Annotated in this window: 56 protein-coding genes and 3 pseudogenes (2 of these 59 running past the window's edge); 28 read left to right on the forward strand and 31 right to left on the reverse strand. The window is 61.4% G+C overall.

From position 1 onward, the window contains the following. Both ACOCG7_RS05245 and ACOCG7_RS05250 read left to right on the forward strand, forming a co-directional pair. A protein-coding gene (locus tag ACOCG7_RS05245; protein WP_421377070.1) for a molybdopterin cofactor-binding domain-containing protein crosses the window boundary here: on the forward strand, nt 1-118 show its 3' portion. It extends 2,138 nt beyond the left edge of the window; 118 of the gene's 2,256 nt are visible here — the last part of the coding sequence; its start codon lies beyond the left edge, outside the window; the stop codon is at nt 116-118. A 12-nt stretch (nt 119-130) separates the two neighbouring features. Further along, the gene (locus ACOCG7_RS05250) at nt 131-1,411 is read left to right on the forward strand and encodes a c-type cytochrome (protein ID WP_114164647.1); all 1,281 of its coding nucleotides are present in this window, start codon (nt 131-133) and stop codon (nt 1,409-1,411) included. Nucleotides 1,412-1,529: 118 nt separating this feature from the next. On the opposite strand, the gene ACOCG7_RS05255 is transcribed toward ACOCG7_RS05250, so the two are convergent. The 7 genes from ACOCG7_RS05255 to ACOCG7_RS05285 form a co-directional block, all read right to left on the reverse strand. Then, entirely contained in the window at nt 1,530-2,186 is a 657-nt protein-coding gene (locus ACOCG7_RS05255) for an amino acid ABC transporter permease (protein ID WP_421377072.1), read from the reverse strand. A 2-nt stretch (nt 2,187-2,188) separates the two neighbouring features. Beyond that, entirely contained in the window at nt 2,189-2,956 is a 768-nt protein-coding gene (locus tag ACOCG7_RS05260) for an amino acid ABC transporter permease (protein WP_421377074.1), read from the reverse strand. A gap of 66 nt (nt 2,957-3,022) precedes the next feature. Then, nucleotides 3,023-3,847: a transporter substrate-binding domain-containing protein gene (locus tag ACOCG7_RS05265; RefSeq protein ID WP_073431625.1), complete on the reverse strand. Its 825-nt coding sequence runs from the start codon at nt 3,845-3,847 to the stop codon at nt 3,023-3,025. Nucleotides 3,848-3,999: 152 nt separating this feature from the next. Beyond that, nucleotides 4,000-5,073, reverse strand: a complete 1,074-nt coding sequence (locus ACOCG7_RS05270) for an ABC transporter ATP-binding protein (RefSeq protein WP_073431624.1) — start codon at nt 5,071-5,073, stop codon at nt 4,000-4,002. Nucleotides 5,074-5,107: 34 nt separating this feature from the next. Further along, on the reverse strand, nt 5,108-5,989 hold the full coding sequence (locus ACOCG7_RS05275; RefSeq protein ID WP_421377077.1) for an ABC transporter permease: 882 nt from the start codon (nt 5,987-5,989) through the stop codon (nt 5,108-5,110). After that, nucleotides 5,986-6,987, reverse strand: coding sequence for an ABC transporter permease (locus tag ACOCG7_RS05280; RefSeq protein ID WP_310132742.1), 1,002 nt, complete (start codon nt 6,985-6,987; stop codon nt 5,986-5,988). The genes ACOCG7_RS05275 and ACOCG7_RS05280 overlap by 4 nt, the downstream gene beginning before the upstream one ends. Then, complete coding sequence (locus ACOCG7_RS05285) at nt 6,984-8,078, reverse strand: ABC transporter substrate-binding protein (protein WP_154873560.1); 1,095 nt, start codon at nt 8,076-8,078, stop codon at nt 6,984-6,986. The genes ACOCG7_RS05280 and ACOCG7_RS05285 overlap by 4 nt, the downstream gene beginning before the upstream one ends. A 566-nt stretch (nt 8,079-8,644) precedes the next feature. Between ACOCG7_RS05285 and ACOCG7_RS05290 the strand changes: the two genes are divergently transcribed. Beyond that, complete coding sequence (locus ACOCG7_RS05290; RefSeq protein WP_154873561.1) at nt 8,645-9,538, forward strand: LysR substrate-binding domain-containing protein; 894 nt, start codon at nt 8,645-8,647, stop codon at nt 9,536-9,538. Nucleotides 9,539-9,554: 16 nt separating this feature from the next. Here ACOCG7_RS05290 and ACOCG7_RS05295 read toward each other — a convergent pair whose 3' ends face one another. Beyond that, nucleotides 9,555-10,637 (reverse strand): ionic transporter y4hA, encoded by a 1,083-nt coding sequence (locus ACOCG7_RS05295; protein WP_310132737.1) that lies wholly within the window; start codon nt 10,635-10,637, stop codon nt 9,555-9,557. A 377-nt stretch (nt 10,638-11,014) separates the two neighbouring features. Beyond that, nucleotides 11,015-11,380: a BON domain-containing protein gene (locus ACOCG7_RS05300; RefSeq protein WP_083086178.1), complete on the reverse strand. Its 366-nt coding sequence runs from the start codon at nt 11,378-11,380 to the stop codon at nt 11,015-11,017. Between the two features lie 365 nt (nt 11,381-11,745). On the opposite strand from ACOCG7_RS05300, the gene ACOCG7_RS05305 reads away from it, so the two are divergent. After that, nucleotides 11,746-12,393 carry a DNA-3-methyladenine glycosylase gene (locus ACOCG7_RS05305; RefSeq protein WP_073431654.1) on the forward strand — a complete coding sequence of 216 codons (648 nt, stop codon included), beginning with the start codon at nt 11,746-11,748 and terminating at the stop codon, nt 12,391-12,393. Between the two features lie 273 nt (nt 12,394-12,666). Next, nucleotides 12,667-13,011 (forward strand): DUF4148 domain-containing protein, encoded by a 345-nt coding sequence (locus ACOCG7_RS05310; RefSeq protein WP_073431617.1) that lies wholly within the window; start codon nt 12,667-12,669, stop codon nt 13,009-13,011. Between the two features lie 259 nt (nt 13,012-13,270). On the opposite strand, the gene ACOCG7_RS05315 is transcribed toward ACOCG7_RS05310, so the two are convergent. Continuing rightward, nucleotides 13,271-13,714 (reverse strand): CBS domain-containing protein, encoded by a 444-nt coding sequence (locus tag ACOCG7_RS05315; RefSeq protein WP_073431616.1) that lies wholly within the window; start codon nt 13,712-13,714, stop codon nt 13,271-13,273. A gap of 268 nt (nt 13,715-13,982) precedes the next feature. Here ACOCG7_RS05315 and ribA point away from each other — a divergent pair, with 268 nt between their 5' ends. Together ribA and ACOCG7_RS05325 are read left to right on the forward strand one after the other, a co-directional pair. After that, nucleotides 13,983-14,633 carry a GTP cyclohydrolase II gene (gene ribA / locus ACOCG7_RS05320; protein ID WP_073431615.1) on the forward strand — a complete coding sequence of 217 codons (651 nt, stop codon included), beginning with the start codon at nt 13,983-13,985 and terminating at the stop codon, nt 14,631-14,633. A gap of 221 nt (nt 14,634-14,854) precedes the next feature. Beyond that, nucleotides 14,855-15,844, forward strand: coding sequence for a tyrosine-type recombinase/integrase (locus ACOCG7_RS05325; RefSeq protein ID WP_143031999.1), 990 nt, complete (start codon nt 14,855-14,857; stop codon nt 15,842-15,844). 10 nt (nt 15,845-15,854) lie between these two features. Here the strand turns inward: ACOCG7_RS05325 and ACOCG7_RS05330 are convergent, their stop codons facing one another. Further along, complete coding sequence (locus ACOCG7_RS05330) at nt 15,855-16,247, reverse strand: hypothetical protein (protein ID WP_421377082.1); 393 nt, start codon at nt 16,245-16,247, stop codon at nt 15,855-15,857. Nucleotides 16,248-16,829: 582 nt separating this feature from the next. Here ACOCG7_RS05330 and ACOCG7_RS05335 point away from each other — a divergent pair. Then, nucleotides 16,830-17,927: an IS5 family transposase gene (locus ACOCG7_RS05335; RefSeq protein WP_073432981.1), complete on the forward strand. Its 1,098-nt coding sequence runs from the start codon at nt 16,830-16,832 to the stop codon at nt 17,925-17,927. A gap of 614 nt (nt 17,928-18,541) precedes the next feature. After that, the gene (locus ACOCG7_RS05340) at nt 18,542-18,826 is read left to right on the forward strand and encodes a helix-turn-helix transcriptional regulator (protein WP_073431653.1); all 285 of its coding nucleotides are present in this window, start codon (nt 18,542-18,544) and stop codon (nt 18,824-18,826) included. On the opposite strand, the pseudogene ACOCG7_RS05345 reads toward ACOCG7_RS05340, so the two are convergent. The 4 genes and pseudogenes from ACOCG7_RS05345 to ACOCG7_RS05360 form a co-directional block, all read right to left on the reverse strand. Further along, nucleotides 18,768-19,100, reverse strand: a pseudogene (locus ACOCG7_RS05345) (alpha/beta hydrolase); the annotation flags it as partial. The gene ACOCG7_RS05340 and the pseudogene ACOCG7_RS05345 overlap by 59 nt on opposite strands. Nucleotides 19,101-19,474: 374 nt before the next feature. Then, nucleotides 19,475-19,978, reverse strand: a pseudogene (locus ACOCG7_RS05350) (helicase); the annotation flags it as partial. 382 nt (nt 19,979-20,360) lie between these two features. Continuing rightward, on the reverse strand, nt 20,361-21,041 hold the full coding sequence (locus ACOCG7_RS05355; RefSeq protein ID WP_073431613.1) for a DUF3577 domain-containing protein: 681 nt from the start codon (nt 21,039-21,041) through the stop codon (nt 20,361-20,363). A 403-nt stretch (nt 21,042-21,444) separates the two neighbouring features. Then, nucleotides 21,445-21,669, reverse strand: coding sequence for a helix-turn-helix domain-containing protein (locus ACOCG7_RS05360; RefSeq protein WP_073431612.1), 225 nt, complete (start codon nt 21,667-21,669; stop codon nt 21,445-21,447). Nucleotides 21,670-21,860: 191 nt separating this feature from the next. On the opposite strand from ACOCG7_RS05360, the gene ACOCG7_RS05365 reads away from it, so the two are divergent. After that, complete coding sequence (locus tag ACOCG7_RS05365; RefSeq protein WP_073431611.1) at nt 21,861-22,280, forward strand: ACT domain-containing protein; 420 nt, start codon at nt 21,861-21,863, stop codon at nt 22,278-22,280. 39 nt (nt 22,281-22,319) lie between these two features. Here ACOCG7_RS05365 and ACOCG7_RS05370 read toward each other — a convergent pair whose 3' ends face one another. The 6 genes from ACOCG7_RS05370 to ACOCG7_RS05395 form a co-directional block, all read right to left on the reverse strand. Further along, nucleotides 22,320-23,168, reverse strand: coding sequence for a nucleotidyl transferase AbiEii/AbiGii toxin family protein (locus ACOCG7_RS05370; protein ID WP_073431610.1), 849 nt, complete (start codon nt 23,166-23,168; stop codon nt 22,320-22,322). A 31-nt stretch (nt 23,169-23,199) separates the two neighbouring features. Next, nucleotides 23,200-24,222, reverse strand: coding sequence for a type IV toxin-antitoxin system AbiEi family antitoxin (locus ACOCG7_RS05375; RefSeq protein ID WP_073431609.1), 1,023 nt, complete (start codon nt 24,220-24,222; stop codon nt 23,200-23,202). Nucleotides 24,223-24,419: 197 nt separating this feature from the next. After that, complete coding sequence (locus tag ACOCG7_RS05380; RefSeq protein WP_073431608.1) at nt 24,420-24,890, reverse strand: TrbG/VirB9 family P-type conjugative transfer protein; 471 nt, start codon at nt 24,888-24,890, stop codon at nt 24,420-24,422. Then, the gene (locus tag ACOCG7_RS05385) at nt 24,887-26,227 is read right to left on the reverse strand and encodes a TrbI/VirB10 family protein (protein ID WP_073431607.1); all 1,341 of its coding nucleotides are present in this window, start codon (nt 26,225-26,227) and stop codon (nt 24,887-24,889) included. The genes ACOCG7_RS05380 and ACOCG7_RS05385 overlap by 4 nt, the downstream gene beginning before the upstream one ends. Nucleotides 26,228-26,229: 2 nt before the next feature. Then, nucleotides 26,230-27,261: a TrbG/VirB9 family P-type conjugative transfer protein gene (locus ACOCG7_RS05390; protein ID WP_073431606.1), complete on the reverse strand. Its 1,032-nt coding sequence runs from the start codon at nt 27,259-27,261 to the stop codon at nt 26,230-26,232. Continuing rightward, the gene (locus tag ACOCG7_RS05395; RefSeq protein ID WP_073431605.1) at nt 27,258-28,013 is read right to left on the reverse strand and encodes a VirB8/TrbF family protein; all 756 of its coding nucleotides are present in this window, start codon (nt 28,011-28,013) and stop codon (nt 27,258-27,260) included. Before ACOCG7_RS05395 ends, ACOCG7_RS05390 begins: the two co-directional genes overlap by 4 nt. 75 nt (nt 28,014-28,088) lie before the next feature. On the opposite strand from ACOCG7_RS05395, the gene ACOCG7_RS05400 reads away from it, so the two are divergent. Beyond that, nucleotides 28,089-28,355 (forward strand): hypothetical protein, encoded by a 267-nt coding sequence (locus ACOCG7_RS05400; RefSeq protein ID WP_073431604.1) that lies wholly within the window; start codon nt 28,089-28,091, stop codon nt 28,353-28,355. Between the two features lie 2 nt (nt 28,356-28,357). On the opposite strand, the gene ACOCG7_RS05405 is transcribed toward ACOCG7_RS05400, so the two are convergent. The 3 genes from ACOCG7_RS05405 to ACOCG7_RS05415 are packed head-to-tail and all read right to left on the reverse strand — an operon-like array spanning nt 28,358 to nt 30,506. After that, complete coding sequence (locus tag ACOCG7_RS05405; protein WP_073431603.1) at nt 28,358-29,386, reverse strand: type IV secretion system protein; 1,029 nt, start codon at nt 29,384-29,386, stop codon at nt 28,358-28,360. A gap of 18 nt (nt 29,387-29,404) precedes the next feature. Further along, nucleotides 29,405-29,689: a hypothetical protein gene (locus ACOCG7_RS05410; RefSeq protein WP_421377087.1), complete on the reverse strand. Its 285-nt coding sequence runs from the start codon at nt 29,687-29,689 to the stop codon at nt 29,405-29,407. A gap of 13 nt (nt 29,690-29,702) precedes the next feature. Next, nucleotides 29,703-30,506: a conjugal transfer protein TrbJ gene (locus tag ACOCG7_RS05415; protein ID WP_227470926.1), complete on the reverse strand. Its 804-nt coding sequence runs from the start codon at nt 30,504-30,506 to the stop codon at nt 29,703-29,705. 142 nt (nt 30,507-30,648) lie between these two features. On the opposite strand from ACOCG7_RS05415, the pseudogene ACOCG7_RS05420 reads away from it, so the two are divergent. Both ACOCG7_RS05420 and ACOCG7_RS05425 read left to right on the forward strand, forming a co-directional pair. Beyond that, nucleotides 30,649-30,840, forward strand: a pseudogene (locus ACOCG7_RS05420) (SDR family oxidoreductase); the annotation flags it as partial. A 21-nt stretch (nt 30,841-30,861) separates the two neighbouring features. Continuing rightward, nucleotides 30,862-31,146 carry a hypothetical protein gene (locus ACOCG7_RS05425; protein ID WP_073431599.1) on the forward strand — a complete coding sequence of 95 codons (285 nt, stop codon included), beginning with the start codon at nt 30,862-30,864 and terminating at the stop codon, nt 31,144-31,146. An 840-nt stretch (nt 31,147-31,986) separates the two neighbouring features. Here ACOCG7_RS05425 and ACOCG7_RS05430 read toward each other — a convergent pair. Next, nucleotides 31,987-32,625: an HD domain-containing protein gene (locus ACOCG7_RS05430; RefSeq protein WP_421377090.1), complete on the reverse strand. Its 639-nt coding sequence runs from the start codon at nt 32,623-32,625 to the stop codon at nt 31,987-31,989. A gap of 110 nt (nt 32,626-32,735) precedes the next feature. Between ACOCG7_RS05430 and ACOCG7_RS05435 the strand changes: the two genes are divergently transcribed. Next, complete coding sequence (locus tag ACOCG7_RS05435) at nt 32,736-33,719, forward strand: GlxA family transcriptional regulator (RefSeq protein WP_421377092.1); 984 nt, start codon at nt 32,736-32,738, stop codon at nt 33,717-33,719. 1,298 nt (nt 33,720-35,017) lie between these two features. On the opposite strand, the gene ACOCG7_RS05440 is transcribed toward ACOCG7_RS05435, so the two are convergent. Beyond that, complete coding sequence (locus tag ACOCG7_RS05440) at nt 35,018-35,581, reverse strand: TetR/AcrR family transcriptional regulator (RefSeq protein ID WP_073431596.1); 564 nt, start codon at nt 35,579-35,581, stop codon at nt 35,018-35,020. Nucleotides 35,582-35,695: 114 nt separating this feature from the next. Here ACOCG7_RS05440 and ACOCG7_RS05445 point away from each other — a divergent pair, with 114 nt between their 5' ends. The 5 genes from ACOCG7_RS05445 (at nt 35,696) to ACOCG7_RS05465 (ending at nt 39,275) form a co-directional block, all read left to right on the forward strand. After that, nucleotides 35,696-36,340, forward strand: coding sequence for a glutathione S-transferase (locus tag ACOCG7_RS05445; protein ID WP_083086175.1), 645 nt, complete (start codon nt 35,696-35,698; stop codon nt 36,338-36,340). 82 nt (nt 36,341-36,422) lie between these two features. Next, nucleotides 36,423-37,388: an alpha/beta fold hydrolase gene (locus tag ACOCG7_RS05450; RefSeq protein WP_083086173.1), complete on the forward strand. Its 966-nt coding sequence runs from the start codon at nt 36,423-36,425 to the stop codon at nt 37,386-37,388. A gap of 228 nt (nt 37,389-37,616) precedes the next feature. Beyond that, a complete protein-coding gene (locus ACOCG7_RS05455) occupies nt 37,617-38,348 on the forward strand; it encodes a dienelactone hydrolase family protein (protein WP_176035851.1) in 732 nt (243 codons plus the stop codon). Between the two features lie 4 nt (nt 38,349-38,352). Continuing rightward, complete coding sequence (locus tag ACOCG7_RS05460) at nt 38,353-38,694, forward strand: hypothetical protein (RefSeq protein WP_421377095.1); 342 nt, start codon at nt 38,353-38,355, stop codon at nt 38,692-38,694. Next, nucleotides 38,691-39,275, forward strand: coding sequence for a hypothetical protein (locus tag ACOCG7_RS05465; RefSeq protein ID WP_421377097.1), 585 nt, complete (start codon nt 38,691-38,693; stop codon nt 39,273-39,275). The genes ACOCG7_RS05460 and ACOCG7_RS05465 overlap by 4 nt, the downstream gene beginning before the upstream one ends. 234 nt (nt 39,276-39,509) lie before the next feature. On the opposite strand, the gene ACOCG7_RS05470 is transcribed toward ACOCG7_RS05465, so the two are convergent. After that, nucleotides 39,510-40,301, reverse strand: a complete 792-nt coding sequence (locus tag ACOCG7_RS05470) for an alpha/beta fold hydrolase (protein WP_073432352.1) — start codon at nt 40,299-40,301, stop codon at nt 39,510-39,512. A gap of 351 nt (nt 40,302-40,652) precedes the next feature. On the opposite strand from ACOCG7_RS05470, the gene ACOCG7_RS05475 reads away from it, so the two are divergent. From ACOCG7_RS05475 to ACOCG7_RS05490, 4 genes are all read left to right on the forward strand, one after another. Beyond that, a complete protein-coding gene (locus tag ACOCG7_RS05475; RefSeq protein ID WP_073432374.1) occupies nt 40,653-41,078 on the forward strand; it encodes a MarR family winged helix-turn-helix transcriptional regulator in 426 nt (141 codons plus the stop codon). An 81-nt stretch (nt 41,079-41,159) separates the two neighbouring features. After that, the gene (locus ACOCG7_RS05480; protein ID WP_073432353.1) at nt 41,160-41,708 is read left to right on the forward strand and encodes a nuclear transport factor 2 family protein; all 549 of its coding nucleotides are present in this window, start codon (nt 41,160-41,162) and stop codon (nt 41,706-41,708) included. Between the two features lie 2 nt (nt 41,709-41,710). Next, a complete protein-coding gene (locus tag ACOCG7_RS05485; protein WP_073432375.1) occupies nt 41,711-42,757 on the forward strand; it encodes an aldo/keto reductase in 1,047 nt (348 codons plus the stop codon). 2 nt (nt 42,758-42,759) lie between these two features. Then, nucleotides 42,760-43,380, forward strand: a complete 621-nt coding sequence (locus tag ACOCG7_RS05490) for a glutathione S-transferase family protein (RefSeq protein WP_073432354.1) — start codon at nt 42,760-42,762, stop codon at nt 43,378-43,380. Between the two features lie 3 nt (nt 43,381-43,383). Here ACOCG7_RS05490 and ACOCG7_RS05495 read toward each other — a convergent pair whose 3' ends face one another. After that, entirely contained in the window at nt 43,384-44,364 is a 981-nt protein-coding gene (locus ACOCG7_RS05495; RefSeq protein ID WP_084561522.1) for an AraC family transcriptional regulator, read from the reverse strand. A 465-nt stretch (nt 44,365-44,829) separates the two neighbouring features. On the opposite strand from ACOCG7_RS05495, the gene ACOCG7_RS05500 reads away from it, so the two are divergent. The 5 genes from ACOCG7_RS05500 to ACOCG7_RS05520 all read left to right on the forward strand — a co-directional run bounded on the left by ACOCG7_RS05500 (nt 44,830) and on the right by ACOCG7_RS05520 (nt 52,768). Continuing rightward, the gene (locus ACOCG7_RS05500) at nt 44,830-46,068 is read left to right on the forward strand and encodes an efflux RND transporter periplasmic adaptor subunit (protein WP_073432377.1); all 1,239 of its coding nucleotides are present in this window, start codon (nt 44,830-44,832) and stop codon (nt 46,066-46,068) included. A gap of 14 nt (nt 46,069-46,082) precedes the next feature. Further along, complete coding sequence (locus ACOCG7_RS05505; RefSeq protein WP_421377101.1) at nt 46,083-49,220, forward strand: efflux RND transporter permease subunit; 3,138 nt, start codon at nt 46,083-46,085, stop codon at nt 49,218-49,220. Next, nucleotides 49,217-50,890 carry an efflux transporter outer membrane subunit gene (locus ACOCG7_RS05510; RefSeq protein ID WP_083086167.1) on the forward strand — a complete coding sequence of 558 codons (1,674 nt, stop codon included), beginning with the start codon at nt 49,217-49,219 and terminating at the stop codon, nt 50,888-50,890. The genes ACOCG7_RS05505 and ACOCG7_RS05510 overlap by 4 nt, the downstream gene beginning before the upstream one ends. A gap of 174 nt (nt 50,891-51,064) precedes the next feature. Continuing rightward, the gene (locus ACOCG7_RS05515; protein WP_073432356.1) at nt 51,065-52,039 is read left to right on the forward strand and encodes a LysR family transcriptional regulator; all 975 of its coding nucleotides are present in this window, start codon (nt 51,065-51,067) and stop codon (nt 52,037-52,039) included. Nucleotides 52,040-52,198: 159 nt separating this feature from the next. Beyond that, nucleotides 52,199-52,768 carry a TetR/AcrR family transcriptional regulator gene (locus ACOCG7_RS05520; RefSeq protein WP_073432357.1) on the forward strand — a complete coding sequence of 190 codons (570 nt, stop codon included), beginning with the start codon at nt 52,199-52,201 and terminating at the stop codon, nt 52,766-52,768. Between the two features lie 115 nt (nt 52,769-52,883). On the opposite strand, the gene ACOCG7_RS05525 is transcribed toward ACOCG7_RS05520, so the two are convergent. From ACOCG7_RS05525 to ACOCG7_RS05535, 3 genes are all read right to left on the reverse strand, one after another. Continuing rightward, a complete protein-coding gene (locus tag ACOCG7_RS05525) occupies nt 52,884-53,423 on the reverse strand; it encodes a hypothetical protein (protein WP_073432358.1) in 540 nt (179 codons plus the stop codon). A 93-nt stretch (nt 53,424-53,516) separates the two neighbouring features. Continuing rightward, nucleotides 53,517-54,515, reverse strand: coding sequence for a quinone oxidoreductase family protein (locus tag ACOCG7_RS05530; RefSeq protein WP_073432359.1), 999 nt, complete (start codon nt 54,513-54,515; stop codon nt 53,517-53,519). Between the two features lie 23 nt (nt 54,516-54,538). Beyond that, nucleotides 54,539-54,696, reverse strand: the 3' end of a protein-coding gene (locus tag ACOCG7_RS05535) for an MFS transporter (protein ID WP_073432379.1). The gene runs 1,012 nt beyond the window's last position; 158 of the gene's 1,170 nt are visible here — the last part of the coding sequence; its start codon lies off the right edge, out of view — the gene reads right to left on this strand; the stop codon is at nt 54,539-54,541.

The raw sequence follows: 54,696 nt of genomic DNA on the forward strand, positions 1-54,696 counted from the left end.
CGGCATCGGCGAACCCGGCACCGCGGCGCTCGCGCCCGCGCTGACCAACGCGATTTACGCGGCCACCGGCAAGCGGCTGCGGCAATTGCCGGTCGGCAGTCAACTGCAAACCGTCTGACCGGAGCCCGACATGAAAAACACACTGAAGGGTTTCGGCGCGGCGCTGTGCCTCGCGCTGCCGTTCCTCACGCAAGCGCCGGCGCAGGCCGCCGATCAAACGCTGGTGCAGCGCGGCGCGTATCTGGCGAAGGTCGGCGATTGCGCCGCCTGTCATACGGCGCCGCGCGGCAAGCCGTTCGCGGGCGGCCTGCCGATGAGCACGCCGATGGGCCACATCTACACCACCAACATCACGCCCGAACGGCAAACCGGCATCGGCGGCTATACCGAGGAGGACTTTGCCCGCGCGATGCGTGAAGGCGTCGCGAGAGACGGCCACAACCTGTATCCGGCGATGCCGTATCCGTCGTATGCGAAGGTCAACAACGACGACATGAAAGCGCTGTACGCGTATTTCATGAGCGGCGTCGCGCCGGTGCAGCAGGCCAACCGCGAGCCGGACATCAAGTGGCCGTTGAACATGCGCTGGCCGTTGAAGCTCTGGAACATGGTGTTCCTGGAGAAGGGCGTCTATCAGGACAAGCCGGGTAAGGACGTCGCCTGGAATCGCGGCGCATACCTCATTCAGGGCCTCGGGCACTGCGGCTCGTGTCACACGCCGCGCGGCATCGCGTTCCAGGAGAAGGCGCTCGATGAAAGCGGCAGTGCGTTCCTCACGGGCGGCCTGCTCGACGGCTGGTTCGCGGCGAATCTGACCGGCGCGCACAACGTCGGCCTGGGCCGCTGGAACGATCAGGATCTGCAGACCTTCCTCAAGACCGGCGCGAATCGCCACGCCTCGGCGTTCGGTTCGATGACCAGCGTGATCAACAACAGCACGCAGGCCATGAACGACACCGACATCGCGGCGATGACGACGTATCTGAAGTCGCTGCCGCCGGCGGGCGGCAATGGCGCGCCGCCTTATACGTTCGATCCGCAAGCGACGAAGGTGTCGTTGAACCGTCCCGCGAACGATGCCGGCGCGCGCGTGTACACGGCGTATTGCATGCACTGTCATGGCGTCGACGGACGCGGTTTCGCGCCGATGCTTGCGCCGTTGGCGGGCAATCCGAATGTGCTCGAGACGAATCCGTCGTCGCTGATCAACGTGACGTTGAACGGCACCGAGGATCTGGTGATCGGCGGCATTCCCGCGCCGTATCCGATGCCGAAGTACGCGCCGGTGTTGAACGACCAGCAGATCGCCGACGTGCTGAGCTTCGTGCGGGCGGGCTGGAATAACGGTGCGCCGGCGGTCAGCGCGGCGGAAGTGGCGAAGCTGCGCAAGTCGACGCAGGCGGCTCGCTAGTCATACGGGGCGGCACAAAAAAAGCGGCAACCGTTGTTGTTCACTGTTGCCGCTTTTTCATTCGCGGACGCAAGTCCAAACCAAAACGCCCGGCCAAAACGCTCGCTGCAAACGCGAGCTAGCGATGCTGCCCGACCTTCTGCCGCTTCTCCAACACGCGCGCGTACCACGTCAACGGGAAGCACATCGCGAAGTAGATCATCGCGACCATGCCGTAGATCGGGAACGGACGGAACGCGGCGTTGGTGATCATCGTGCCGGTCTTGGTCAACTCGACGAAGCCGATGATCGACGCGAGCGCGGTGCTTTTCACCACCTGCACGAGAAAACCGACCGTCGGCGCGACGGCGATTTTCAGCGCCTGCGGCCACACGATATAGCGCAGTTGCTGGCCGAACGTCATGCCGAGACTCGCGCCCGCCGCCCATTGACCGCGCGGCACGGCTTCGACGCAGCCGCGCCAGATGTCGACCAGATACGCGCTCGTGTAAAGCGTCAACGTGACGGCTGCCGCGACCCACGGCGATACTTCAACGCCCATCAACGGCAAACCGAAGAACGCGAGAAACAGTTGCATCAGCAGCGGCGTGCCCTGGAACACTTCCACGTACACGATCACGATCCGGCGCAGCCACGGCAGCGGCGAGACGCGCATCGCCAGCAAGATCAGCCCGACCATGCCGCCGCCGACAAACGCGATCTGCGACAACAGCACCGTCCAGCGGGCGGCGAGCAGCAGATTGCGGGCGATGTCCCACAGGGTGAATTCGACCATGATCAACGCTCCGTGGGCAGGGTGCGCGGGGCGCGCCACATCAGGCGAGTGCGCCAGCCACGCGGCGCGCTGTCGGCGCCGCGCGCCGCGCTGTCGGCGCCGCGCGCCGCGCGGCCGGCGAACAGACCGCGGCCGAAGCGGTTCAGCAATTGCCGCAACAGGATCGACATCAACAGATAAGTGGCCGTGATGATCGCGTAGCTCTCGAACGACCGGAAGTTGCGCGACTGGATGAAGTTCGCCGCATACGTGAGATCGGGCACCGAGATCTGCGAGACGACCGCCGAGCCGAGCATCACGATCAGCACCTGGCTCAGCAGCGCGGGAAACACGGCGGCGACCGCCTGCGGCAGCACCACGTAGCGGAACACTTGCCGCCCATGCAGACCGAGCGCCTGCGCCGCCTGCACCTGGCCGCGCGGAATCGAATCGATGCCGGCGCGCACGATCTCGATCGCGTACGCGCCGAGATTGACGGTCATCGCCAGAATCGCGGCCTGTATTTCGTCGATATGAATGCCGAGGCTCGGCAAGCCGAAGAAGATGAAGAACAACTGCACGATGAACGGCGTATTGCGGATCAACTCCACATAGCTCGCGATCACCCAGCGCGCCCATTTCGGCCCGGCCACCGCGACGCTCGCGCCGCCAATGCCGACGAGACCGCCCAGCACGGTGGACACGGCCGTCAGCCCCAAGGTCACGGCGACGCCGCGCGCGAGCATCCCCGCATAGAGGCCGAAGCCGCTGAAATCGAACGCATAGGTCATGGCGTGGCGCTCATCGTGAGGTCAAACTCCGGCGCGCACCGGCATGCCGGCGCGCTCAAACAAGGTTCAGAGATCGGCCGGCAGCGGCGCGCGCAACCACTTCTGCGAAATCGCGTTCATGGTGCCGTCCTTGCGGGCCTTGGCAATGGTTTCGTCGACTTTCTGCTTCAGACGCGGCTCGTTCTTGTTCAAACCCACGTGATCCGGCGAGCTGAAGAGCGAAAACTTCTGCTCGGGATCGTTCGCGGGATGACGCGCGAGAATCGTGGCGCCGACGTCGTTGCCGACGACCATCAACTGTACCTGACCAGAAAGGAACGCCGAAATTGCGCCGTTAGGATCGTCGAATCTTTTTATGATCGCCGTGGGCGGCGCGATTTTGCTGACGCTCAGGTCCTCCAGCGTGCCGCGCGCGACCGACACTGACTTGCCCGCGAGGTCGCCGGCGTTCTTGACGGGCAGCGCTTTCGGGCCGAACACGGCGAGGTAGTAGGGCGCGTAAGGCTGCGAGAAGTCGATCACCTTTTCGCGCTCCGGCGTCTGGCCCACCGAAAGCAGCATGTCGGTTTTGTGGCCGGCGAGGTAGGCCATGCGGTTGTCGCCCGTCACCGGCACGAGTTCCACTTTCACGTTGAGCGACTTGCCGATCAGATCGGCGACGTCGATGTCGTAGCCCATCGGCTTCATGTCCGGGCCGATCGAGCCGAACGGCGGATAGTCCATGAACACGCCGATGCGCACCGTGCCCGACTTCGCGATGTCGTCGAGCGCGTCGGCTCGCGCGGCGGACGAAAAGGCGCATAGCGCGCCGAGGCTCGTGAAGGCGAGGGCGGCGGCGAGCGCCGCGAACCCGCGGCGGGTGGTCGATTTCGAAACTTGCGGCTGGTGCATGGTCTTTCCTCTGTCGAGAACGGTGGTATTGGAATGGCTTTGGGGGTTGGCTGGAATGTCGCTCGCGGTGGTCGCGCGGTTCGGTAGGTGGCTCGGTTCGGTAGTTCGGTAGCTCGGTTCGGTAGTTCGGTGCGGTGACTCGGTTCGGCGGCTCAGTGCGCGGCGCGCGCGGCGATCAGCTTGCAGGCGTGCGGCGGCAATTCCGCGAGCACCGGCATGCCGAGCGTGAGCCCCGGCGTTTCGCGCGGCGTGGTGGTGGCGGTCAGCGTGAAGCCGGCGCAATCGATCGTCGCTTCCAGCGAGGCCCCCACGTCACGGATAAACGTGACGGTGCCCGCGAGCCGATTCGCGCCGGCTTCGGCCGAAGCGGGTTTCACGCACACGTCCTCAGGGCGGATCAGCAGGCGGATGTCGCCGCCCGAATCCGGCACGCGCGCCGTTTGAGCGACGGCGATGCGCCGCCCGCCCGGCAGGCTCACGCCGAGCGCGCCGTCGTAAGTCACCGGCAGGATATTGCCGAGGCCGATGAAGTCGGCGACGAACTCGCTGACCGGATCGCGATAGATATCGAGCGGCTTGCCCACCTGCGCGATGCGGCCCTTCTCCATCACGACGATCTCGTCGGCCATCGTCATCGCTTCGCGCTGATCGTGCGTGACCATGATCGTCGTGATGCCGAGGCGCTGTTGCAGCAGACGGATCTCGACCTGCATCGCTTCGCGCAGCTTGGCGTCGAGTGCGGAGAGCGGTTCGTCGAGCAGCAGCAGTTTCGGTTGCGAGGCGATCGCGCGCGCAATCGCCACGCGCTGGCGCTGACCGCCGGAGAGTTGCGTGACCGGCCGGTTCGCCATGTGCGGCAACTGGATCAGGTCGAGCAGTTCGGCGACGCGGCGCGCCTGTTCGTGCTTCACGGTCTTGCGCAGCTTCAGCGGATAGGCGACGTTCTGCGCGACCGTCATATGCGGGAACAGCGCGAGCGACTGGAACACCATGCCGAAGTCGCGCTGGTTCGCCGGCAGCCGCGTGATGTCGCGGCCGGCAAAGTGGATGCTGCCCGAACTCGGCGTTTCGAGCCCGGCGATCATTCGCAGCAGCGTGGTCTTGCCGCAGCCGGACGGGCCGAGAAAGCAGACCAGCTTGCCGTCGGGCACGCTCAGATCGACGCCGTCGACGGCATGCGCCGCGTTGAAGCGCCGGGTCACGGCCTGCAAGGTGAGATGGGTCATCGAATGCTCCGGCGGCAACGCGTGAGAAGCGCGGTCAAAGCGCAACGCCTTCGTCGCCGATCAGCTTTTCCAGCAGCCAGATCAGCGCGAAGTCGATCGCGACGATGAATACGGCGAAACAGAACACGGTCGGATCGAGCGACGACACCGTGCGGCTGTACAGCCACACCGGCAGGGTCATCGTGTCGATGCCGTACAGGAAGAAGGTCACCGTGAATTCGTTGAACGAGACGATGAACGCGAACAGCATGCCGGCGAGAATGCCGGGGCGCATCAGCGGCAGGATCACGTCGACGAGCGCGCGGCCAGGACTTGCGCCCATCACGCAGGCGGCTTCCTCGAACTCGGGGCCGATCGAGGCCACCGACGCCGCGCAATTCTTCACGGTAAACGGCAGCGCCAGAATCACATGCGCGATGATCAGGCGGAACACGCCGAGCTCGACCGGCAGCACGTTGAACACCAGCAGCAGCGAGAGCCCGAGCATCACGAGCGGATAGACGAGCGGCAACGCCACCAGTTGCTCGACCGCGGGCTTGCCGCGAAAACGGTAGCGGCAGAGCGCATAGGCGGCGGGCACCGAAACGAGCGTGGCGATGACCATCGTGCAAAGCGCGACGATCAGGCTCGTGCTCAACGCCGCGCCCATCGACAGCGAGTCGCTCGCATCCGGCGCGACGAAGCTGTGCCACGCGGCGCGATACCAGTGCAAGCCGTAGGCGTGCGGCGGGAATTCGAGCGTATCGGCCGCGCTGAACGACATCACGATCATCGTGATGATCGGCAGCGCGGCGAGAAACAGGACGAGCGCGGCCAGCAGCGCGGTGGCCTTGCCGAGCCGGCCGGGCATCGTGACCGGCCAACGGGAAACACGGGGCAAACGCGCGAGCCGCGCGGTTTGAATCGGCGTGCTCATGCGCGCGGCTCCTCGGCAAGACGTTGCGTGCGGCGCACGAGGCGCTGCGAGAGCGCCATCACCGTGAGCGTGGCGAGCATCAGCACGACGCCCGATGCGGACGCCGCCGGCCAGTTCAGCAAGGGCGCCACCTGATCGTGGACCAGCACGGCGAGCATCGGCACGCGGCGTCCGCCGAGCAGCAAAGGCACGGCGAACGCGCTGGCGTTGTACGCGAACACCAGCAACGCGCCCGACACGAGACCGGGCAGCGCGAGCGGCAACAGAATGTGACGCAGCGTTTGCCAGCGCGTCGCGCCGAGCGTCGCCGCGGCCTCTTCATACGAGCGCGAGACCGCGCGCATCGCGCTCGACAACGGCAGCACGGCGAGCGGAAACGCCGTCTGGATCAAGCCGAGCAACACGCCATGTTCGCGATACAGCCACATCACCGGGCGTTGCACGAGCCCGCTGCCGAGCAGGGCATGATTGAGCAAACCGGCCGGACCGAGAATGATCAGCCAGCCATAACCTTGCAGCAGCAGATTGACGAGCAGCGGCAGAAGCACACCCGCGAGCAGCAGACGCCGCGCGAGCCGCGATTGCGTGCGAGCCATCGCGAGCGCGACGGGAATCGCCAGCACGACCGCGCAGATCATGCTTTGAAACGCCAGCTTCAGCGTGAGCCATAAAGACTTGAGGAAGTAGCCGTCGAGCAGGTCCGCGTAATTTTGCAGCGTGAAGCCGCGCCACTCGTTGCCTTGCGTGCCGAAGCTCATGCGCAGCACGACGAGCGCGGCCGCGCCGAGCACCGCGAGAAACAGCAGGATCGGCGCGAGCAGCAGCCACGGGCGCGCTTTGTCCAACGCGCTTGCGGCGGGCTGGTCCGGCGCGACGGATGCGGGATTGGGCGCGCCGCCCGCCGCGCCCGCCGCGCTGCCGGATGCCGCGGCCGAACCCCGCGCCGCAGTCGACGCCGATCCGGCTCGCCGCGAAAAGCGCGCGAGCATCGCCGTCATGCCGAGAAGATTTCGGTGTAGCGCTTGATCCACGCCGGCTGCACGACGGCGAGCGCCTTGTCGTCGTGCAATACGGCTTTTTCGGCGATCTGCCGCGGGCTCGGCACGAACGCGCGGCTCTCGGCGGGAATCACCGCTTTCGAATTGACCGGGCCGTTCAGCACGTCCGCCGCCATGCGGCCTTGCACGCCGGCATCGAGCGAATGGTTGATGAAGGCGTGGATCAGATCGCTGTCGCCGGGATGCGACTTCGGGATCACCGTGAACATCAGTTGCGTAGCGAAGCCTTCCTTCATGCCGTAGGTCACGCCCATCTTGTACTCGGGCTTGCGGATCTGCGCGGGGAAAAAGGCCGGCGAATAGATGCCGCCGATATCGAGCGAGCCGGTGCGGAACAGATCGGCCACCTGGTTCGGGTTCTCGCCGAGCGTCATCACGTGGTCTTTCAGTTGCATCAGTTTCCTGAAGCCCGGCTCGATGTTCTGCTGCGAGCCGCCGTTCATTTTCGCGGCGATGATCGCGAGGTCCACTGCTTCGGCCCATTCCGGCGGCGGCAGGAACAGGCGGCCGGCGTACTTCGAGTCCCACAACGCTTCATACGACGACGGCGCTTCCTTGAACGTCGACGTGTTGTAGATCAGGCCGTCCGACCACAGCAGATAGCCGATGCCGAAACCGTTCGCGCCCGTGCGGTATTGCGGGGCCACGTCCTTGAGATTCGGCAGCTTGTCGAGATCGGGCTTCATCAGCAGGCCGGCGTCGCCGAGACCCGCCGCGCCCACGCCCGCCAGCGTGATCACGTCGTAGGTCGGCCGCTCGCCCGCGGCCTTGACCTTGGCGACCATGCCGGAGGTGCCGTCGGCGCGATCGGCGATCACCTTCGCGCCGGTCTTCGCCGTGAAGGTGGCGGCGATGTTGCGCAAGGCCGCGGCGCCGGTGTCGTCAGACCATGTCAGGAGGCGCAGCGTTTTGCCGGAGAAGTTGTGCTCCTCAGCCTTGAGATTGACGAACGGCATCGGCAACGTGGACGCCGCGAGCGCCGCGCCGAGCGTCTTGATGGCCTGCCTTCTACCCCGTTTGATGTCTTGCATGGCGGTCTCCTGTGTTGAGCGCCTGTTGCTGGGTGATGTTCGCTGTGACCGCTGCCGCTGCATCGCTCGTTGGCGCTGCCCGCCTGGCATGACCGGGCGCGTTGCCCGATGCGCCGCGGTGGATGCACTCTAGGTTTGCCAAAATCCCTCAACAAACGAAATATGCGCATGGAACGCATGAGCTAATCTCATGCGTCGGCATTGAGGTGGTGGTGCCGGCGGCATTGATCGGGCAAGCGGGAGCGCCGAGACGGTGGCGCGTGCGGGTTAACGTCCACGTTTTTTCCGCGCTCGGGCTGCGCGGGGAGGTATGAGGAAAGCTCGGTTCTGGTGCGGTCGCGAACGGTACGCGCCCTGTGCCGGTGCAAACCGGCGGTCGAGCCCGGCGTCCTGCTTCATGCCATGAGCAACACGCATGGGTTCAAGCGAGGTTCGAGCGCCTGTGAGAATTTTCGATGGCGTATCCTATCGGCCAGATGGGCCGCATGCGCTGCGCGACGCCCATTGCTTCACGCTCGCGCAATGAGTTTTTCTGATCCTTACTGGACCCTACTGGACTTCTTTCGATGCGCCGTCTCCCGCCGCTCAACGCGCTGCAGATTTTCGAAACCGTCGCGCGGCATCGCAGCTTCACGCGCGCCGCGGACCATCTTTGCCTGACGCAAGGCGCGGTGAGCCGGCAAATCATCGCGCTCGAGGATTACTACAAGTTCCCGCTCTTCAAGCGTCACGCGAAGGGCTTGACGCTTACCGCCGAAGGCGAGCTGCTGCTGCCGGCCGTGAAGGAAAGCTTCGCGCGCATCGAGGAGATTTCGCTGCGCCTCACGCGGCAGCGCACCGATCTCGCGCTGAAGGTGCCGACCTGCGTGATGCGCTGGATGCTGCCGAAGATCATGCGCTTCCAGGCCGAGTATCCCGATCTGCACGTGCAGATCACCACGACCTGGCAGCATGACGTCGACTTTCAGATGGAGCCGTTCGACGCGGCCATCATCTATGGTTCGTCGCCGGGTGCGGACGTGCAGGCGGTGCCCTTGTTCGAGGAGCGTCTGACGCCGGTGTGCGCGCCCGATCTTCTGAAAGACAAGCCGTTGGACGAGATCGCGGACCTGGCGCGCCATACGTTGCTGCATCCCACGCGCGATCATCGCGACTGGAAAATGTGGCTCGCCAAGGTGAGCGAGGCGGATGCCGCGAACGCCCAGGCGATCGACGCCGAGCACGGGCCGAGTTTCGACACGCTCGACATGGCGACCAACGCCGCGTTGCAGGGCTTCGGCGTGGCGATCAGCGACCTCGCGCTGATCGACGAGGACGTCGCGGCGAGGCGGCTGGTGCGGCCGTTCGATACGGTGCTCAAGACCGGCTGGCGTTATTACTTCATCTATCCGGATTCAGCCGCGCATCAGCAAAAGCTCAATCTGTTTCGCGACTGGATCGCCGCGCATTGGCAGGAGTGAGGCCGCGAACGTCGCGTCACGGCGCGAACGACAGAAACAGATACGCCGCGAACAGCGACAGATGCACGGCGCCCTGCAGAATCGTGGTGCGCCCGCTGCTGAGCGTGAGCGTGCCGACCAGCAGCGTGAGGATCAACAGCACCGTTTGCTTGCCGTCGATGCCGAGCACGAGCGACTGACCGGTCGCGAGAAACACCGCGGCGACGGTCGGAATGGTTAGCCCGATACTGGCGAGCGCGGAACCCAGCGCGAGATTCATGCTGTTCTGCAAGCGATCGGCGCGGGCCGCGCGCACCGCCGCGAGACCCTCGGGCAGCAGAACGAGCGCGGCGATGATGATGCCGACCACCGCCGCCGGCGCGCCCGCGTTCTGCACCGCGGTTTCGACGACCGGCGACAGCACCTTCGCCAGCAGCACCACGGCGACGAGGCACACCAGCAGCAAACCGCCGGCCGCGAGCGCCACGCGGCTGCTCGGCGGGGCGGCGTGCACGTCTTCGTCGGGCACGTCGGCGAGAAAGTAATCGCGATGCCGTACCGTCTGCACGAACACGAACACGCCGTACAGCACCAATGACGAAACGCCCGCGAACGCCAGTTGCGACGGCGACAGCACCGGGCCGGCGCGGGTGGTCGTGTAGTTCGGCATGACGAGCGTGAGCACGGACAGCGAGGCGAGCACCGCCAGCGCCGCGGCCGCGCCACGGCTTTGAAAGTCCTGCTCGCGATGCCGGATGCCGCCCACTAACAGGCAAATGCCCACGATGCCGTTGCAGACGATCATGACCGCGGCGAACACGGTGTCGCGCGCGAGGCCGGCCTTTTCGGGGCCGGAGGTCAGCATCACCGAGACGATCAGCGCGACCTCGATCACGGTGACGGCCACCGCCAGCACCAGGGTGCCGAACGGCTCGCCGACGCGATGCGCGACCACTTCCGCATGGTGCACCGCCGTAAACACCGCCGCGCACAGCGCCACGCCGACCAAAGCGAGCAGCAGCCCGTTGCCCGGCAGCAGATAGGCGGCGCCCAGCACCATCCAGGCGACGAACGGCGCGGCAATGGTCCAGCGGGGTAGAACGGTCGCGGTCGAGGTCATTGGGGCTTCCTTTTTGTTGCTTGTTTTGACTGGCGCGGAGGGGTTCCACGTGGGCTAGGAGCGAGCGCGGAAGCTCATGCGGCTTCTCATAAATACGTTCTAACGTATTAAATTATAAGGGATACTTGACCGCGTCCGAGATTTTCGCAGACGGCGTCCCGCAGGCGCGGTACATGCGGCGACGCTTGACCAGAACGATCGGTCAAGCGGGCTTGCGCGGAAAGCAGGTGGGTTGCAGTGTAGTGCGGCTTCGCGAGATTCGGCGGCGTGTAGCGCCGGAGCGAGCCGGTTGAACCTAGTGATCTGATAGTCGGGCGTCGATGCGTTGTCGAACCCAGCGACGCCCGGATCTGCCGCTACGGTCGCGGCCGACCGAATTACTGTCCGACCGGGCGGATCGTCAGCGCGTTCTTCACTGAAGTCACGCCGGCGACGCCTTGCGCGGCCTGAGTCGCCAGATCGACTTGCGGCTGCTCCGGCACGGAGCCGGCCAACGTCACCGCGCCGCCACGTGCACGCACCGAGATATTGGCCACGCTCAGCCCTTTGGTTTTCGTCAGCGCGCTACGCACCTTGCGGCCCAAGGCACGATTGGCGGCCTTGGCCTGCTTGGCGGTCGGCGCCGCGGAGGCTGCCTCGGGGGCCGCCGTGGTCGCCGCATCGCTGCTTTGCGCGTAGGCGTTGAGCGATGCCAGAACGATCAGCGCGCCGCCGACCATCTTGATTGCCGTGAATGCTTTCATTGAACTCTCCTGTTGTCGTGAATACTTCGGTCCCCGGGTGGGGACGCTTTAATGCAACTACGGTACTTCGGGACGAATCTGAACGGGACTGTGCCGCGGGTCGTGCGAGTGCATGCAAGCTGACTGCTGATCGAGGCGAGGTGATGCGATACGAGCGGGCCGAGGCGCATGCGAGCCGGCAAAGGCTGTGCCGCGGACCGGAAACACACGATACTCCAATCGATGCCGCGGCGACTGCGACGGTGCCACGAAATGAGGCGTGGCTACAACGCATCGGCCGATGACAACCGACCCATGTCGCGATACCGCGTGGCATGGCGCATCCATCGAACCGCGCGCTGCGCGCTTTTAAAAAGGCCGAACGCATGCCCGAACCGTTGCTTCCCATCCTGCCGTTGCATCGTGACGATTTGCCGGTCGATACGATCGGCCTGGCGCGCTTCATGATCGGCAAGTACCTCGTGCACGATCTGCCCGAAGGCCGCATCAGCGGACGGATCGTCGAGACCGAGGCGTATCCGGTCGGCGATTCGACCAGCCATGCGTTCATCGGCCGACGTCCGCATAACGGCTCGATGTTTCTCGCGCGAGGTCACGCCTACGTGCGCCTCACGTATGGCTTGTCCTACATGCTGAACATGTCGGCGGAAGCGGAGGAGGTCGGCGCGGGCATTCTGTTTCGCGCGATCGAGCCGCTCGAAGGTTTGCCGTTGATGGAAGCGCGGCGCCCCGGCGTGCCGCTGCGCGATCTCGCGCGTGGACCCGGCCGCTTGACCACCGCGCTCGGCATCGGCCAGGCGTTCGACGGCCGCGATCTTTGCACTGGGCGTGGTCTTTGGATTGGCGTGATTGAACGTGGCGAGTTGCCGGTTGGCGTGACGACGCGCATTGGTCTGTCGCGCGAAATGCATCGACCGTTGCGGTTTTTCGAACCGGGCAGCGCGTTCGTGAGCGGACCGCGAAAGCTGTTGTTGAGCGCGCATGCCGGACCCGAGGCTCGCGCGAAAATCTGACCGGCAAGCGCACGGGCGCCGGCAAAATCCGCCGGGACAGGATGCGTTTTGGAAACCTCAGACACAAAGGCTTACGAAGCCGCGCATTATTACGGGGAACCCTCGACCCAATTCGCATGCGACGGTAAATTCCGCTGCACTGTTGCGATTAGGGCAATTATGTATCTCTCAATTAAGGGTTTTCCCTTGGCGTGCCGGTGACTAGACTGGAATCACTCGCTGCTCACGGTGTGTGGCAAGCGAAGCAAAAAACCAATCTGGAGGTAAGTCATCATGAACTCGTTTATCAAGGCAGTTGCCCTCGCAGCCGTTCTCGCGGCCCCGGTCGCCTCGTTCGCTCAATCGAGCCAGCAACCCGTGACCCGCGCGGAAGTCCGTAACGAACTGATTCAGTTGGAGCGCGCCGGCTATAACCCGGCCACCGCCAGCGATCCGGCTTATCCGGCCGATATCCAGGCCGCCGAGCGCCGCGTGCAGGAACAGAACCCGGCCATCGCACAAACCCAGCAGCCGGTCGCCGACACCAGTGGTTACGGCGCGCCGATGAGCGGTTCGTCGCAGTCGGGCGGCACGGTCCAGCCGACCTCGGGTCCGAAGTCGGTTTATTTCGGTAACTAACGCGGTAGCGCGGTATTGGAAAAGCAGAAATCCGCGCGCCGCTCGATGCGGCACGCATCACGACACGGTGTCTTTGTTCCGGCGTGAGACTCGTGCGCGGCACGCTGGGTAGCCAGCCCGCCGCGGCGCGGTCCCGGTCCACGATACAAGGAACCTCCGCTGCCGCAAGGTAGCTTCGCCCAGCCCGGTCAAGGATTGGGCTTTTTTTGCGTCTGCGTGTTTGCGTCGAATCGCGCGGCGCGCGAGGCGCCGCCGTGCGTCAAGGACGCTCGCCGTGAATATAGAACTCGAGTTGCTGAATGGTGAACTGCTGTTCAGCGATGATGTTCTTCACCAGGTCGCCGATCGACACCATGCCCACCAGCCTGTCGTTTTCGATGACCGGCAAATGGCGCATGCGGCGTTCGGTCATGAGGGCCATGCAGTCGTCGGTGCTCTGATCGGGGCGCACGAAGCGCACGGCCTTGCTCATGATGTCGCGCACCGGCGTGGCCTTGGACGAACGGTCCATCAGCACGACCTTGCGCGCGTAGTCGCGCTCCGTGACGATGCCGGCGATGCTGTCGCCATCCGTCACCACGAGCGCGCCGATGCCTTTTTCGGCCATCAGCCGGATCGCCTCGTAGACGGAATCGTCGACCCCGATCGTATAGACGGTGGTGTTGTTCGGTTTCGTTTTAAGAAGCTGTGCAACGCTTGTCATGGAGCGGCTCCGTTTCGCTATGCGGCGCGCCGGCACGGCGCGTTGTCGTGAGGGACAGGCCATTCCAGTATAGGCGCGACGCGCCGCCGCGGTACTTCGGGAATACCTGGGGCGCGCCGCAAGCCGAGTTCGGGTAGCGGCGCGGCACCGGGCGGCTCCATGCACCGCGCAAGGGCATCGGGTGCACCGTGCCGATTAGCGGTAAACTCCCAGTCCGTACCTTATCCCCGGTTTGATCGGGTTCATGTCAGCACCACTGTCCAACGCCATGCTCACGTCTCACGATCCGTCGCCCACGGCAGACGGCGCCATCAGCGAAGAATGCGTCGTTCTCGACGCTACCGCCACGCTTCCCACGCGCTACGGCACGTTCACGTCCTATGTGTTTCGCGTGGTCGACAGCGGCGCCGAACATCTCGCGCTCGTGATGGGCGAGGTCGCGAACCAGTCGTCGGTACTCACGCGCCTGCATTCGGAATGCCTCACGGGCGACGTGCTTGGCTCCTATCGCTGCGATTGCGGCGAGCAGCTCGATCTCGCACTGCGCTATATCGCAGCCGAAGGCTGCGGCGTGCTGTTGTATCTGCGCGGCCACGAAGGGCGCGGCATCGGCCTGTCGAACAAGATCCGCGCGTATGCGCTGCAGGAGCAGGGGCGCGATACCGTCGAGGCCAATCTCGACCTCGGCTTGCCCGACGACTCGCGCGAATACGATTCGGCGGCGGGCATTTTGCGCACGCTGAAGGTGACCTCGGTGCGTCTGATGAGCAACAATCCGGAGAAGTTCGACACGCTCTCCAAGCACGGCATTCCGGTGTGCGAGCGGGTTGCGCTGGCGATTCCGATGCGCGAGGAAAACGAGCGCTACATCCGCACCAAGCAGTTGAAGTTCGGTCATTACTTCGACGAGAACGAATAGTGGAATTTCCAAACCTATCTGGAGTCGTCCGAACTAGTCTAGTAGTGGTCGTAAGTCACTGAATTTTAATTGAAATTTAACGATCCCTGCCTCCTCGCCTTGCCGATCTCCGCTTGTCGTCACTTGCCTAAACTTAGTGAGTCGGCGTAGGTTTTCGTGGCGTTGTGCCGAAAACCTACGCCGTGTATTCTTCTTTCGGAAAAACCTACGCCGAGAGAAGAATGCGCTTTGATGCACGTGTCGCGGCCAAGCTGCCGAGCGGCGAGCACATGACCTTTGAGGGATTTCCGGGACTTCGCCTGCAGGCTTCGATGAGCCGCAAGTCTTGGACGTATCGCTACAAGTCGCCCGTCGACGGCCGTATGCGGCAGATCAAGCTCGGGGAGTGGCCGGCGATGGCGTTTGCGGCAGCGATCGCCGCATGGGAAAAGCATCGGGTCTCGCGGGATTCTGGCGCCGAACCCTCAGCGCTGCGCCGAAAAAGGGAAAAGCCAGATGCGCGCCCGTCGCCCGCCGATTACACCGTTAGGCAACTCTGCCGCGACTACCTCGAGGGTTACGTGGACGTTACCCGGAAGACGAAGGGCGCGGTGGAAGTCAGACGTATATTCAAGGCAATGCTGGAGCCAATTGCCGACGTGCCGGCGGCCACGATCACACGCGCCCAGGCGTTCGATTTCCTCGAATCATATCGGGCGACGCCTATGCTAGCGGCGCGGCTCCGCATGGAGCTTGGTAGTGCATGGCATTACGCGCTTGATGCTGGTCGCCTGCCGGAACAGACCGCAAACTGGTGGAGGGAGGTTCTCCGGGGGCGGCTGAAAAGTAAAGGGCGCAAGGTAGAGGGGAAATACACCGGGACTCAGAAGCGCGTCCTCTCGGTAGAGGAACTTGGCACATTGATCCGCTGGTCGCCAAACTTCAGTTTGACTGTTGCTGACGCGTTGACGCTCTACCTCTGGACCGGCACGAGGGGCGGCGAGATCGTCACTATGGAGAACACGGAGATTGCGGAGGAAGCCGATGGCCTCTGGTGGACGATCCCGAAGCAAAAGACCAAGGGGCTTCATAACGAGAGAGCGACGGATCTGCGTGTACCGCTCATAGGCCGAGCTGAGGTCGTTGTTCGACGACGCCTCGATCAGGCCAAGGGAACATTCCTGTTGCCTGCCTTGCGCATGATTTATCCGTGCCCAGCGAGGACGCAATGACCGCGCCGTTTCAGTGGTTTCTTCCGAAGCATGCCACTGCAGCTTCAGCCGGCGCCAGGCCGGCGTGGAAGTAGCCCTGGAGACGTTTTATGATCGTCGCGTCCGGGTGATACGGCGGGCGCACGAAATTCGCTGCCACGGCTTCGTCATACCAGGCGCACGTCCATACCTCCAGCTCGTCGCGCAGTCGGGTCTCGACTGCGGCCAGGTCCCCCGGCGCTGGTTGGTGTTGCACTTTGCTTGAGGCCACCATCCATGAGGCCTTGATTTCTTCGGTCCAGGCGAGAGGATTTGAGCCTCCAGCCACCTTCGCCCTATCCATATATTTTTGGAGAAAGCAGAAGTCGCGCAAGCAAACGTCGCGTTTTCGCGACGGCCAAACGAAAATTTTAAAACGCGCCACAGCTGAGTACGTTAATGAGTACACTCACCGGACAAAAACTTCATACTTGTTTTGTAGATCATACGGTTATGATTTCCATTCGAGTCCTCTCCTGGTCCTCGAAGTATTGACCACAGCGGTACAAAGGAATCAAATAGCCAAAATCGACGACCGAAACTTGCCGAGCTTTTTGTCCGTTGGCGTCTATCCCGGAATAAGGCGAGCCGTGTGCCGGTGAGCACCTTTGCGAGTACACCGAAAGTTCGAGGTCAAGAACGGTACTCGCCTAGCACTCGCAGACCGACAAACTATCGATGCCCTGCTCGAGGGGCTACGCCAATAACCCGACTGGCAATACAAAGCGTCCTATTTTAAATCGTGAGGTATCGTGAAATGCCGTGAACTTGGATCTTGCATTCAACCAGTTTGCTTCGGTCATCCGAAAAATCAGTGTGCGTATTGTTCCTTGTCTTTCCGAATCGAGCCGCTATCATAAGCGGTTGGAGCCGCATGCTTAACAGGCTGCTGAAGTATCGGCGGTAATGTCATCGCTGAAGGCCCCTGAAGCGTTGATGGAAGACCCCCACTTGCCCCTTGGAGATCATGCGCGGCGCCGACACATTCACCGAGAGTTTGTTTTCCATGCGCAAGCTGGACGACTTCGTTCCGAAGTCGCATCCGTTGCGTTCGATCCGGGTGATGGCGAACGAAGCACTGGTGAAGATGGATCGGTTGTTTGCCGGGATGTACGAGGCCGACCTCAAGGGTGGGCGGCCGAGCATCGCGCCGGAGAAGTTGCTGCGAGCCATGCTGATCCAGGTGCTCTACAGCATCCGCTCGGAGCGCCAATTGATGGATCAGGTGCAATACAACCTGCTGTTTCGCTGGTTCATCGGCCTGGCGATGGATGACGAGGTTTGGGTACCGACGGTCTTCACGAAGAACCGCGAACGCCTGATCAAGCATGATGCGGTGATCGAATTCTTCAACGAAGTGGTGGCGATCGCTGAGAAGAAGTGCCTGCTCTCGGGAGAGCACTTCAGCGTGGACGGCACGCTGATCCAGGCGTGGGCGGGGCACAAGAGCTTCGTGCCCAAGGACAGTGACGATCAGGACAGCGACGGCGGCAACGCAGGCGACTTTAAAGGCGAGAAGCGCAGCAACGAGACGCATGAGTCCCGGACCGATCCCGATGCACGGCTCTATCGCAAAGGCAATACGGCCAGCGAATTGCGTTACATGGGCCACACGCTGACCGACAATCGACATGGTCTGGTGGTCAACGCGTGCGTGACGCGCGCTGACGGGCACGCCGAGCGCGAAGCGGCCAAGGTCATGATCAACGACGCGCGGCAAGCGGCAGAAGATGCGAGCGCAGAAATCACGCTGGGCGCAGACAAGGGTTACGACGCACAGGAATTCATCGAGGCGTGCCAGCAGATGAAGGTCACACCGCACGTTGCGCAAAACACCTCGGGGCGGCGTTCATCCGTGCCCGATACCATTGCCTCGAGCGTGGGCTACGCCATTTCGCAGCAAAAGCGCAAGTTGATCGAACAAGGCTTCGGGTGGGCCAAGACCGTGGGGCGCATGCGCCAGGTGGTGGTGCGCGGGTTGAAGAAAGTGGACCAGATGTTCGTGTTGAACATGGCTGCCTACAACCTCGTGCGCATGCGCTCACTGACACAAGTCCGTCTGTAGCAGCGAAAAACGCGGCAATGAAGCCAGAAATTGGCCTCAAACTGCCGAACAAGCGTGGAATTCACGTTGAAATTGCACAATGCGATAAACCTTGTGGCGAGAGCCGCGTAAGTGCAGAAAGGCTGCTTCTGTCGGACTGTATTTCAGCAGCCTGTTAAGCGTGTCCATTCTCGTTTCAGTACCGGCGCTCATTCGGTAGCTTTCGCGGTCATGCTTCGTCTCTGTGTCTGGACCACCGCGGGTCTTTTTTGACCGGAAGCGTTCTTTCCTTCCCGCCCTGAGAAACCGGGGTTGCCCCGGGCGATTACTCTTGGCCTGACGACGCACCACAAGCTGTCGGCAACGTACCGCACATGGTAGCGGTCGTCTCGTACTGGCTACCGAGGACTAACTTCCGACAAGCCCACTGATACTGACGGTTTCGCCTGTCGAATCAGTGTCGTGTCGCACAGGGCGACGCCTCGAACAAGCAGAGAACTCTTCGACGGAGCATCATGATCCGGGGGGCGCAGCCGGCGCCAATGATGCGGTTCGCAGGAAACCCAACTAAAAGAGGTTCACTGGTCAGCGCCACCTTCAAACTAGAGGACCGCAGCATGCCCGCACCGACGAGTATGAAACCGCTCTACCTAGATCTTCCGACCGTGGCGGCAACTGTCTCCCTCTCCGAGGCGAGCGTCCAGAAGCTAGTTCGCGAGAACCAGTTCCCTAAGCCCCGGATGCTGTCCGGCCGACGCGTCGCATGGCTCACACGCGAGGTTGAGGACTGGGCTGAGAAGCGCCCCATATCGGATCTGCTCCCACCGCCGAACACTGGCCACAGCAATCGGCGTCGCCGGCCTACTTCTTCGCCGGATACGTCGCAGCGATCTCCTCAAGGCGATGCGACAGCTTCGTGAGCCACTCGCGCCGTTCCCTGTCGTACGTGTGACGGTTGTAGATGCCGACGATTCCAGGCTGTACATGGCCGAGGACTGCCTCGGCGATATCATTGGGACATCCCAGCGTTGCCAGCAGCGTCCGGGTCGTGCGTCTAAGATCGTGGGCTGACCAGTGCGTAACCGGCAATCGCGGCCGGTCATGCTTCGGAGCGATCTTGCAATACGGCTGATGATAGTAGACGCCGTGCTGTATCACGGTCTGATTCATCGACGTTCCGCGCGACGAAGGAAACGATCCCCGGAAGAGGCGATGAAAGTGACCGTTACACGTTTGTATCGGCTACCGGAATCGGGCAGCGACTTTCCGCAAAGTACGCGTCTGTTGGAGTACCCATGGCCGCGCTTCGGCACCTGAACGAAGGAAACCATCGAGGTCGAAGCCGCGAGCGGATGACCAGCAGGACGTGGCAGGCGTGCAGGCGGGCTTCAACGAGCACCGGGCGTAAGTCCGAAGCAAGAAACTGAATCATGGTATATACCTCCATAGGTTTCAGGAAAATGCGAAGTTGGGTTGCCGACCCAAAGAGCGGGCATTGGCAGCTCCGCCATCCGATGTGATGGACGCGGTCTGAACAAGCGATCAGGAGTCCAACTGATCATTCCGGGCTACTCCTGATTCACGAGTTGTCGCGCGAGCGCGACTTCGATGCTTTCTCCGCCCTGGTTCAGGATGTCGAGACCGGAGTCCGGCATATCGCCGGAAGTGGACTGCGAGACGGCGATCTTCTGTCCCATCAGCTTCAGACACCGCATCTGCGTGGTGGCCTCGTAAGCAAGAAATCGCACCGTGACGTCGTGCGTCTGACCAATACGCCAGCTACGGCGTGCAGCCTGTTGCAGCGTGTAGGTGTTAAAGCCCGACTGAAGAAACGCAATCGTCGGGAATTCGAGCAGATCGAGTCCGGTCTTGACGAGTTCCGGGTTCGTGATGATGACCTCGGCACCGCGTTCGAGTTGGTCGGCGACCCAGTCCTCGCGCTTTTCCGCAGGGACGCTCGCACGAAGAACCGATGCCTTGACGCCCATTGCATCGAGAAGATTCTTCATCCCCGCGAGGGTTGGACAAGGTGAGGTCCGAAGGCGTGACAGGAGGTGATTCCGGAGCCCGCGTCACGTGACGCGGGAACAGCCGTGCAGACAGTGACACCGGAAGGGGGCTGTAAAGGTGTCGCCTCGCGCGGCGACGGACGGGCCTGCAAACTGGCAGGCCAGCAGTGAAACCGTCATGCGTCATTGGCCTTCATTGGCCGTGGCTGCCCATGAGAAGCGAATGACGCATGACGCCTGGCAGTTGAATCTGCCAGGCGCGTGTCTGGGCCGGGGAAATCATTCCGGCACAAACGGCACGGCGTGGTCGGGCCACCGTGAACCCAGGGCGCAGTGTGGCCGGTGCCGGCTTTCCAGAGCGTTTCGTGTGCGTCGCTCGGGAAAACCGGTAAACCAGTCATGCGAGAAGACCCCCCGCGCGTGGCGGGGGACGAGAGATCGCCGTTCACTCGGCGCTGGTATCGGTTCGACGGGTATTCGCGTTGCCGTGACGGCGCAGTGGCGGATAGCGATTGGTACGCGGCCCAGTGCGCTCAGGCAAAGCTGAAACTTTGCGTGGTTCCGGTGTGTTGCGACCGCTGTCGGGCTCATCGACGCCGTTCGTGTCGTGCTGATCACGACCGTCTGTCGACGGCACCTGTCCGTTGACACGCTCCGGCGCCTGGTCGTTTCCGGCGTCGGCGTCGTCGCGTTCTTCGCTTTCGTCGCCTGCGTCACGGTAGACCTCCTGGCCGTCAACCTTGATCCAGAAGAGCTTCAGCAGGCGCCCCTTGAGCACTGCGCCGGTTTCGCCAGCGCGGTTGCCGGTGCGCTCGAACGTCCGGATGTAGTGATCACCCGCGCGGAATGAAACGAGGACTTTCACATCGGGATCGTTCGCGTCGTCCATCACGGAACGGACCGCTTCTCTGGCCTTTTCGCCAGCGACGATCAGATCGAGCGGGAGATAGACGATGCCGTTCTCGACATTCGGGTCGCCATGGAACGCGGAGATGGCGCATGCGAGGAAAGGCCTGGCTTTGCTGCGACCATTGCCTTTGGTGGTGACATCACGTACACGGGACAGATACCCGAGACCGCGCAGATGAAGATCGAAATACTTACGGGATTCGACAGCCTGATTCATGACGATTCTCCAGAACGAAAAAGGGGAATCGCCAGGGCCCGTGGCGGGGAATGGCAATTCCCCAGACGGGCACAAAGGAAGCTTCCGGTCAAACGACCTGCGGTGGTCCAGACAGTGGGACGAAGCACGACCGCGAAAGGTGTCGCAGGGCGACGTTGTTGCAAGGATGCTGGAAGGGCTCCAGCGGGCAACTTCAATCGCGAATCATAGTCGGCGAAATCCAAAAATCAAGTCGATAACCGTGCCATATTTTTTTCGTACGAGGCCGGTATAACGGGATTAATGTTGAGCTCACGACGCGTCACGATGTCTCACGATCTGCACATTGTCGCCGCGGTCGATACACGGTCACCAACGATCGGCCACGATGGCTTCGTGAACAGCCGCGAAGGAATTCGAGCCGTCACGCAAGCTCATCAAATTCGAGCATTGAAGCGGGTGAAACCCCGAGTGTGGAGGCCAGCACGCAGATGTTATAGAGGGCGATGTTGCGCTGGCCCCGCTCGATGCCGCCGATGTATGACCGGGCGAGGCCACTTTCGAGCGCCAGGCGCTCCTGCGACCAGCCGCGCGCCTTGCGAAGCGCAATCAGGCGTTTTCCAAACAGGGCAAGCGGGTCGTACTGCATCAATATCTCAAGCGGAAGGATATCGAAGCGTACGGATTTGACCTGTTTGAGACCACGCTCTATGATAGGACGCACTATGAGTGACAATTTTCGCGTCAGTCACAATGGCGCTGTGAAAGCGACGCGGGCGCCGCTCGCAATCGTAGTTGCCGGTGTCCTGCCCGATTGACTTCTCTCCGACAGGAAACCCAGTGAGCCAACCGGTTTCGGATCTCGCAGAGCTGCTTGCGTCCATGCAGCCAGAACTGAATGAAGGTGCCTATGTCTTCTCGTGCGTGCGGGCGGATAGAGATGTGTCGCAGCTCGCACCGCTGGCAACGTTTCGAGAGCGCGAAGGGCTGACCGTCATCATCGATGAGCCGACGGCCGTGCGTGAGGATCTGCCGGTGCTTTTCCGGGCGGCGTGGATCACGTTGAGCGTTCACTCGGACCTGCAGGCAGTGGGGCTCACTGCTGCGGTGGCTGAGGCGCTGACGAAGGCCAGTATCAGTTGCAACGTCGTTGCTGCGGCCTTCCACGATCACATTTTTGTGCCCGTCGAGCGCGCAACGGATGCGATTGCTCAATTAACGGACCTCCAGTCGAGGGCAGCACAGGGCGCGGCCGGTTAGCCGCGCACGGGCAGGGAGGTCTGCCGTGGTCTCCGGCGGTCATGCGCCGCTGCGGCGCTGAACCGCCGCGAGAAATTCCTGGCGGAACGCATCGAACAGCTGACCGGTCCGCTCAGCCGAATCGCCTCCGGGAATCCGCATGCGGCTTGCCATCATGTGCGTGAGTATCAGCGGTGACGGGTTGTCCGGCGCGAGAACGGCGAGGATCTGCGCGTTCACTTCCGGCGTAACGATATCTGCCATGTCCCGACCGAGGAGCGCTGCACCTGCGATGTCGGGGTCATGGTCATGCTGTTCGATCAGATCGAAGCCATCGTCGGCGTACAGCCTTTCGAGGTTTCCCGCTTCGCCGTACCACGCAAGCAGAAAAAGCAGATCGCTCGCGTCCTTGCGATCGACGCCGTGACGATCCTGCCAGGCGATGACCTTGAGCATCGCCTGGGCCGGGAGCGAAGCGACGGGCACGACGAGGTCGGCATCCATGCGCACCGGCACCGCCGCGCGTAGCGCTTCTTTAAAGCCAGCTACGTTCATGCGGATCGCCTGGTCCGGAGGCCAGGCTATCTCGCCGCTGCCGTCCGCGATGCCCCCGAATGGGACGACGTCGAGCCATGTCCTGACGCCTGTGGCCGGTACGCGGTAATGGAGCCGGTGCGTCGCGTTACCCCGCTGCTCGAAGTGACCTGACGCAAGCAGTTCCGCTCTGAGCGCCTCATGCCCGGCCCAGCTTTCGATGGAGATACCGATATCGACGTCCGCCGTGGCCCGCGTCGGTTCAATGTCGTGAACATGCGTGAACAGCATGTCACGCGCGCTTGCCCCGCCGACGAACCAGGGGATGCCCCTGGCAGTGGCCGCAACGGCCACCTCTCGCAGAAGCGCGATCATTTCCGGTGGAAAGGCGCGATGGGGACGCGGATCAAGCGGAGAGATATTGTTCACGCAGTAACCGGGCGGTTTCGAGGTTGCGGGAATCACCACTCGCGACGAGATCGGCGTAGACGAGCAGCGGAGGTACAACGTTCTGCGGGTACCCGGCCGCAGTCGTGAACCGGATCGGAGACTTCAGGAATTCGATGTTGCCATCCCGATCAGGGCGCAGGCGAGCCTTGGCGATCCACTCCCTCGGTACCTCGTTCGCGCAGTATAGGGTGAACGTGGCTGGTTTCAGGTAACCGGTGAGCATCGCTGCCGCCGGCTCTCCTCCAAACCAGCACCGGTCGCGCATGTCCGGAACGTCTTGCCACCAGTCGGCCATGTCGGTGCGGAATCGCCCCAGCTCAAGTGATCCGCGCAGGAGCGACGGGTACAGCGTGGTCCATTCGTCGATCATCCTGTCTTTGTCTGTGAACTGCAAGCCAGGCTCGCCGCGCCGTTCAATGAGATCGCGACGCTCCCGCATGCCGTGAATGGCATTCTGCACGGTTCCGTGACTGACGCCCGCGACCTGTGCAATGTCACGATAGGTCTTTACCAGCAACGAAGGATCCATGAGCAGCGCGAGGGCAACCCGCAGCGTCGACCGGGTCCAGGACGATCTCTGCATGGGCGCACTGTCGAGGCGCGGCCGGCCAGAGACGAGAATGACATTGTCGCCGAGAAGGAGGCTGGCATTGCCGGCCAGATCGAGCGCATCGACCTGCATGTCGCGGCACGCGTTGATCATGTTCGGCGACAGATACGACGTGACGAGCAACAGCCTCTCGTCATTGCCGGGCGCGGCGTGCGCGCGAAATGCGGCGACCGTGCCGTACCGGTCGATCGTCTGCTTGACGTGCGCCGGACGTTTGAAGCGGCGCGCGCCGACGTGAAATTCCAGTGCGGCATCGGCTCCTGACCCGGCTGGTGCCTTGCGCGCATGGGCAGGAATGCCGGTCGCCTCGCCAAATGCCGTCGCGGCAGCTTGCACCAGAGCAGACAAATCTTGAGCGGCGGTGGGCATGGCGTGTCCAAGTTTGTCCAGTTATTCTGATTGTACACGTTCCGTGGACACGAAGAGATTTTGGATATAGCCGGATACTTGTCCAGAAAAATTCTGTGTTCACGTAACGTGGACAACCTTATTATTTGGACATAGCTGTGTGCGAATGGATGATTCGCACGAGGAACCACGACTGCCGGTGTCCATCTTGTCCCTCCCTATTTATCCCCGGAACCTGGGTTGACGCCGGTGCGAACACCGCCGACGACTTGGGGCGGGCTGACCGCGCTTTCCTCGGATGGTCGGGCTGCCCCGAAGCGTGCCATCCGCGGCGGACCGCCGGGCTCGGCCCGAACAGCCCGGGCTTCCCCACCAGCGGCGCGAAACACCAGTGCGTTTTCCATCTGGTTGACAACGATGTACGGCGGATCGGGACGCCAGTGCAGGAGCACGAGCCCACCCGGGGTGTCGGCGAAAACGGCGGGGACGTGTTTTGGATCGGCGAATTGCAGATAGATCTTCTGTCCGTCGTCGAACACCTGGTATGGCTCGATTTCGGCGGCGCCGGTCAGACGCCAGTCGAAGTTGTAGACCGGTCCCGTCACGACGGGCGGTTCGGCGCAGGCCGACTGAAGCAGGCAACTGGCGAACAGGACGGGCACGGAAAGCAGGGTGGTCGCATGTTTCATCGATGGCAGATCCCGTCAGTGACGCCAGGTGGCAGCATCATGTCTCGTTGCGTGATGAACGTGATGCGTTGACCCGGCTCCAGCCTGAGCGTCGGCTGGATATTCATGTTGCGCTGGAGGATGGTTTGCGTTGTCTGCGACAGTGATTGAGCCGCAGCCGACGACAGGTCAGTGGCCACACCGCCGTTGACGTTGATCGTCGTACCGTTCGACTGACTCTGATTGTGGCCGATCCAGGCGGCGACGCCCGCGATAAGGAACGTCGAGCCGAAGATCCGGAAGAAGTGGTTGTCGACGTCCGCACTGACACCGGCCTCGCCGTCAGGGTCGTTGCCCGTCAGTCCGTCGAGTCGCATCGTCGCATGACGGAAGGTCATTCGGGTGGCGGCCATCAGCATCAGGTCCTGGCCGATCGCCACATCGTTGTTCGTCCGACCGAGAATGCGCGTGCCCTTCGGGATGAGCTTGCAGCGCCCATCGATGCTGTCATAGATGTCGCGGTCAACCATCGCGCGGAAGCTACCGGGCATATCGCTTTTCGCGCCCTGCAGGATGACGGTCGGAACTGGCGTGCCGCCCAGTACCATATACGGTGACTTGAGCGGGACTGGAACCAGTGGTTTTTCATCGTCGGCCTCATTGCCTTGCTGATTCAGCCAGTCGGCGTTGCGCCGGTCGATGGCGCTCGCGACACCCGCCTGCTGTAATGGAGGCGACGCTGTACCAGGCGCGCCGTTGGCCGTTGTGGCGGCCTCGGGGGCCGTCTCCGGGAGGTTCGGGAGACTCCCCGCAATTCGATTCGGATCCTGGACGTTGGATGTCTGTCCCGATGCGCCCCGGGTGTCGCGCGTTGTGTCTTCGTACGCGACGAGCGACTGGCTTTGCATCGCTTCGATTTGCCGTTGCAGGGCAAGGCGATCGGCATCGCGGTTCGCCGACGACTGACCGGAAGCGTGATCCCTGGGAGGAAGTGGAGCTGCGTCATCGCCGGGCACACCCTTGGGGATACCGTCAAGCGGCGTGCCCCCGAGCGGGGCGCTGGCCGTTTCGCGTCCCGCACGAGCCATCGCGAGATTGCGTTGGTCCTCCAGCCGTTTGCGGAGCGCATCCGGTGATGCCCTGGGCTGCCGGGCCTCAGCATCGAGTTGCTCCCTCGCGCGTCGTTCGGCGGCGGTCTCGTGCGGGTGAGACAGTGCGTGGACGAGCACAATCGCGACCAGTGCGGAGCCTAGCGCGACCAGCAGTATTTTCGCGAGATCGCGCCGCACACGGGTCAGGCGCTCGGGATTGGGCGTGAGCGGGGAACTGCTGTGACCGCTGTTTTCGGGGGCGGCCATGATCAGGGGTTCCCGTAGATGTTCTTCATGCGCGCCGAATCGCAGCCGAACAGCCCGCAGCCTTTGCCCTGGCCATTGAAGACCCGCACCTCCTGCTTCCCACGCTTGAGCAGGAGACCGTACGGAACGGTTTGCTGGACTTCGTAAAAGTCGTTGCCGAGCGGAATGAAGCTCGCAATCTCCGCTTCGCCCTTGTCGTCCATCAGCAGGATGGCAGGCAGTTCCGCCTGATGCGGAAGCTGAAGGTAAGTGAACCGCCCGTCATCGAACACGATTATGGGGGCGAACGGCGCATGCCCCTCGACGCGGTAGTCGAAGTTCGCATGATCGAGTGCGATGTGAGGGCCGACCGAGCTGGCTATGACCGTTACCGGTTGCCCGCCGCCCGCTGCACTGTCCGAACCTCCGGCAGTGTTGTTCGCAGGCACGTTTTTAGGGTATTCGATGCCGAATGGCGAGACTTCTCCTGCCGTTGTCTGCGCCCCGCCATCCAGGTAGTGCCACACGACGCGGTGGTACACCTTGCCGTCGTCCGACGAGCGCAGGTCGAGCTCGTATCGGCGGCGTGTCGTGATGATCGTGGTGGCATTCTCGAGGCCGGGCAGACGCGCTTCGATGAATACGTCCCGCTTCGTGAGGGCTGTGTGTTCGAGCCAGCGCTTGCCGGTATCGGACAGATAGACGCCGACGACTTCCTCATCCGGCGCGAACACGAGGTGTGTTTCCTGACTGGTTCGCACGAGCACCGGGTAGGAGTAGTCCGGATCGTAGTCGTACACGACGAGAGACGCGTCATCGGGTGCGGCGTAGGGACCATTGATCGCGGCGCGCTGTGCAGTGGGGCGCCGGTGGCGTGTTGACGAAAGAGCAGGATGTGGGGGTGCCACGTCCGGCTGCTTCTGCGCCATGGACGGTAGGCTGGGCGGCAGGGGCGACGAAGCAAGGGGGGCCGACGATGCGGATTGCCCGTGGGCGCTCACCATGCTGGCACCGAGCAGCATCGCGACGCATGTGGCGGATGCAATGACCTTCATTGCGTGGCTCCCGGATTGACGCCGAGATAGGGCGTGAGACTGAAATGAGTGATGCGCAGGCCGATCGGGTTGTCCTTCTCTTCGCCGGGTTTGAGGGTCTCGGGCGCGAGCAGGAAGCTGATCGTGAGCAGCATCTGTTTCGGTCGCGACGGCTTGCCGTTCACGCTCTCGACCAGCGTGAAGATCAGGTACGCGACCTGGCCGTCGGGTGAAAATGAGGTGGAGTTCTCGACGAACTCGCGGGTGAGTCCGGGCGTCTGCACAACACGTTGAGCGACGGGATCAGTCACCGTGATGTAGGTCTCGAGTTCCCGCGTCGCGGCACCCGACGTCCATCCGAACGCAGCCGGAATCTGCCGCGCGAGCGTGTCCTGGCTATCGGCCTCGATCGTGAAAACACGCGAGGCCCATTTCACCAGGAAATAGCGCTTGTTCGCCGCAGTCGCCGAATACGTTTCGGCGTAACGGTCCGAGACCCACACTGCGCCGCTCTTTTCGTCATGCTCGACAAAATAGGGGCGCGGACCGCTGTGCGTGCTCTGAACGATCAATGCCGCGCATTCGCCGGCGGCAATCAGCGCGAAGGCAGCGGCGATCTTGATCGCGAGACGCTTTTCCCACAACGGGCGCTGGAATGCGGCGAACCATGCGGCCACGGCTTCTCCGGTGTTGGGCGGCGCGCAGAGATGAGTGCCGGCAGCGGCGGCCGCAACGGCACGCGGTGGAAGCGAGGGTGGCGTTTCTTTATCCATCGCTCATGCCTCCGCGCAGGTGCACTCGTGCGGTGCTACACTGAAACGCAGTTCACCTGCTGCGAGGGTGCAGCCATGGCCAGACTCAAAATCATCCTGCTGTATTTCGTGCTGCCGATTTTCCTGTTTGCGGCGTTCGTGCTGTATCAGGTTGGCGCGCAGCATTTCGGCGTGGCAATGATGCTCGTGGGCGCAGTCGTGTTTCTCGCGTGTGCCGCGCTTAGCCGGACGCCTAAGGATCGGGGGCAATCGCGCGAAGCCGATGAACAGCACTATCGGGACGCCGATGCGTCGTGGAATGCGTACTTCGCGAGTCAGCACAACGAGCGTCAACATCACTGACCTCATTTCAGAATGTTGGGCGTCAATTTGTTCCCCATGACACCCTTTCCGAAGCCACGTAATCCGCCGCCGGCACCGCCAGACACAAGCGATTTCGCAATGTCGGGTACCTGCCACATCATGAAAGCCCCGACCCCGCAGACCAGCGCAAGCGCCAGCATCGCGAGGTAGTTCGTCGCGTAATAGGCGTCGCTGTTCGCGCCGCTTTGCGTCGCCGTCTGCTGGACGAGCCCCTGGATACCGGGCAGCACGCCGCTATAGACGATCGCCATCATCAGCCAGGCCACGACCTTGAAGAGGCCAGCCGAAATCGTGAAGCATAGCCATCCATCGAAGAGGAATTCGCCGGCAGGCAGCACGTACCAGGGAATCAGGACCGGTCCGAGGCAAAACGCAATGTCCAGCAGGAACGAGCCAAACTGCACAACCACGACGAAGATCAATGTCATCAGCGTGATTGCGATGATCGCGAGCGCCTTCGCAAGGAAGGCGAGCAGAATTAGCGGCAGGTTTCTGATGAGCGTCCAGACCGAGCTCAGGCCCGCCGAGTTTGCGCCCGCGTCACTGGCCGTGCCGCATTCCTGATGCTCGGCGTTCGGAATCACGACGCCTTCAGGCGTGACGTCGGGCACTTCCTCGCAGATCTGCGCCGCTTCGGTGCGCACGCCCTGCATGATGGTCGATGCTGCATTGACGAGCGCACGCAGCAGGTCGCCCGGATTGCCGTCGCCGCCGGACACCCGTGATGCCATCGTCTGCATGTTGTCGACGAAATAGCTGTGAACCGTGCTGCTCCACGCGGTGAGCAACACCAGAATGACTGCGCACCTGATCAGATGGCGGAACAGGTTCGAGAAGAAGCCGGGGAAGTCGCCCTCGAGCAGCCACAGGAACACGTGCCAGGTGGCCATGACGAGTCCCAATGCAGCAAGCAGGTCAAAGCCATCGGAGAGAAACAGCGTCTGCAGACTCATGCCCTTCGCCTGCATCATTGCGAACAGGGTGTTGAGGACAGAGATCACATCGTTCATGACGCTGCTTCCTGGCGTTCAGCGCAGGCCACCGGCAACCCGCGCCATTGCCAGCACCGTGGCCAGTGGCACGGCGAGCCAGCCGGCCGCGAAGACCTGTGGGCTGTCCGCCTGCACGATCAGCAGTCCGGTCAGCAGCGACAGCCGGATGCTCCGCGTGATCCGCCGGTCAAAGCGCCACATTTCGTTGCGCTCGTCGTCGATGCTCAGGCCGTGCTCGCGATACGCACGGATGCCCTTGAGCACGACGCGCAGTTCGGCCGGTGTCATGCAGAGGGAACGGATCATCCGGCGCAACAGCATCGTCGCCTCCGGGCTACTGGTCCTGCAGCAGGTCAAAGTCAGGCGCACCCTGCGTTGTCTGCTGCTCCTGCTGGTTGGTTTGCCCCATCGCCGCGGCGCGCGCGGCAGCGAGTTGCGCGGCATTACCTTGGGCCTGCGCCTGGGAGACGCGGTCCTGCATTTGCTGCGCGACCTGACGCTGCATCAAGGCATGCAGGTCGACCATTTCGCCAGCCAGGACGTTGGATTGCTGGTTCAGTATCTGCAGGCCCTGCACGGTGCCGGTGACATCCGGAATCTGCGACTGAATCTGTTGCAGGTTCTGCGCGCGCCCGGCGAGCGCGTCGAGGTTCTGCATGTCCTGCGTAAGCTGCTGCTGATAGATGCCTCTGCGCGTCGAGGCAAGCGACGTGTAGGCCGACAGCCACTGCGCGGGTGACATGCCGGTTGTGTTCATCTCCGACAGGCTGCGCCCGAAGAGGCCGCTCGTGGCGTTCGCCGCCTGCTGCAACTGCGTGATTGCCGTGAACAGCGACTGGAAGTTCGAAATCTGCGTGCGGTAGGGGGCGATCGTCTGGTCGATGAGGGAGGCCGGTACCTGTTTCAGGTTCTGGACCATTGTCACGTACTGCTGCAGGCGCGTGATCTGCGCCTGGACATTCTGCTCCACCATCTGTGCTTGCTGGGCCACCGACGAGACAAGCTCCGCATGGTTCAGGAGTTGCGTGATCTCCGTGGCGCCGCCGGTCATGCCGCCACCAGCCCGGGCGGTGCTGATGGACAAAAGCACGCCGACGGCGAGCAAAGCGCGAGCGCGCCAGAGCAGGGTGTCACGCATGATCGACTTCAGGATGGGCATCAGGAGCGACCGCAGGAACCGGATCGCCGCGCGCCTGCGCTGTCGCTTCCTCGATGTAACGCTCCTTCCAGTCCGGAAACGTGGCGAGTCCCATCAGTAACAGCGTCACGATCAGCGTGGCCTTGCGTCCGATGCGACCGATACGCCCTTGCTGCGCGATCCCGCGCGGGCGGGCACACCGCCGAGAATACCGCCGCTCGGCCGCTTCGTTCAGCCGTCTGAAGTGGCCGGCTTGACCGCGTTCCTGCTCGGACCGGATGGCGGATCGATCACCGGTCAACAGATCGTGGTTTGCGGCGGAGCGTCGCTGTAACGTGCTAGATCGCCCCGTAGGATGGTCAACACCGCGGCGATCAAAAAATACGACGAGCTCAAGCACAGTGGTGACGAGACCGACGCGCGCTACCTAGCCCGTCTGCTACGCCTGGGCATCCTTCCTACCGGCGCCAACCTGCCGGCGAAGCACCGTGAGGTGCGCGGCCTGGCCCGCAAACGCATGTCACTGGCGCGCAGCGGTACCAGCCATATCCTCGCCGTCGAGAACACAACGGCGCGTCGGTCCGGCTTGCGAATCACGAGCAATCAGGTCAAGCATCCGGACCGGGCCCTTATCGACTAGCTGCATCTCCCCGACGACATAGCGCTCGCGGCCCGCGCGAACGTTGCGGTCATCACGATGCTCTCCGCACAGATCGCCATCATGGAAAAGCGTCTTCAGGAAAAGTTTGCGCTACGCGCGGACTACGCGCTCCTGACCGCGGTTCGCGGCATTGGGCAGACGCTTGTCACCATGATGGGTTGTTCGCGTGTTGCACAGTGCCTCAACCACCCAAACATTGATCGGTGGCTGCCAGCGATGGTCTCGGTATCAGAGGCCCCAGGGCCTTCAGATTCGGTAGTGACTCATCCTTGACATGAATCAATGGCGGTGAGACAGGAAGCCACAGATTTGCCCCAGGTAGCGATGTAGCATTAATTCATCGCTACCCGGCACCCAAAGTTCGGTTAGATCGTCATTCCGGGCGAAGCGGACGCGTGTTCGAAATCGTTAATCGTTGGCTTTAGGAATCCAGATGCTATCCGTCACCGCTGTCCTGATCAGTTTGGCTCCCATGTGGGCAATTTTGCTCGCCGTATCCTGCGCATCCGCATACTTGCTCTTTTGGCGTAAGGCGATCAAATAATCCCGGCCTTCGGGCGTATCGAAAGCCGAAGAGCATGATCGAGGTTGCCGGGCAAGCTCGCCTTGTGATGTGCAGCCTCAAACGTCTGCCATAACTGGTGGGTGTCGCTCGCCATGCCATAGCCGGCGTCAAACGCCTCGGGCACGTAAAAGCGTGTGAAGCTCCAGGCAGTGCCTTCCGGGTAGATGTGTCAGTTTGTCGGTCATCGTCGAGATTCCTGTCGAGGGCGCTACCTTGACGAAGTGGTGGTAGCGCGGGGGGCGATGGCGAGCAGCTCAGCCCTGCCAGTGCGAGCAACGGATGACGCTGCAGAAGTTGCCGCGGTGGAAGTGCGGCTCCTTGTCGGCGATCACGTCGGCCTTAACGTTGCCGAAGGTAGTGTCCGGCTTGTGCTTGATGCCGTCATAGAACGCCTGGATGATGTCTTCCTTGAACTGAGTCGTGCGTGGGAAAGCACGAACGACGGCCTCGCGTTCTGCGTCCGGGTATTGGTTGTAGGTGAGGCCAAGCACGTCCATCTCGACGCCAGCGGTCACGAGGGCGACGACGGGGTGCATGTGCTGCGGCACGCCGGGCGTGGTGTGGAGCGCGATCGCGGTCCACACCGTGTAAGCGTCCTCTTCCGAGATTCCGTGGCTCCTGAGGAAGGCGCGGGCGGCGTACGCGCCGTCGACCTCAAAGCGCTCGTCCTTGCTGCTATGGCTCGGCATAAGCCCGATGTCGTGGAACATTGCGCCGGCATAGAGAAGCTCGCGGTCGAACTTCAGGCCGCGCTTCACGCCGGCCAAAGCGCCGAAATGATAGACGCGGCTCGAATGGTTGAAGAGCAGTTGCGTCTCGGTGTCGCGAATGTACTCAGTGATGGCACGCGCCAGCTTCGAATCGGGAATGGCGGCCTCGCGGATGACGGACATAGGGTTCTTCCTTCGGTGGGTTAGATTTATCAAGGATAGGACCGTGATAGCATGTCTTCAATAGGCGTAACACGTCGATTCAGGACATTTAAAGATTAAGGCGGCCATCGATGCGCAGTAAGGTCAAAACGATCGTGGTTATGGCGCTGCCAGGTGTGCAGCTACTCGATGTATCCGGTCCGCTGGACGTCTTCGCCGAAGCGAACGTGCAGGCCGGGCGTGAGGTGTATCGACTGCTCGTCGCAGCGGGCGGGCCCGGTCCGATTCGCAGCTCATCCGGAGTCCGGTTGATGGCCGACCGAATCATCGACCGTGACATGGACGAAACTATCGACACACTTCTCGTCGCCGGCTGCCCGAACGCGGCTGAGGTACCGGCTCGCAGCGTGGTGGTCGACTGGCTTAGGCAACGCGCTCCAAAGGCGAGGCGCTTCGGGTCCGTGTGCAGCGGGGCGTTCTTTCTTGCAGCAGCAGGGTTGCTGAGTGGCAAACGGGTCACGACTCACTGGGCGGTTGCCGAGCGGCTCGCCCAACAGTTCCCAGACGTGACGGTCGACGAGGACGCGATTCAGGTCAGGGACGGGCCGCTGCGTACCGCTGCGGGCGTGACAGCCGGCCTCGACCTGGCACTTTCTTTGGTGGAGGAAGATCTCGGGCGTGAGATCGCCCTCAAAGTCGCAGGCCAACTCGTCATGTTCTTCAAGCGGCCCGGCGGCCAACTGCAGTTCAGCCGCAAGAGCGAAGCCGCACCTGCAGGCCGAGCGGCGTTGCAGGAGCTTCAGCGCTGGGTCGCTGCCAATCCCGAGCTTGACCACAGCGTCGCAAGCCTCGCCGAGCGCATGAACCTCAGTCGGCGGCACTTTTCGCGGCTCTTTCGCAGCGAGATAGGCATCACGCCCGCAAACTGGGTTGAGGAGGCACGGGTGAACGCGGCGCGTCGCTTGCTGGAGCAAGGGCAAGCAGCACCGAAGCAGGTCGCTGCGTGTTGCGGGTTCGCCGATGCAGATGTGTTTCGGCGGGCATTTTCGCGACGCGTAGGCGTGACGCCAGCGGAATACCGCAAACGGTTCGCGACGTTCGTGCCTCAGCAATAACCGGGCGCAGGATCTGCAGCGGATGCCTTCTTTGCTCCATTCAACCGACAGGCAACGAACCAGATTGGCAACGCCGGCGTTTGCCGAACAAACGATTGTTCAATCTGTTTGAGCGATTCTCCGATTCTCCGCGAGGGTAGCGTACCAGCGCTTGCGTCCGCGCTTCAAAAGCGCGCCGCGCCTGATGATCGATCCGGTGTAGGCAACCGTCGGCCATGCAGCGAGATCAATAGCCTGAAACTCCGGCCTGCGGTGGTTCATGGGTTCGTCTCCGCAGTGGTAAACGAAGTGAGCAGTGATAGCGCCTGCGTATGCAGATCCGGCGCATTGAGCCGGCCGGCATACAACATGCGGAATACGGCTGTGCGGACGAGAACCGGGTCCCCATGGAGACATTCCGCTCGATCTCAACAAGCAACGTCCGGGGACGAACCAGAAAGCGCTCGATCGCACGCTGCAAGGACGGCGAAACAAGGTTCTTGTTCGCCACGATGCACGCCAGCATGCGCTGCCAGTTGTCGATCCACACCCGCGCAGCTGCGAGGGCAGCCGGCGACACTTTCCGGATGGGCAGTGCTGCTCCATCGAGATGACGATGGGATGTGCTTGCTTGTCCGCCATCAATCGTATCACCAGGGATAGTTAACGTTTGGCGGTCAACGTAACGCACCCAAAAGTCGGCAAGACGCTCCTTCCCGCTAACATTCACACAACCGGGCCGCTCGAAGACGATCACCGCAGGAGATCCGCCTCGAACAGAATCCACTGCTCAAGCAGGTCGCGTCTGTAGGACGTCAGCCGTCGCGGCAGCTTCGGACTGAAGCTGGCGCGACGGTGTGCGCCGCGCGGGCGAGCAAGCGCGACCGGCTCTGCGATGCGCAGAGAATTTTCCATAAGTTCAAGGGTCTTACGGACGGGCTTCGAAGTATATGACGCGAAGTGACAAATTTAACGCGGATTTTGCGAATTGCCGGTTTTATTTCGTTCGGACTGCAAGCAAAGCAGTCACTACTGCGGTTCCTCCGCCCGAATTATCAACGTACGGACGGTGGCACATTTAATGCGGTCTACGGTCCGAGAGGAGGCGAGATTAGGCGGGATGTGTGAGAGTGCGGGAAACGGCTGACCGCCGCTTTTGGGGCGACGCGTGGAAGGAATCGCCATCGACTTCGCTGATTCCTTCGAATAGTTTCCGAACGGTGTCCGAGTCGCTACTCGGGGCTTTTTAACGCCCACCGATCCGGCAATATCACCATGAACCCAGATACGGCCTCATGTAGTCGGACTGCCTGGAGTGTTCACGCAAAAAGGCCGGCACTTCGATATGCCTGGACCGTATCGTCGAACACCGACACGTCGCCGCGTCCACGAGCGACCAGTTGAGCGCCTTCAATAGCCGCGAAAATTGCAAGTGCCTGGCGCTTGATAGACTCGGCATCCCTTCCGTCTTCCCTGAAAGACAGAACCTTACAAAGCCAGTCAACGTTCACCTCTGTGAAGCGATCGACTTCTACCCGGACGTCGGCGGGAAGGTCATGATGCTCTGCCGCCATGATGCCGCAAAGACACATTCGATTGTCTTGCACGAGTGCTGAACGAAAGATGCTCGCATAGCGCTCCAGCGTCAGCTGCTCGTTATCGAACCTTTCGAGCAGGTCATGCAGTAAAGTGACCGCTTCCTCCGTGTACTGGCGCGCTAAAGCCGCGCCTAGATCACCCTTTGTAGGAAAGTGGTGATGCACGCCTGCGCTCTTGATGCCGACCTCTTTGGCGATATCCCTGAAACTCAGTGCGTTGTATCCACGCGCCTGCACCATACGTCGAGCGGCGGCAAGGATGCGCTGTTTGGTGTCCGTTGTCATTTGAAGACTATAACACGCTACCTATCGATAAGTAAGTGTTGACAAGGACAGGGCGCCTCGATAAAGTCGTGTCACCTACCTATCGATAGGTAATGACCCTTTTTGAGGCCGACCATGAAAATTTTCGACATTCCAGGTTTTCCCAACCCGCTTCGCATTCGGATCGTGCTGGCGGAGAAAAATCTCGCTTCCCAGGTTGAGTTCATCAAAGTTGATCTCCCCGCTGCGGAACACAGGCAAGCCGCTTTCCTCGCCATCAACCCCACCGGGACTGTGCCTGTTTTGCAGTTGGATGACGGAACGTACATCTCGGAGTGCACGGCCATCACTGAGTATCTTGACACTCTTGACGGCAATCCGGTGCTGACGGGCAAGTCGCCCAAAGAGAAGGCGTTGGTTCATATGATGCAGAAGCGGGCTGAGTCAGAACTGATCGATGCGGTAGGGATCTACTTTCACCATGCGACACCCGGTCTTGGACCGGCGCTTCAGGCGTTCAAGAGCCCTGATTGGGAGGGCCGCCGAGAATGGGGTGAACGCTCACGCGACAAGGCTATTGCCGGGATGCGCTACTTTGACAAGGTGGTCGCGGCCCAACCGTACGTTGCAGGCGAATTCTTCTCAATGGCGGATATCACAGTTTGGGCGGGACTTGTCTTCGCTGGTTTTGCAAACATTCCGGTCCCCGAGGATTGCACCGCGCTGCTCAATTGGCGGCAGACGGTTGACGAGCGCTCTTCCGTCAAGAATCCGGCGTAAGCAGCGTTCCTCCGCAAAACCACGCCGGTTCTCGGAACGCAGTACGAACATTTTTTAATGTGTTGAATTCAGGAGTGCTGAAGTGCGAAAAACGATGAAAATCGCGACGGTCAAAGCGGGGGTGCTAGTACTTGCTACAGCTGCCGCTTTCGCAACTACGCCATCTAATGCAGCAGGGGAAGGGCAGAACCTGCGCGCCGTCTACACGCATCAGACAGCGCCGACGAGGTTTATCGATGCAAACGGTACGAAGCTCGCCTATCGGCGTTTCGGAAAACCCGGCAATGTGCCGCTGGTCTTTTTCCAGCATTTTGTTGGCAACATGGACAACTGGGATCCTGCGGTCATCGACGGTTTTGCTAAAAATCGAGAGGTAATTCTGTTCGACAACGCAGGCGTCGCCAGTTCAGAGGGAGAAGTTCCCAGCACTGTCGAGGGGATGGCACGACATGCCATCGACTTGCTTCACGCACTCAACATCAAAAGGGCTGATCTTCTCGGATTCTCTCTGGGAAGTCTCGTCGTACAGGAAGTTGCCGTTGAGCGCCCTGAAGTTGTTCGACATCTGGTGTTGGTGGGGAGTGGACCTCGCGGCGGGGCTGGAATGGCCACGCTTACGCCAGAGTTCCAGGAAATGATCAAGAAGGACAGCGGAAACAACGATCAACTGCTGCTCGATGTGTTCTTCACGCAATCAGACGCGAGTCGCGCTGCGGGGCGTGAATTCCTCAATCGCCTTCATGCTCGTTCGAGAGATCGTGACCCGGACGTGAATGATAAGGTCGCACCGGCGCAGGTAGCGGCGTTCGCGGCATGGGGCGCGCCTCACGCTGATGCGGATACATACCTGAAAAACATCAAGCAGCCTGTGCTCATCGTTGGCGGCAATCACGACATCGTTCACTATCCGGTGAATTCGTTTGCCTTGGAGGAGCAGCTGCCGAACGCTCAGCTGATTCTGTACCCTGACTCGAGTCATGGGGCGCAGTATCAGTATCCCAAGCGCTTCGTGGCCGATGTCACGGCCTTTCTCGATCGCGAAGACTAAAACCTTCATGCAGCAGCCGATGCGCGCTTCTGTTCGTCGTCTCATAGCTGGTAGCCACGGAGAAACCTCGCAGCGATAAGAGACGAGTTTGTCATCTCTCATGCGCGGGGATCCGTGGTCGTAGGCGGTAAATGAATGCCCTCTGCTACTCTGAAAGCCGGTTGACTACGCAACAAGCAGGCAGCCGCACTTAACTTGAACTGTCGATTAATTATGGGAGGAAACCCGATGCGCAACGTGGGAACCATGGTCAGCTTTTGCCGCCCGGACGGTCAAGCCGTTGAGGGCTATCTTGCTAATCCGGCGAAGTTGGAAGGCGCACCGGCAATCGTTGTGATCCAGGAGTGGTGGGGGCTGAACGCTCAGATCCGGGGCGTGGCGGACCGTCTGTCTCACGCGGGCTACATCGCGCTGGTACCCGACCTGTATAGAGGAAAGTCTACAGTCGAGGAGGAAGAGGCTCACCACTACATGGATAGTCTCGACTTTGCTGATGCGATCTCTCAGGACGTTCGCGGCGCCGTTCAATACCTGAGTACGTACACGCGAAATATCGGTGTAACCGGGTTTTGCATGGGTGGCGCATTGACGGTTCTTGCCCTCAGCGCTGTCCCCGAATTTACGGCTGGCGTTATTTGGTACGGATTCCCGCCACTGAATCGTTTGGACGCCTCTAGCATCAAAGCGCCGATCCAGGCGCACTGGGCCACTCAGGACGCGTTCTTTCCAGCCGCGAGTGTCGATGTGCTCGAGGGGAAGTTTACCCGCAGTGGGGTCTCGGCGGAATTCCATCGCTATCTTGCACATCATGCCTTTGCCAATGAAACCGCCGTAGGCGATGGGCGCATACCAGGTACACAATACGATCCGGTCTGGGCGCAACTCGCATGGGACCGCACACTGACCTTTTTTGGCCGCACGCTTTGGAAGGAGCCAGTCGCGGTGAGACGTACGTCATGAGCAATTGCGGTACTTCACGGCGCGATGCGACGCAGCGGCGAAAGGGCGTAACGCCGAGGCCATCGCCGAATACCGGCTAGCTGTGCTGCACGCCGTGGAAGGCGTGGAGAACGCGTTCATGGTGCTGTCGCAATCACAACTGAGGGCGTCGGAACTCGAAGCACTGGCGGGGTACCTCCAGCGTGCCCGCGACCTGTCGGAAAAAGCATATGAATCGGGCGCGATCACGCTCGCCGACGTGCTCGACGCGGATCATTCCCCGCTCCATCGGAGCAATTTGTGTCGCAAAGCTAGCGACGCGTTCTCGGGCCAGCACTCGGCGCTGGCATACCAGAAGATCTGGTGACGCGCTTTGACTTGACGCGCGAAGCGCAAGACCGATGGGCCGAGCGTTCGCAACAGCGCTTTACCGCGGCGCAGGCCAATCGCCTCTTCGACAAAGAGATCGTTGCGTTGCAGATTCCTTCGCGTTCGGGTGCGGTTACGTTCGCGCGCGATGAAGCCCCGCGGCGCGCCACAACTTTGGAGGCACTGTCGGGCCTCAGTCCCGCGTTTCGCCCGGACGGAACGATCACCGCGGGCAACGCGCCAGGACTCAATAGCGGTGGCGCGGCAACGATCGTGGCCTCACGGTCGTTCGCCGACGAACGCGGGTTGGATGCGCTGGTTCCTATTGCTGGCTTCGGCGTGGCGGCTGTAGCACCCGAGATGTTCGGCATCGGACCGGTACCGCCCGTCAGGCAGGCTGTCGAACGCGCGGGCTGGTCGTTGCATGAATTGGACAGGGTCGAAATCAACGAGGCCTTCGCGGCCGTGCCTCTCGCGATGATGAAAGAGCTTGGCTTGCCCGCAGATATCGTCGACGCCAATGGAGGTGCGATCGCGCACGGTCATCTACGTCGCTCCTGCTCATGCCAATTTCATTAGGCGAAGCGCTGATTGATGAGATTCGTTGCGTAGCTGGTTGGCTGGATGTGGTTGCCATGCAAGCGGAAAGTAGCAATGACGACAGAAGCATCGTACCTACCGCGATTATTTTGCGTGTGATCATTTTTCAGGTTGTCAGGGAAATGATATCTCTGGTCGCACTGCGTGAGCCTCTTGCGCAAGAGGGCGGGCGCGGCGAGCGTCAGTCCGCCGCGCTGATGCTTTCGCGACCAGTCAGAGCACGCCAGTGGCTCGTGCCGCGTCGAGAATTACCGCGGCCACCGCGGCAGGTTGAGACATCAGTGCTACATGGCTCGCGCCAGCAATCGACGTTATCTTCGCGCCGATCTCTTTTGCCTCGGCCCGCTGGAGCGCTGCTGGAATGATCTGGTCCTGGTCGCCATAGACCCACCACGACGGTTTGGACTTCCAGGCGGCCTGAGACACCTTATCGGTAAGGCAGCGCGCATTGAGCGGTCCCTGAGCGGTGGCGAGCACACTGGATGTGTCTTTCGGAAGATCCGGTGCGAAACTGCTCAGGTAGGTGTCAGTGTTCAGCGTAAGGAATCCAGCTTCGTCGGGTACCAGACCTGCCTGCCAGGCCGGCTTCGGGAATGGGCTCGTCAGGTCGGAGATCGACTGGTTGTCTCCGGGCGCGAATGCTGACACATAAACGAGACCTGCAACCTTGTTAATGCTGCCGGCTTGCGTAATGACCGCGCCTCCGTAGGAGTGTCCGACCAGAAGGACGGGCCCCTGCTGGGCATCGATGGCACGGGTAACGGTTGCGGCATCGTCGGCTAACGACGTGCGGGGAAGCTGAACAGTGACTACTTTCAGACCACGCGCCTGCAATACGCGCGTGATCGACGACCAGCTGGAGCCGTCGGCCCACGCGCCGTGTACCAGTACGACTGTTCCGGTGGTGCTCGCTGAGGAGCTGCCGCATGCCGCAACGGATGCAAGGGTGACGAGACCGAGCGATACGACAAGAGCGGCAAAGAGCCGCAGAATGTAAGACTTCATGATAGGAACGTTAAGACGCGAAGTGAGATTTGAATATCGCGCCCGTCTAGCGACAGAAAGTATCAGGGCGAGCGCGACGCCATCGCGAACGGTAACCGGCCTCAGGGGCGCTGCCTATTGCATGTCGTCCGGTTTCAATGACATTGCGTCCGAAAGATAAGCGAGAAGATTTCCATGGCCAATACGACTGTATGCCGCAGCGTGTTGCAATGTCGGCCGACAAAGGGTGGGCGACCGGAAAGTCGGCCGATGTCTGGAAGTGACCCCCCCACAAAAGCAAGTCTCCGACAGCATGGCGAGCCATTACACGAAGCGTTGACAAACGTGCAGTTGCACATGAGAATGCGAAACATGAACCCGCTAACTGGTCCCGATCTGTGTCACTGTCTGGCTGCGCGTCGCGCTGCGAGGTATGTGTCGCGTATTTACGATAGCCATCTGTCAGACGTCGGCATTTCGATCTCGCAATTTTCGATACTTGCGCTCATCGAAGAGCATCCAGGAATCGCGGTTGCCGATCTGGCGGACCTGATGGTCATGGAGCGGACCACGTTAGTACGTGCACTCAGACCCCTGCGGGACGCAACGTGGTTGACGAGCGCTGCGGAAGGTCCAAAAGCGGCACTGACGTTCACGCTGTCCGCTGCGGGCAAGGCGAAGCTGTCGGAAGCTGAGCCGTGCTGGCGAGCAGCGCAGGCGGAGTTCGAAGCTGGCTTCGGTCGCAAACAGGCGACTGCGCTGCGAGCAGGTCTGTTGAGCGTCGTTTTTGCGACCTGAAAATTTTTTTGAGTTTATATGTGTAATTGCACATTATGGCCTACCTCATTCCGATAAATATTCTTCTTTAAAGGATCTTGCATGACAGCCTTTCCCTCCGTCCAAAATACGAGCACGGTCAGCGCCGAAGACCGCGTCAGCGCAGTCGATTTCGTCAATCGCGTCAACTGGTTCTTCGAGACATGGGACGTCGAAGCCATGATCGAGGCGTTCCTGCCCGACGCCGTCGCGTACCACTTTCACGGAACGATTAGTGGACACGCCGAAATCCGACACTTCTTCGAGCACGACTATCCGTACCTGATACCGGGCGTGAGCCGTCACGCCACGAATCATATCGTCGATGCGGACGAAGACGGCGTTGTCGTGCGATACCAGAATCTGCTGGTTCGCCATGCAGCGCCTGAGGATGCGACGAAACTGGGTGCCGGTCAGGTGATGCACAGCGATAGCGGACTGCCCGCGATCTGGCTGTATTCGCCGATGCGTGATCGTCTGCGCAAGACGGCAAGGGGATGGAGGATTTACGAGCGCTATATTGGTGGCTCGACCACCAACCGTGCGCTGACGCCTGCCGACACGTCGGCAACTGCGGCGGCCCCGTATCTCCCGAAACTTGAAGGGGTGTGATCGTGCGATATCGTCTCTTTGGTCAACATACTGGGCTGCGGGTATCCGAGTTGGTGCTCGGTACTGCGAATTTCGGCGGCCGGTGGGGGTACGGATCAGATATCGACGCCGCGCGCGAGATCGTTGACCGTTACGCGGACGCGGGCGGTAACTTTCTGGATTGCGCCGACGTGTATCAGTTTGGGGAGTCCGAGGAGTTTCTCGGTAAGCTCCTCCCGGGCCGTCGCGATAACTTCGTGATTGCGACCAAGTACACTCAGGCAGCGGCGCCCAACATGGGTGCTTTGGCGACGGGCAATAGCCGGCTCGCGATGCGCCTGTCTGTTGAGGCGAGCCTCAAGCGTCTCAAGAGCGATCGCATCGACCTCTACTGGGTGCACTTTTCCGATGGCATCACGCCAACGGACGAGATCATGCGAGGCCTGGACGACCTCGTGCGCAGCGGCAAGGTGCTCTATATCGGATTGTCCGACTTCCCTGCGTGGCGCGTCGCGCGGGCGGCAACGATCGCCGAGTTGCGCGGCTGGGCACGAGTCGCCGGCTTGCAGTTCGAGCACAGCCTGGTCGAGCGTACAGCCGAGCACGAACTGATGCCGGCAGGCAAGGCCCTTGGACTGGGGATGGTGGCATGGTCGCCGCTCGGTGGTGGATTGCTTTCGGGCAAGTACCGTCGGGGCGAGAAAGGGCGCCTTGAAGCACTGGGCGGTGCGGTATTCCAGCAGGAAAATTCCGGCCAGCGTATGGCCATCGTCGATGCCACCCTTGCGGTTGCGACCGAGCTTGGGGTCACGCCATCCGAAGTGGCAGTAGCGTGGGTCTTGCTAAAGGGTTCACTGCCGATCATTGGACCTCGGACGAGCGAACAGTTATCAGCATACCTTGGCGCTTCAAAGCTCACGCTTGCGCAGCATCACGTCGAGCGGCTGGATCGTGCCAGCGCATTGGCTCCGATCTTTCCGCAGTCGATGATCGATGCGCCAGCGTACCGGCAAGCTGCGGCCGGAGGCCAGTACGAGCGCATCGTCATGCCCGAAACGCCGGCTCCCTGACAATGTCCGCCGACGTTACCCTGTACGGCGCGAAGACGGGTAACTGTCTTCGCGTGGCGATTGCGCTGGAGGAACTCGCGATCGCTCACCAGGTCGTGAAGCTCGATCTTCGGGCGGGGGAGCAGCGCACACCAGATTTCCTTTCACTGAATCCGGGTGGAAAAGTGCCGGTGCTGCGAGTTCGCTCGTCGGCGGCGCCTCCGCTTGTTCTCGCGCAGTCCAATGCGATTCTTCTTTACCTTGCCCGACGAGCGGGAGGCAGGTTGTTACCGCCCGAAACGGATGCATCGGCGCCCTTTGCACTCGAGCGATTCTTTTTTTTCGTGACTGACGTGATCGCGCCCAGTCATGCATCCTTCTTTCTGAAGAACGAAGGATGCGAAGAGGGGCGAAGATTGATGGAACGGCGCTGTCTTAATGTACTCCTTGCAAGCGAGATGTTTCTGGAAAACGCACCATTCATGGCGGGGCAGTCATTCACGCTCGCAGACATCGCGGCTGTCAGCATAGTGGCCGCGTTGTCGTCGTCGATCGACTGGGCGCAGTATCCGCTTCTTCAGCGATGGTTCGCTGGCGTGATGGTGCGGCCCAGCGTAGAGCGTGGCATGATCGCTTTCGACTGAAGCTCAGCGTGACGGCATGCCCTGATCCGGATCCGCACCATGACGTACGGCGCCGGGTGAATATCCGAAACGCGCCTTGAAGGCCCGTGAGAACGAGGAGTCCGACTGGTAACCGGCAACAGACGCTGCCTCGCTGATTCGCACGCCGCTGTTGCGCAGCAGATCCGCGGCAAGGCTCAGGCGCCACCGTGCGAGATACCTGAGCGGCGGCTCGCCGACAATCTCCGTGAATCGGTCCGCAAAGTGCGACCGGGACATGGTCGCAATCTTCGCGAGCGCCCCAAGTTTCCATTCACGCGCGGGATCCTCATGCATGGCCGCCAGTGCACGCCCAAGTCGTGCGTCGCCGAGGCCCCGGAGCCATCCGCTATGAGCGGGACTCTTCGCCACCCACTCGCGCAAGCTCCGTATCACCAGCAGATCGATCAGGCGCGAGATCATGAGCGCAGCGCCTGGCGACGGCTCGCTCGCTTCCAGCCGCACGAACCGCAGGATCGCGTGTTGCCATTCCGGTGTACCCGATGCGTCGGCCCGGAGGTGAATGACATCTGGGAGACCCCCAATCAATGAGCCGGCGGATGCCGATTCGAATACGAACGAGCCCGTCAGGACGCGAAAGGGCTTTTCGGCGAAGCTGCGACATTCATCGGGTCGCGAGGGTGATCCGGGCAGAGAGTCAAGCGCATGGATTGCGGAGAGAACGTGCGCACATCCTTTAGGTAGCAAAACAAGATCACCGGCGACTAACGTCGCCGTATCGATAGCGATCGCGTCGAGCCGGAAGGCGCCGTCCTGAATAAAGTGAAAGCGGGCGCGTCCGGCATCAAAGGGCTTGCGTTGCGCCTCGGCAGTCTCGTATACCTCGATTGATTCGCCTCGTAGCCGTATCAGATCCAGAACGTCGGAAAGCACATCTTGCCGGGACAGCCTGTGTGCACGCGATTGCTCATGAATGGATCGCCTCATCGCGTCGTCGCCGATCATGTCTTGCGCCTTAAAAAAAAGCGCACTTCGGGGAACGTGCGCCGCGACAAAAGAAGGACCGGTATGGAGGAGCGCTCCTTCATGCCGCAAAAAGACCAAACGCAATCACCCACGATGGCCCCGAAAGCGGTTTCACGCGCACAGTGGTTAAAAGCTTGCACAGCATAGCGGATCGAACTCCTCGCATAAATCCGTCGATGATGAATAGACATGCTGGCAAGGGCGAACAATCTGGCGAAGCGTTGCTGGTTCTGAGATGCATCGGTCCAGGGTCGGTAGAGCTATTAGTTAGCGCCCTGAAAAGGCTTGACGTATTAGATTTCACATGTAATCTAACGCAAGTTAGAAGTTACCTCTAATCTAAATAGCCACGTTGTCCGGTCCGCGCAATCAGTTGGTGCGCCGATCGGTCGAGACGCCGTTTCGCGAAGAGGCGAACGACAACACTTTTCGAGGTGATTGAAGTTGGATACGAAAACAAGGCTGGAAGACGGCGGCACAGTTCATCGTGCGCGATATGGCACGGTGGGCCGGCGCGCCAGAACCTGGGCTGCCGCGGCCGCTGTGATCATGGTAAGCGGGGGCGGGTGGTTTCTCTACTCGCATGGTCGTGGTGATAGCGTCGCCAATGCGCGACCCCTGCCGCCCCACGAGGTAACGATCAGCCGCCCGCTGGTACGCGACCTCGACACCCGACTCGGATTTCTTGGCCAGTTCTCGGCAGTCGATCAGGTGGAACTGCGCGCACAGGTAGGCGGTACGCTCACAGGTATTCACTTCAGGGACGGCGACATCGTTCACAAGGGCGATCTGCTGTTCACCATCGATCCCGTGCCGTATGAGATTCGGCTCGCGCAGGCGACTGCCCTGCGCCGGACCGCTGAGGCGCGCCTGGTTCTGGCGAAGCAGGAGCTGGCGCGTGCGCAGGAACTGGAGCGCAATGATGCTGGCACGACGCAGAACGTCGAGCAGCGTACGTCCGAACTGAATGCTGCGCAAGCTGCACTGGACGATGCTGCGGCGCGGATCCGCGACACCCGCTTCGATCTGGATCGCTGCCGCATCACGGCGCCGTTTACCGGCCGCATTGGCAGGCATCTCGTTTCCACCGGTAACCTGATTGCAGGCAGCCGTGGCGCAACGAGCCCGACGACATTGCTCGCGACGCTCGTCTCGCTCGATCCGGTCTACCTCGACTTCGACATGAGCGAGGCGGACTTCCAGTCGTTTTCGCAGTATCGCGGCGACACCAAAGGACCGATTGCAAATCGCGTCGAACTCGCGGCGGGCGATTCGACGACCTACACACGGCAAGGCACGCTCGATTTCGTCGACAACGTGCTGGACCGTTCCAGCGGCACGATCCACGCTCGAGCGACGGTGTCCAATGCCGACCTGCGCTTTATACCTGGCGAGTTCTCGCGCGTGCGTCTCGCGGTGGCACATCCCGCACCGACGTTGCTCGTGCCGGACGCATCCGTTTTGCCAGACCAGTCCGAATACCTCGTGATGACGGTTAGCACTGACGGAACGGTTGTGGCAAAGCATGTCGAGGTCGGCGAGATACGAGGGGGGTTGCGCGTGATCCGCTCGGGCCTGTCTCGGGACGATCGCGTGATCGTCGACGGTTTGCCCTTTGCGGCGCCCGGAACGAAAGTGGCGACGCGCGATGGTGCGATCCGCTATGAGCCTAAACAGAACTAGCGGACAGTGAAGCCATGCGTATTGCCCATTTCTTTATCGACAGGCCGCGCTTCGCGACGGTGGTCAGTGCCTTTCTGACGCTAATCGGCCTGGGCGCGATGTTCGTGCTTCCCGTCGCACAGTACCCGGAGATCGTTCCACCGACTGTGCAGGTGACCACATCCTATCCGGGTGCGTCGGCCGAAACGATTGCGCGAACAGTGGCCACGCCGCTGGAGCAGCAGATCAACGGCGTCGAGAACATGCTCTACATGAGCAGCCAGTCCACGGGAGACGGCCGGTTGACGGTCACGGTTACCTTTCGTATCGGCACTGACCTGAACGTCGCGCAGATGCTCACACAGAATCGGGTTCAGGATGCGTTACCGCGCCTGCCCGAAGACGTCCAGCGCCTTGGCGTTCAGGTGAGGAAGTCGACACCTAGCATATTGCTGGCTGTTCACCTGTACTCACCTGACAGAACGCACGACACACTTTATCTCTCGAACTACGCGACGTTGCACGTGAAGGACACGCTAGCGCGTCTGCAAGGCGTCGGCGACGTGCAGTTCCAGGGTGCCCGTGAGTACGCAATGCGTATCTGGATCGACCCCGACAAGGTCGCAGCCAACAATCTGAATGCGAGTGAAGTGCTCACAGCACTACGCGCGCAGAACCTGCAGGTATCGGCTGGTGTCCTGAACCAGCCGCCCACGGCGGGCAGCGATGCGTACCAGATAAACGTAGAGGCGCTCGGCCGGCTGTCTACGCCACAGCAATTTTCCGACGTGGTCGTCAAGTCCGACGCACAGGGCCGCGTGACGCGGATACGCGATATCGGTCGTGTCGAGGTGGGCGCCGCGGACTATGGTTCAACCGCTTTCATGGACCGTGACAACGCTTCAACATTGCTAATCTATGCGGAGCCCGGTGCGAACTCGCTTGCTGTCGAGCAGCAGGTTTTGTCCGCGATGCGCGGGCTAAAGAATGAGTTCCCCGCAGGAATGGATTACAAAATCATCTACGACCCGACCATCTTTATCGGCAAATCCGTCGACGAGGTGATTGTCACGATATTCGTCGCAATCCTGCTTGTTGTTGGCGTCGTCTTTCTTTTCCTGCAGAACTGGAGGGCCACGATTATCCCGGTCGTTGCAATTCCGGTCTCCCTGCTTGGGTCGTTCATCGTCCTCGCCACCTTCGGAATATCGCTAAACAACCTGTCTCTGTTTGGCCTCGTGCTGGCGGTCGGCATTGTCGTTGACGATGCAATCGTCGTAGTCGAGAACGTCGAGCGCAACATGCGCTCTGGCATGTCGCCGGCTGAGGCGGCTCACCGGACGATGGACGAAGTGGGCGCGGCACTGCTGTCGATTGCGCTGACGCTATGTGCCGTCTTCATCCCGTCTGCCTTCCTCAGCGGGATTTCGGGGCTGTTCTTTCGCCAGTTTGCGGTGACGATCGCAGCATCGACTGTCATATCCTGCTTTGTGTCGCTCACTCTGAGTCCCGCCCTCTGCGCGGTGCTCTTCAAGTCGCATGAGCCGCATATCGCGTTGCACGCGGGCCTCGCGCAGCGTCTGCTACATGCGGGCTTCGATCGCTTCAACAGGGGATTTGACAGATTGTCGTTCGGGTACGGAAACGTCACACGTCGTCTCGTTCGTGGACTCACCGTCGTTCTCGCAATATACGTAGTGCTGATAGGGGTTACGGGTCTTGAGTTTTCGCGTACGCCAACCGGCTTTATTCCGGAACAGGATCAGGGTTATCTGATTACCGTGGTTCAACTCCCGCCGGGCGCGTCACTTGACCGTACCGAGAAAGTGGTCCGAAATGCCATTGACATTATCCTGACGACGCGCGGGATTGAACACGTTGCCCCGTTCGTTGGGCTTGACGCGACAACGTTGACCGTGGCGTCGAACTCAGGAACGATTTTTTCGGGGTTGCCGTCGCTCTACAACCACGAGATTCCGGGCGTGACGGCGAACACTGTGCTGGCCGACCTGCGCAAACGCCTCTCCGTCATCAAGGACGCTTATGTGCTGACCATTCCGCCGCCTCCTGTACAGGGTCTTGGGAATTCGGGCGGGTTCAAGATGATGCTGGAGGACCGCGCAGGACTCGGGTCTGAGGCGCTTGTGCATGCGGCGAATGCCCTTGTTGCTGCCGCCAACAGGGATCCGAGCTTTGCTGGAGTCTTTACCCTGTTCAATGCGGGGTCGCCATCGGTTTTCGCGAATATTGATCGTGTAAGGGCTGAAAAGGTCGGGCTCACACCCACGGATGTGTTTTCCGCCCTGCAGGTCTATCTCGGTTCACAGTACGTGAACGACTTCAACTATCTCGGCAGAACTTATCAGGTCATTGTTCAGGCTGACGGGCAATTCCGGCATACCCCGCAGGACATTACGCGTCTGAAGGCGCGAAACCAGTTCGGTGAGATGGTGCCAATCGGCACGGTGGCGCAAATGGAGAACCGTACGATTCCCTATCGCGTGCCTCGCTACAACCTGTACCCTGCCGCAGAGGTTCAGGGTGTCGCAGCGCCAGGCATTGCCACCGGTACAGCACTCCATCGCATGGAAGAGCTTGCCCATCAGGTGCTGCCGCAGGGTATCAGTTTCGAATGGACGGACCTGGCTTACCAGCAGCAGCAACACGGCACCCCGACGCTCCTGGTATTCGGAGCAGCTGCGCTCTTCGTGTTTCTCGTTCTCGTCGCGCAGTATGAGAGCTGGAAGCTACCGCTTGCGATCGTCCTGATCGTACCGATGTGTATTCTCGCGTCGGTCACTGGCCTGATCGCTCGCGGCATGCCCATCGATATCCTGGCGCAGATCGGCTTCGTCGTTCTCGTCGGACTGGCTGCGAAGAATGCAATCCTGATAGTCGAATTTGCGCGTCAGAAGGAGGGCGAGGGAACCACACCGGTTGACGCCGCGGTGCACGCTGCACGCACACGCCTGCGTCCCATTCTGATGACGTCGTTTGCCTTCATCCTGGGAGTCGCGCCGCTCGCGGTCGCCACAGGAGCCGGCGCTGAAATGCGCCAGTCCCTCGGAACGGCGGTGCTGGTCGGCATGCTGGGTGTGACGTGCTTCGGACTTCTGTTCACCCCTGCCTTCTATGTTTTCATTCGCAAATTTGGCCGCAAGGAGCGCACATGATCTTCACTACTGCCTTTGCTCGCAGACTAATGTGTGTTTCAGGTTCGCAGAGTGAAGCTGGCAATCTTCGACACCAGCCGCATGACGGCGCGCGATATCTGCCCGAGATCAGCGGAGTGAAAACGGCATGCCGGCGGCAGACGGCCGAAGGCATACCTCACACGGTCGTGCGCAAACCGTCACAAAGCCTGCTCCGTGTCATTTCCGCGGGCGTTGCGATTGCAACGGGCGTTGCAGGTTGTGCGGTGGGGCCAGAATATGCGGCACCGACTACGCAGCTTGTGCCGTTCCACAACCGGGTTGCGACAAGCACTCAGCAAGCGTCCAGGCCCGCTCCGCGCCTTGACATCTGGTGGGCCGGATTTGATGACCCGATGCTCGTAACCGTCGTTCAGCGTGCTCTTGCACAGAACCTGGACCTCGCGGCAGCGTTTGCCCGCGTTCAGCAGGCGAGGGCGGTCGCAGCGGGGGCGGGCGCGCAGCTTCTGCCAACGCTTGATTTCGACGCGACGGGCACCGCTGAACACCAGAGCCTGTTAAGTCCGGTCGGTACGATCGCGAGAACGTTTCCTGGCTACAGTCGCGATCAGCGCGAGTACAACGTTGGGGCTGCCGCGAGCTGGGAAATCGATCTGGCCGGCGGACTGCGTCGCAGCGCTGCTGCGGCGCGTGACGAAGTACAGGCGGCCGAGGCCGAGCAACTCGGCACGCGCATTACGGTGGCCGCCGACGCCGCCGATGCATACCTGCAGGTCAGAGGGTTCCAGACCCGGCTTGCGGTGGCGCAGGATCAGATTGGCACGGACGGACGCCTTCTTGAGCTTGTTCGGGTACGGCGTCGCGCCGGCGCGGCAGACGAGAGGGAGATTGCCCAGGCCGAGGCGCTGCTAAAGCAGGCAAGGTCTACCGTACCTACCCTGCGCACGTCGCTTGAGGCGCAACTGAACCGCCTGGATGTGCTCATGGGTGCGCAGCCGGGAACGTACGCGCATGAACTGTCCGTCTCCTCCACCATACCTGCGATCCCGAAAATTGACGATAACGACCAGCCACTGGACGTCCTGAGGCGTAGACCTGACATCATCGCGGCAGAGCGGCGAGTCGCTGCTTCAAGTGAACGGATCGGCGCGGCAATCTCGGGCTATTACCCGAAGATCTCCCTGTCTGGCGCGCTTGGCTTTGACAGCGTGAGCACCAATCACCTCTTTACCGCGGCAGCGTTTCAGCCGGTCGGTACTGGATCGCTTCGGTGGCGTCTGTTTGACTTCGGGAAGGTGGATGCGGAGGTTAAACAGGCGCGAGGCGCGAACGCGGAGGCGCTTGCACTGTATCGCCAGGCGGTGCTCAAGGCCGCTGAGGATGTTGAGAACGCATTCACAGCGCTTTCCCAGACAGAGGCTCGACGGCAGGAGTTGCAGGGCGAAGTGACATCACTGACGCGCGCCCGCGATTTGTCCGAACGCGCCTACAGAGCAGGAGCCATAACCCTCACAGACGTGCTGGACGCGGACCGTCAACTCCTCGTCGCGCGTGACAATCTGGACAGCTCACGCGCGGACGCGGCGCGCGCTGCGGTGGGGGCATTTCGTGCTCTGGGCGGCGGCTGGGACATCTCCCCGGACGCCCGGGTGGCATCGAATAGTTCGCCAGCGGCGGTTCCGGTCAGGTGAGAGGATTGGCCGTTGCCTTGTGTCCTCCGTGACCCGGGTGGTTGTCTGATACGGCGTCGAGTCGACGAGAAAAACGGTTACTGCAACGGCCTGCGTGTGCATCGGTTCAAATAGTTCGCGGTTGCTACGTGCTTATGGCGCTTCTCGACGGCACATGGCAGGAAATGAGACGATATGGACCGGTTTCAGTCAATGCAGGTGTTCGCCAAGGTGGTCGAGCTGAACAGCTTTTCCCGTGCGGCGGACGCGCTCCGTCTTCCGCGTTCGACGGTGTCAGTTGTCGTCAGGAAGCTGGAAGCACACTTGCGGATTCGTCTGATGCAGCGGACAACCCGGCGCCTTGGCCTTACTCTGGAAGGAGCGGAGTACTACAGGCATTGCAAACGGATCCTGGCCGAGATCAGGGAGTCGGAAGAGATGCTGGCTAGCGCTCAGAACGGACCGCGAGGTCGGCTTTCCGTTCAGTTGCCGATGGCGCTTGGAAGAATTGTTGTCTTGCCAGCCATCGACGACTTTCAAAAACGGTTCCCTGATCTGGAGCTGATGATCGGACTGGATGATCAATCCATTCACCCGCGCCATGAGAACCTCGACTGTACAATCCGCATGGGGGAACCTGAAGACCCAGGCGTCATCCAGCGCCGATTGTGTGATTTGGAGATAGTGACTGCTGGCAGCCCCGACTATCTTTTCCGTTACGGCGAACCTCAACGCGTGGAGGATCTCCAGCAACATCTGGCAGTGCAATGCCTCTCACACGCTACCGGAAGAGTCGCGAACTTCATGTTTGACATCAACGGTGATGCGGTCGAGGTCGGCTTGCCGGCTGTGCTTTCAATCAGCGACGCGGAGGCCTGTGCAATATGCAGTGCTCGTGGCATGGGGTTGATTCAGGCTCCGCGGTTCATACTTGCGCCGTACCTGAACTCAGGCGCACTCGTCGAAGTGCTGTCTCAGTGGCAGCCAAGGCCGATGCGGGTTGCTGCCGTATTTCCGCACCGCCGGCAGGTTGCACTTAAAGCACGCGTCTTTGTGGAGTGGGCGGCGGAGCTATTCGAAAAAAGTCCTTTACTTCTGGATAACCTTGATCTTGGGGATTCCTCTCCAAGTGGCTATCGCGTCGACGCAGACGCGCCCTTGATCAACTGATGGCGACCGGCTAGCGGAGAACGGGGTGCCCCGCGCTGGGTGGTGGATCCGTAGGGCGCGACACTTCGTATCACTCCCTACGCAATGAGTGCGTCTCCGACTTGCACCAACGAGCTAGATGTTATATCAAATCCAAATTCACGAAAGATCATTGAGGTCATGAGAAAATCCAGACAGGAGGCGGCCGAGACCCGCCAGCGCATCATCGAGGCGGCGTCCAGCCGGTTTCGGGAAAACGGCATAGACGGGACTGCCGTCGCCGATCTTATGTCGCAGGCGGGCCTGACACACGGCGGATTCTACAAACATTTCACATCGAAGGAACACGTAGTACTGGAGTCGCTGCAACTCGCCGCCGGTTCGCTGCGCGAATCGATGGAAGCGTCGCTGTCGCGTTCGACCGACGTCCGGGGTCTGAATGTCGCAATCAACGACTATCTTTCTCTGGAGCATCGGGACGATCCTGGCAGCGGCTGTCCCTTCGTCGCACTCGCAAGCGAGTTGGCACGCTCCAGCGACGAAGTGCGCGACGCGGCCACGGAGGGCATCGTGAACCTTGTCAACCTGATCGCAAGCCGTCTCACCGAACTGCCACCCGCTGCGGCAAGGAAGAAGGCGCTCGTCATGCTATCAACCATGATGGGCGCACTTACCATGGCGCGTATGGTGAACGACGAGCAGTTGTCGTCCTCCATCCTCCGGGAGGCCAAGAAAGCGCTGCTGCCATGATTTTTGTGGCAGCAGCCATGTTTACGACAGGCGGCGGCCAACTTCATCGGCAAGGACGACTTGGATCAGCGGTAAGTTGCGGCTATATCGCGTGTTACGACTGAACCGTGGCGGATCAGGGCGATGGCACGGGCAAGATGATTTCCGAGGCGATTTTCCATTGACCATCTAAATTCAGCCATTGGATGATCATGATAAATGGACGCGGAGATGGATCCTGGCCGCCGTAGTTGACGGCGATTTTCATCGGCGCATACGTTTGTGCGACTGTCGAAGAAATGCCCACGGCTTTTAGCTTTACCCAGTCAGGGAACAGGGTGAGTGTGCCGGCAGCATATATGTCCTGAAGCTTGTGAGCCACTGATTCAGATCCCCAAAAACCCGCCCAGCTTCCCTCCGCCGGATCGACGCTTTTGGCGACCAGCAGCGCTGAAGGTGAGTCCCAGAACATCTGCGCTATGGCCGTAGCGTCGTGCCGGTTTGCCGCCGACGTCAATTGCCTGAAGCGGTTCTTCACATCTTCAAGCGACCCATCGGGCAATGGGTGCGCAGAGCTAAGATTCACAGGAGCCACATCCGTTTCCGCGCCCTGCGTTGCCCCTACACACATCAACGCACCGGCGAGCGCGGCCGCGACGAGGTATATTTTTCTCATAAATAATCCTGGGATTGCGATCTTTCAGGGAGAACGTTCAGCGAGCGGGACCATGAGCTGACCTGCGCGAACGCCTTGGAGCAGCGCCACTGATCAGTACCTCGGATCAAGGACGATGACGCCTTGGGCCTCCCGGCGTTCGAGCATGGCGTGCGCATCGGCCGCGCGGCTGAGCGGGAGCGTAGCCGCAACCCTCGGTCGGATCAGTCCTTGTCCAATGCCGTCTTTCAGGAAGCGCAGACCACGCTGGATAAGGTCTGGGCGCTGAAAAAACGAGGGCAGATAGACTCCGGTCAGCGTTTGCGCTTTTGCCATCAACCGACGCGGCGCGAGAGGTTTGCCGGGGCCGCGCGTCGAACCGATGACAACACATCGGCCGAGCATGCCAAGGCAGGCGAAGTTCTCGTCGAAGACGTCGCCTCCGATTGTTTCGAGGATCACGTCGACGCCTTTCCCGTCGGTGAGGCTCAGGACCGATTGCGGCCAGTGTGGCGAGTCATACGCAATCGCATGGTCGGCGCCACGGCTCAGTACGAAGGCTCGGCGGCTGTCTGAGCTCGCGGTCCCGATTACCGTGGCCGCACCGAGTACTTTCGCAATCTGGACGGCGAGGTTGCCGACGCCGCCGGCTGCGCCATGGACCAGCAGGCTTTCGCCCGGGCGCAGCACGGTGCAAACCTGAAGAGCGAGAAATGCAGTTACGCCCTGACACGGCACGCTCGCCATGACGAAATCATCGGCATCGTCTTCGAGTTCAACGAGCATGTCAGCGCGAGCCACTGCACGTTGCGCGTAAGCGCCCTTCGACATCAGGGCCATCACCTTGCGCCCAACCAGGTGGTCGTGCGCCTCGGTGCCGGCATTCAGCACACGGCCGACCACTTGCAGCCCGCCGACTTGAGGTAGCGTCACGCCGCCGACCTGCGTCTCCGCCCGGTTATAGACACCCAAGCGCTCCCGAATATCCGGAAAATTGACACCGATAGCAGTGGTTTCGATCAACACTTCGCCCGCTCGCGGCTCGGGGTCGGGCAATCCGACGTACTCGAGGACTTCGGGGCCCCCGAATTTTCGATACTGAATGGCTTTCATTGAGAACTTCCTGTTTGATTAGATCATGCCTCGCCTGGGCGAGAGCGGATCGGGTCCGACTTCGCCCAGAGGGCAATGCCGAGTTGCCCTGACAGGGCGATGACGACCAGTGCTGTAGATAACATCGGCAACTGCGTAAGACGGATGCCCGCGGCAAGGGCGAGCCCGCCCAGCGCAGCGC

It is taken from the genome of Paraburkholderia sp. DD10, from assembly GCF_049177125.1.
In the GTDB taxonomy this organism is placed as follows: Bacteria; Pseudomonadota; Gammaproteobacteria; order Burkholderiales; family Burkholderiaceae; genus Paraburkholderia; species Paraburkholderia terricola.

Excerpts from the sequence above, each read along its gene's own strand:
- ACOCG7_RS05325 (WP_143031999.1), top strand. The coding sequence starts at position 14,855 with ATGCGCTTTGATGCACGTGTCGCGGCCAAGCTGCCGAGCGGCGAGCAC.
- ACOCG7_RS05470 (WP_073432352.1), bottom strand. The coding sequence starts at position 40,301 with ATGAAGTCTTACATTCTGCGGCTCTTTGCCGCTCTTGTCGTATCGCTC.
- ACOCG7_RS05270 (WP_073431624.1), bottom strand. The coding sequence starts at position 5,073 with ATGACCCATCTCACCTTGCAGGCCGTGACCCGGCGCTTCAACGCGGCG.
- ACOCG7_RS05370 (WP_073431610.1), bottom strand. The coding sequence starts at position 23,168 with ATGATCGCGCTTCTGCGAGAGGTGGCCGTTGCGGCCACTGCCAGGGGC.
- ACOCG7_RS05265 (WP_073431625.1), bottom strand. The coding sequence starts at position 3,847 with ATGCACCAGCCGCAAGTTTCGAAATCGACCACCCGCCGCGGGTTCGCG.
- ACOCG7_RS05440 (WP_073431596.1), bottom strand. The coding sequence starts at position 35,581 with ATGACAACGGACACCAAACAGCGCATCCTTGCCGCCGCTCGACGTATG.
- ACOCG7_RS05280 (WP_310132742.1), bottom strand. The coding sequence starts at position 6,987 with ATGACGGCGATGCTCGCGCGCTTTTCGCGGCGAGCCGGATCGGCGTCG.
- ACOCG7_RS05305 (WP_073431654.1), top strand. The coding sequence starts at position 11,746 with ATGCCCGAACCGTTGCTTCCCATCCTGCCGTTGCATCGTGACGATTTG.
- ACOCG7_RS05525 (WP_073432358.1), bottom strand. The coding sequence starts at position 53,423 with ATGAGAAAAATATACCTCGTCGCGGCCGCGCTCGCCGGTGCGTTGATG.
- ACOCG7_RS05295 (WP_310132737.1), bottom strand. The coding sequence starts at position 10,637 with ATGACCTCGACCGCGACCGTTCTACCCCGCTGGACCATTGCCGCGCCG.
- ACOCG7_RS05285 (WP_154873560.1), bottom strand. The coding sequence starts at position 8,078 with ATGCAAGACATCAAACGGGGTAGAAGGCAGGCCATCAAGACGCTCGGC.
- ribA (WP_073431615.1), top strand. The coding sequence starts at position 13,983 with ATGCTCACGTCTCACGATCCGTCGCCCACGGCAGACGGCGCCATCAGC.
- ACOCG7_RS05490 (WP_073432354.1), top strand. The coding sequence starts at position 42,760 with ATGTCCGCCGACGTTACCCTGTACGGCGCGAAGACGGGTAACTGTCTT.
- ACOCG7_RS05515 (WP_073432356.1), top strand. The coding sequence starts at position 51,065 with ATGGACCGGTTTCAGTCAATGCAGGTGTTCGCCAAGGTGGTCGAGCTG.
- ACOCG7_RS05340 (WP_073431653.1), top strand. The coding sequence starts at position 18,542 with ATGAAACCGCTCTACCTAGATCTTCCGACCGTGGCGGCAACTGTCTCC.
- ACOCG7_RS05505 (WP_421377101.1), top strand. The coding sequence starts at position 46,083 with ATGCGTATTGCCCATTTCTTTATCGACAGGCCGCGCTTCGCGACGGTG.
- ACOCG7_RS05380 (WP_073431608.1), bottom strand. The coding sequence starts at position 24,890 with ATGAAACATGCGACCACCCTGCTTTCCGTGCCCGTCCTGTTCGCCAGT.
- ACOCG7_RS05530 (WP_073432359.1), bottom strand. The coding sequence starts at position 54,515 with ATGAAAGCCATTCAGTATCGAAAATTCGGGGGCCCCGAAGTCCTCGAG.
- ACOCG7_RS05260 (WP_421377074.1), bottom strand. The coding sequence starts at position 2,956 with ATGACCTATGCGTTCGATTTCAGCGGCTTCGGCCTCTATGCGGGGATG.
- ACOCG7_RS05400 (WP_073431604.1), top strand. The coding sequence starts at position 28,089 with ATGGCCAGACTCAAAATCATCCTGCTGTATTTCGTGCTGCCGATTTTC.
- ACOCG7_RS05355 (WP_073431613.1), bottom strand. The coding sequence starts at position 21,041 with ATGAATCAGGCTGTCGAATCCCGTAAGTATTTCGATCTTCATCTGCGC.
- ACOCG7_RS05480 (WP_073432353.1), top strand. The coding sequence starts at position 41,160 with ATGACAGCCTTTCCCTCCGTCCAAAATACGAGCACGGTCAGCGCCGAA.
- ACOCG7_RS05290 (WP_154873561.1), top strand. The coding sequence starts at position 8,645 with ATGCGCCGTCTCCCGCCGCTCAACGCGCTGCAGATTTTCGAAACCGTC.
- ACOCG7_RS05455 (WP_176035851.1), top strand. The coding sequence starts at position 37,617 with ATGCGCAACGTGGGAACCATGGTCAGCTTTTGCCGCCCGGACGGTCAA.
- ACOCG7_RS05360 (WP_073431612.1), bottom strand. The coding sequence starts at position 21,669 with ATGCAGTACGACCCGCTTGCCCTGTTTGGAAAACGCCTGATTGCGCTT.
- ACOCG7_RS05375 (WP_073431609.1), bottom strand. The coding sequence starts at position 24,222 with ATGCCCACCGCCGCTCAAGATTTGTCTGCTCTGGTGCAAGCTGCCGCG.
- ACOCG7_RS05445 (WP_083086175.1), top strand. The coding sequence starts at position 35,696 with ATGAAAATTTTCGACATTCCAGGTTTTCCCAACCCGCTTCGCATTCGG.
- ACOCG7_RS05300 (WP_083086178.1), bottom strand. The coding sequence starts at position 11,380 with ATGAAAGCATTCACGGCAATCAAGATGGTCGGCGGCGCGCTGATCGTT.
- ACOCG7_RS05430 (WP_421377090.1), bottom strand. The coding sequence starts at position 32,625 with ATGTCCGTCATCCGCGAGGCCGCCATTCCCGATTCGAAGCTGGCGCGT.
- ACOCG7_RS05390 (WP_073431606.1), bottom strand. The coding sequence starts at position 27,261 with ATGAAGGTCATTGCATCCGCCACATGCGTCGCGATGCTGCTCGGTGCC.
- ACOCG7_RS05250 (WP_114164647.1), top strand. The coding sequence starts at position 131 with ATGAAAAACACACTGAAGGGTTTCGGCGCGGCGCTGTGCCTCGCGCTG.
- ACOCG7_RS05405 (WP_073431603.1), bottom strand. The coding sequence starts at position 29,386 with ATGAACGATGTGATCTCTGTCCTCAACACCCTGTTCGCAATGATGCAG.
- ACOCG7_RS05275 (WP_421377077.1), bottom strand. The coding sequence starts at position 5,989 with ATGAGCACGCCGATTCAAACCGCGCGGCTCGCGCGTTTGCCCCGTGTT.
- ACOCG7_RS05395 (WP_073431605.1), bottom strand. The coding sequence starts at position 28,013 with ATGGATAAAGAAACGCCACCCTCGCTTCCACCGCGTGCCGTTGCGGCC.
- ACOCG7_RS05510 (WP_083086167.1), top strand. The coding sequence starts at position 49,217 with ATGATCTTCACTACTGCCTTTGCTCGCAGACTAATGTGTGTTTCAGGT.
- ACOCG7_RS05415 (WP_227470926.1), bottom strand. The coding sequence starts at position 30,506 with ATGCGTGACACCCTGCTCTGGCGCGCTCGCGCTTTGCTCGCCGTCGGC.
- ACOCG7_RS05520 (WP_073432357.1), top strand. The coding sequence starts at position 52,199 with ATGAGAAAATCCAGACAGGAGGCGGCCGAGACCCGCCAGCGCATCATC.
- ACOCG7_RS05255 (WP_421377072.1), bottom strand. The coding sequence starts at position 2,186 with ATGGTCGAATTCACCCTGTGGGACATCGCCCGCAATCTGCTGCTCGCC.
- ACOCG7_RS05495 (WP_084561522.1), bottom strand. The coding sequence starts at position 44,364 with ATGATCGGCGACGACGCGATGAGGCGATCCATTCATGAGCAATCGCGT.
- ACOCG7_RS05385 (WP_073431607.1), bottom strand. The coding sequence starts at position 26,227 with ATGGCCGCCCCCGAAAACAGCGGTCACAGCAGTTCCCCGCTCACGCCC.
- ACOCG7_RS05315 (WP_073431616.1), bottom strand. The coding sequence starts at position 13,714 with ATGACAAGCGTTGCACAGCTTCTTAAAACGAAACCGAACAACACCACC.
- ACOCG7_RS05410 (WP_421377087.1), bottom strand. The coding sequence starts at position 29,689 with ATGCTGTTGCGCCGGATGATCCGTTCCCTCTGCATGACACCGGCCGAA.
- ACOCG7_RS05310 (WP_073431617.1), top strand. The coding sequence starts at position 12,667 with ATGAACTCGTTTATCAAGGCAGTTGCCCTCGCAGCCGTTCTCGCGGCC.
- ACOCG7_RS05475 (WP_073432374.1), top strand. The coding sequence starts at position 40,653 with ATGAACCCGCTAACTGGTCCCGATCTGTGTCACTGTCTGGCTGCGCGT.
- ACOCG7_RS05435 (WP_421377092.1), top strand. The coding sequence starts at position 32,736 with ATGCGCAGTAAGGTCAAAACGATCGTGGTTATGGCGCTGCCAGGTGTG.
- ACOCG7_RS05425 (WP_073431599.1), top strand. The coding sequence starts at position 30,862 with ATGGTCAACACCGCGGCGATCAAAAAATACGACGAGCTCAAGCACAGT.
- ACOCG7_RS05335 (WP_073432981.1), top strand. The coding sequence starts at position 16,830 with ATGCGCGGCGCCGACACATTCACCGAGAGTTTGTTTTCCATGCGCAAG.